The sequence below is a fragment of the Pseudoxanthomonas sp. Soil82 genome (genome assembly GCF_040446535.1).
GTDB lineage: Bacteria > Pseudomonadota > Gammaproteobacteria > Xanthomonadales > Xanthomonadaceae > Pseudoxanthomonas > Pseudoxanthomonas kaohsiungensis.
On sequence record NZ_JBEAAK010000002.1, the window covers coordinates 1 to 56,932 of the forward strand.

Consider the following 56,932-nt stretch of genomic DNA (forward strand, 5'->3'; position numbering starts at 1 on the left):
GACCGACATCATGGCCGAGATCTCCGCCGCCTCGCAGGAACAGGCCGCCGGCATCGAGCAGGTCAACCAGACCATCGTGCAGATGGACGAGACCACCCAGCAGAACGCGGCCCTGGTCGAGGAAGCCACCGCCGCCGCACGGGCCATGGAGGAACAGTCCGCCAGCCTGGCCCAGGCCATCGCCGTGTTCCGCATCGAGGGCGGCGGCAGCGCGGCGCCGGTGGCACGCACGGACAACTCCGCGACTGCCTCCCGGCCAGCGCCCGCACCCGCGCGCAAGCCGGCACGCACCTCCCCGGCCTCGCGGATCGTCGGCAACACCGCCCTGGCCGACAGCGACTGGTCCGAGTTCTAGCACCCGGTGCATCGCGGCACTTCCCGCCCCGGCTCCGGCCGGGGCGATTCCTGCGGCCACGAGGCTTTCAACTATTGGCGGGCCCGGCCGATAGCACGGTAACGGAAGCCATCTCCCTGCCTTGCCAATGCCGGAAGCGCACGACTCCCTTGCCACGCCACAGGACCTGGAGGATGCAGAGCGGTACATGCTGCACGACCCGCGGGAGATCGCGCGCGTCCTGCAATCGCTGGCCGACGCCGGCGCGCTGATCAGCGCCAGCATCGTGCCCGGCGGCCTGCCCTGCCCCACGGCCCTGCTGGACGTGGACCGGGACGGCAATGTGCTTATCGACGGCAACCACCAGGAAACGGTCAACCAGCGGATCGCCTCGGCACACTACCTGGCCTGCGTTTCGCAGCTGGACCGGGTACGCATCCAGTTCCGCCTGCAAGGCCTGGTCCGGGTCGACAACGACGGGCGCGTGGCATTCGCGGCGGCTGCGCCGGAGTCGCTGCTCAAGCTGCAGCGGCGCGAGCTCTACCGCCTGCAACTCGTACCCGGCCCGGTGGTGACGGTGGAGTTGCCTGCCACCGGCGAGCTGGACGCACCGCTGCAGGTGCGGGTGCTGGACCTGAGCGGCGGCGGCTTGGCGCTGTCGGTGCGGGACGACGACCAGTCCCGCTTCGCCTCGCGCCGCCGCCTGGAGGGCTGCCAACTGCGCTTGCCGGACACCGGGCCGCTGGCGGTCGACCTGGAGGTCTGCCATCTGTCGCAGCACGAACCGCTGGCCGGTGGCACGCTGCGCGCCGGCTGCCGCTTCCTGGCGCTGTCGCCGCATGCCGAGAAACAGATCCTGCAGTACATCTTCCGGGTCGAGCGCCAGCGCAACGCCCGCGAGCGCCGGGCGGTGTGAGCCGGCCCTAAAGTTGCCGCCGTCGCGGCCGATCCCTCCTAGGAACCGGTCCGCGCGCCCGCGCGGCACGCCCTGCAGGAGCGTATCCATGAGCACCACCCCCGACACCGCCGCCGGCGAATTCCTGACCTTCACCCTGGGCGACGAGCATTACGGCGTCGACATCCTCAAGGTCCAGGAGATCCGCGGCTACGACGCGGTCACCCGCGTCCCCGACGCGCCCGAGTACATCAAGGGCGTGATCAACCTCCGCGGCACGATCGTGCCGGTGATCGACCTGCGCCTGAAGCTGCGCCTGCGCGAGGCGCGCTACGACAGCCTGACGGTGATGATCGTCCTGAACGTGCTCGACCGGGTGGTCGGGATCGTGGTCGACGGCGTCTCCGACGTGGTCCCGCTCGCGCAGGAGCAGGTCCGGCCCAAGCCCGAGTTCGGCGCCGCGGTCGACACCCGCTTCATCAGCGGCATCGGCACCCTGGACGACCGGATGCTGATCCTGCTCGACATCCCCACCCTGCTCGACAGCGCCGACCTGGGCCCCGAGGCGGCGTTCGAAGACGCCGCCTGATCGCGCCTAAAGTCCTGCGGCCGGAGGCCGATAGCCACCTCAACAGGGTTCGTTCCTGGCCCGATCCCACCGTCCACTGGAGCCATTCCATGAAGTCCACCCCCGTGCTGTCCCTCGCCGCCGTGCTGTTCCTCGCGCCGCTGGCCGCCACCGCCGCCGACGCCATTCCCGCCGAAGACGCCGTCCGCTTCGTCGGCAAGGAAGGCATGGTCTGCGGCAAGGTCGAGAAGACCCGCTACGCCCAGAACTCCGAGGGCGAGCCGACCTTCCTGTACATGGGCGGCGCCTTCCCGCGCCACACGTTCTCCGCCCGCATCCCCGGCGACCAGCGCGACAAGTTCAAGCCCACCCCCGAGGAGCTCGAGGGCCGCGACGTCTGCGTGATCGGCACCATCAAGCGCGACGCCAGCCGCGCCGAGATCGCCATCAGCTCGCCGTCCAGCATCAAGCTGGCGACCATCAAGTAAGCAACACCACGGCCCGGGCGCGAGCGCGTCCGGGCCGTTCTGCATCCGCGAAGACCAGGGGGAAACGCATGCACTGGCTCAAGAACCTCAAGCTCACGCCGAAGCTGATGCTGGCATTCGGCGTAGTGCTCGCACTGATGTTGGTCCAGGGCGTCGGCGCCTACCTGGGCCTGTCCTCGCTCAACCGCGCGACCACGCACCTGGCCGGCAACACCATGGACACGGTGTCCACCGCCGCCGAATTGCGCTCGCTGTTGGGCGAGTACCGGATCTCGTCCTACCGCGGCCTGACCCGTGCCAGCGAGGCGGTCAAGCAGGATGCGCGCAAGCAGAGCGCCGACCTGGCCGCCAGGATCGAAGCGACCTCGGCCGATTTCGCCAAGCTGGCGACGACGCCAGAGGAGCGCAAGCTGCAGGAGCAGTTCGCCGCGGCCTGGACGACGGCCAAGGCGTCCTACGACTCGGTCAACGAAATGGTCGACCTGGAGCTCCCGGACGACGCCGTGGACACCTTCCTGGGCGAGACCGCGCAGCTGCATGAGGGCGCTTACGCCCTGGTCGGCGAGATGATCAAGCGCGCCGACGAACAGGCCAATGCGGCCGGCGCGAAGGCCGGTTCGGCCTACGCCGCCTCCGGGTCGCTGATCGTGATCATGCTGCTGGCGGGCATCGGCGGCGGCCTGGCGATTGCCTGGCTGCTGGCCCGCGGCCTGACCGGCTCGATGCGCGAAGCGGTGGCGGTGGCCAACGACGTGGCCGGCGGCAAGCTGGACAGCCGGATCGACACTTCCCGCCAGGACGAGATCGGCGACCTGCTGCGCGCCATGCAGCGCATGCAGCACGACCTGCGCGAGCGCACCGAACGCGACCAGAAGGTGGCCAGCGAGAACCTGCGCATCCGCACCGCGCTGGAGAGCTCCACCACCGGCCTGATCATCACCGACCGCGACCTGGACGTGGTCTACACCAACCCCGCGCTGCGGCACATGCTCGACGGCTACGCGGCGCAGATCGCCGAAGCCCTGCCGGGCATCGATCCGGAGCGGCCGCTGGTGGGCCAGCCGATCTCCGTGCTCGAGCACGGCGGCAAGGTCGACCCGGCGTTCCTCCAGCAGCTCGAGAAGGAAGGCCGCGGCCAGCGCGAGGTGCGCTACGGAGAAGTGGTATTCGCCCAGAGCATCTCGGTGATCCGCGACGCCGACGGCGAGAACGTGGGTACGGTCTGCGAGTGGCGCGACCGCACCAGCGAGATGCACGTGGAGCAGGAGGTGGCCCGCATCGTCGAGGCCGCCGCCGCCGGCGACCTGTCCGGCCGCGTGGGTACCGAAGGCAAGCACGGCTTCCTGCTGCAGCTGGCCGAACAGCTGAACACGCTGCTGGACGCCAATGCTGTCAGCCTGTCCGAGGTCTCGCGCCTGCTGACCGCGCTGTCGCAGGGCGACCTGACCACGCGCATGGACGGTGACTTCCACGGCGTGTTCGCCCGCATGCGCGACGACGCCAACGCCACCGTCGCCCAGCTCACCTCCATCGTCTCGCGCATCCAGGGCGCCTCCTCGGCCATCTCCACCGCCTCCACCGAGATCGCCTCCGGCAACAACGACCTGTCCCGCCGCACCGAACAGCAGGCCGCCAACCTGGAAGAGACCGCCGCCTCGATGGAGGAACTCACCTCCACCGTCAAGCAGAACGCCGACCACGCCCGCCAGGCCAACCAGCTGGCCATCGGCGCGGCCTCCGTCGCCTCCCAGGGCGGCCAGGTCGTCGGCCAGGTCGTCACCACCATGGCCGACATCCAGGCCTCCTCGCGCAAGATCGCCGACATCATCTCGGTCATCGACGGCATCGCCTTCCAGACCAACATCCTGGCGCTCAACGCCGCGGTGGAAGCAGCGCGTGCCGGCGAACAGGGCCGCGGCTTCGCCGTGGTCGCCACCGAGGTGCGCTCGCTGGCCCAGCGCAGCGCCACCGCGGCCAAGGAGATCAAGTCGCTGATCGAGGACTCCACCGGCCGGGTTGCCGATGGCGCCGCGCTGGCCGAGCAGGCCGGCAAGACCATGGGCGAGATCGTGGCCTCGGTGCAGCGGGTGACCGACATCATGGCCGAGATCTCCGCCGCCTCGCAGGAGCAGGCCGCCGGCATCGAGCAGGTCAACCAGACCATCGTGCAGATGGACGAGACCACCCAGCAGAACGCGGCCCTGGTCGAGGAGGCCACCGCCGCCGCCCGCGCCATGGAGGAGCAGTCCGCCAGCCTGGCCCAGGCCATCGCCGTGTTCCGCATCGAGGGCGGCCGCAGCGCGGCGCCGGTGCAGGCGACGCCGGCACCGGTACCGTTCCCCGCGCGCAAGGCCGCCGCACGCGCGCCGCGCGCGACCGGCAATGCCGCCACCGTGATCAACGAGGCCGACTGGGCCGAGTTCTGATCGGCAACGCCTGTGACCCCGAAAAGCCCCGGCACCCGCCGGGGCTTTTTTCTTCACCACGTGCAATCGCCGGTCGGGTGCTTGTTTCGGAGTAGCTGGCTGAAGCGCTGGCACCTTCCGGGGCCGCCGCACCCAAGGGTGATGGCCCACCCTTCGGGACGACATCCTGCCTTTACGAAGGGCCGTGGCACATCCATGTGCCACTTGAGCCATCACCCTTGGGTACGGCGTCCCTGGCAATCGTCGGGGTTGTGGCTTCGATCGGGGAAAGCGGCAAGCGCCACGCCCCGTTTCCTGCCGCGCGCGGATCGGGGGCACCGCACCGGGCGCCCATCAACTTCGGTCGTGCCGCGCCGATATCCCTGGTGGGACAGAACCCTACCTCCGCCCATGCCGGAACCCAGATGAGCGCCACCCACCTGCCGCACCCGCCGACGGACCAGAGGGAGTTCCCCTTCTCCGACCGCGATTTCCGCCGCGTCTGCCAGATGATCCACGCACGCGCCGGCATCGCCCTGGCGCCGGGCAAGCGGGACATGGTTTACGGCCGCCTCTCGCGGCGCCTGCGCGCGCTGGACCTGCACGATTTCGGCGAGTACCTCGACCAGCTCGACGCCGACCCCGACGGCGCGGAGTGGCAGGCCTTCACCAACGCGCTGACCACCAACCTGACGGCGTTCTTCCGCGAACCGCACCACTTCGAGCGGCTCGACGCCCAGCTGCAGGAGCTCGGGCGCGGCCAGGGCACCATCCGCCTCTGGTCGTGCGCCGCATCCACCGGCGAGGAGCCGTACTCGATGGCGATCACCGCCTGCGAGGCGTTCGGCACGCTGGCGCCGCCCGTGCGCATCCTCGCCACCGACATCGACACCCAGGTCCTGGCCACCGCCCAGCGGGGCGTCTACGCCATCGATCGCATCTCCGGCCTGGACGAGGACCTGCGCAAGCGCTACTTCCAGCGCGGCACCGGCCCCAACGAAGGGCGCTGCCGGGTCAACCCGGCCCTGCAGGCGCTGGTCGAGTTCCGGCCGTTGAACCTGCTTCAGCCGCGCTACGACGTGGGCGGCCCGTTCGCGGCGATCTTCTGCCGCAACGTGATGATCTACTTCGACAAGCCCACCCAGCGCGCCATCCTCTCGCGGCTGCTGCCGCAGATGGACGCGGCCAGCCTGCTCTACACCGGGCACTCGGAGAACTACCTGCATGCGGCCGACCTGATCCAGCCCTGCGGGCGCACGCTGTACCGCCGCAACCCGGCGGCGCGCGCATGAACGTCGCACTGCAGGCCGACGAGGTGATGCGCTACCGCGACCCGCAGTTCAAGGTCCCGGCGGCCAAGCTTCTTCCCACCCAGTACCTGGTGGTCGACGACGGCACCGCCCTGGTCACCGTGCTCGGCTCCTGCGTGGCCGCGTGCATCCGCGACCCGATGCTGCAGCTCGGCGGCATGAACCACTTCCTGCTGCCCGACGGCAACACCGGCGACGGCGCGCCGGCGCGCTACGGCAGCTATGCGATGGAGGTGCTGATCAACGAGCTGCTCAAGCGCGGCGCCAGCCGCAAGCGGCTGGAGGCCAAGGTCTTCGGTGGCGCCAACGTGCTCAAGGGCTTCACCAGCAACCCGGTGGGCACGCGCAACGCCGACTTCGTGCTGGCCTACCTGGCCGCCGAGCGCATCCCGGTGGTGGCCGAGGACCTTCGCGGAATCCACCCGCGCAAGGTGTTCTTCTTCCCGCAGACCGGCAAGGTCATGGTCAACCGCATGCCGCATGCGCACGACGCCGAGGTCGCCGCCACCGAGTCGGCGATCCGCTCGCGGCTGTCGCGCACCCCGGTCAGCGGCGGCGTGGAGCTGTTCTGATGGACAGGATCAAGGTACTGGTGGTCGACGACTCGGCGGTGGTCCGGCAGATCCTGACCGAGCTGCTCGGCAGCGATCCGCAGATCGAGGTGGTTGGTGCGGCCGCCGATCCGCTGCTGGCGCGCGAGAAGATCAAGCGGCTCAATCCCGACGTGCTGACCCTGGACGTGGAGATGCCGCGCATGGACGGCCTGGCGTTCCTGGAGCACATCATGCGGCTGCGGCCGATGCCGGTGCTGATGGTGTCCTCGCTGACCGAGCGCGGCGCCGACATCACCCTGCAGGCGCTGGCGCTGGGCGCAGTGGACTTCGTCACCAAGCCCAAGCTCGACGTGGCCCGCGGGCTGGGCGATTACGCGTCGGAGATCGTCGCCAAGGTCAAGGCGGCCGCGCGCGCCCGGGTGCAGCCGCTGGCCCGTCCGGCACAGCGGCTGGAAGCGGCGGCCGCGCCGCGCCCCGCCGTGGCCACCGCCGCCCGTTTCCGCACCACCGACCGGCTCATCGCCATCGGCGCGTCGGCCGGCGGCACCGAAGCCATCCGCGTGGTGCTCGAACAGATGCCGCCCGACGCGCCGGCCATCGTCCTGACCCAGCACATCCCCGGCGGCTTCAGCCGCGCCTTCGTCGACCGGCTGGACCGGCACTCGCAGATGCTCGTGCGCGAGGCGTCGGATGGCGAGGCGATCCTGCCCGGCCACGCCTACCTGCCGCCGGGCGACCGCCACCTGCGGGTGATCCGCGACGGCGCCCGCTGGCGTTGCCGGATCGACGATGGCGCGCCGGTGAACCGGCACCGGCCGGCGGTCGACGTGCTGTTCCGGTCGGTGGCGCAGAACGCCGGCGCCAACGCGGTGGCCGCGATCCTCACCGGCATGGGCGACGACGGCGCGCGCGGCCTGCTGGAGCTGCGCCAGGCCGGCGCGGCGACCCTGGTCCAGGACGAGGCGACCAGCGTGGTCTGGGGCATGCCGGGCGCGGCCTACCGTCTGGGCGCGGCGCAGGAAGTACTGCCGTTGGATCGCATCGCCGGTCGCCTGCTGGAACTGGCCGGCGCGCGCCCGCTCGCAGCGACCGGCTGAATCAGGCAGGCCTGGCCGAGCGAAGCCGTGCCGCAGCGCCGGCTCGGGCCGTCGAACGCTCAGTCGGGGTTGGCCACGCCGTGCGGCACGTGGCCGGCCGCCACGTGCAGGCGCGCGCTGTCGATGTTGTGCGCCGAATCGTCGGCGAGCTGGCCGCGTCGAACGCCGGCTCGGGCCGTCAAACGCTCAGTCGGGATTGGCCACGCCGTGCGGCACGTGGCCGGCCGCCACGTGCAGGCGCGCGCTGTCGATGTTGTGCGCCGAATCGTCGAAGAAGATGTCCGCGCCGAACGCCGCCAGGAACGGCCCCTTGGCGCGCCCGCCCAGGAACAGCGCCTCGTCCAGGCGCACGCCCCACTCGCGCAGAGTGCGGATCACCCGCTCGTGCGCCGGCGCCGAGCGCGCGGTCACCAGCGCGGTCCGCACCGGCGCGTCTTCGCCCGGCGGGAACAGCGCCTGCATCTCGTGCAGGGCCGACAGGAAGCTGCGGAACGGGCCGCCGGACAGCGGTTCGCGCGCGCGCTGGTGTTCGTGCAGGCCGAACGCCTCCACGCCCTGTTCGCGCGAGATCCGTTCGCTCTCGTCGCCGAAGATCACCGCGTCGCCGTCGAAGGCGATGCGCAGCTGGTCGCGCGGCGCATTGACCGCGCGCGCCGGCAGGATCGTCGCCGCCGCCACGCCGTGCTGCAGCGAACGCCGCACCGATTCCGGATTGGCCGACAGGAACAGGTCGGTGCCGAACGGGGCCACGTACGGCCAGGTCGGCTCACCGGCGGTGAACACCGCGCGCACGATGCCAAGCCCGTGGTGCTGGATCGAGTTGAAGATGCGCAGGCCGGTGTCGGCCGAGTTCCGCGACAGCAGGATGACCTCGACCTGCGGGGCCCCGGGCGGAAGCCTGCGGTTGAGAGCCAGCAGCTTGCGCACCACCGGGAACGCCACGCCGGGCTCGAGCACCTCGTCCTCGAGCTGGCGCTGGTAGTCGGCGTAGGCATCCACGCCCTCGCGCTCGTACAACGCGTGGCTTTCCTCCAGGTCGAACAACGCCCGCGAGGTCACTGCGATGGTGAGCAGCCGGGGGCTGTTGTCGTCGGGTCGGGCCATGAGGGCATTATCCCGCAACCGGCCGCCGCCGGGCGCCGGCGACGTCAGCTGCCGGGGGCGTGCACCGTGACCCGCGCCGGTGCGCCCCGCTGCCGGTCACGGGTGACCGCCCGCACCTCCAGCTGCAGGTACAAGGGCTTCTGTTCGCCGGCCGGCACGTCCTGCCAGGTGAACTGGTGTTCGACCCTGCGCCCGGAGACGGGCGCAACGACGACCGCTTCGGGCAGCATGCCGGCGGGCGCGTCGCCGCCGACCACGCGGTACTCGAAGCCGATCTCGTCCAGGTCGTAGTCGCTTCCGCGCGGCCACTTGAGCTGGATCGACATGAAGCCCAGCGAATCGCAGGTCGCGCCGCCGCCGATGCCGCGGGTCAGGCTGGACGCCTCGACCTCCGGAGCCGGTATGCCGGCGTTGTCGACCAGCGACGATGTATCCGCCGCGAACGGCGTCACGTTGCTCGTGAACATGCATGCAGCAGCCGCCTGCGCCGGCATGGCGCAGAGCAGCATCAGATACGCCAACTTCACGGGACCCCTCCCCTTCCGTTGAAGCTCGATGACTTGGTTCTGTTGTCGCGCCGGGAAGGCACGTCCACTTCGCCCGGCGGGCCGGCACTGGGGCCGGCGCGTTACGTCATACCACGAATTGTTCGCTCAGGATACGTTCTTCCAGGTTGTGTTCCGGATCGAAAAGCAGCGTCACCATGCGATCGGTGGACTCGCGGATCACCACTTCCACCACGTCGCGCGTCTCGTGCGAGTCGGCGGTGGCACTGACTGGGCGCTTGTACGGGTCGAGCACCTCGAAGCGAACCTCGGTGTCGGCCTTGAGGATCGCACCGCGCCAGCGGCGCGGGCGGAACGCGGCGATCGGCGTCAGCGCGATCGTGTGCGAGCCCAGCGGCAGGATCGGGCCGTGCGCGGAGAAGTTGTAGGCGGTGCTGCCGGCCGGCGTCGCCACCATCACCCCGTCGCAGATGAGCTCGTCCAGCCGCGGCTGGCCATTGAGGTGGATGCGCACATGCGCGGCCTGCCGCGTCTGGCGCAGCAGCGAGACCTCGTTGTAGGCCAGCGAGCCGGTGCTGGCGCCGGATTCGGTCTGCGCCACCATCTCCAGCGGGCGCAGCTTGGCCGGCTCGGCGGCGGCGATCCGCCCGAGCAGGCCATCGGCGTTGAAATGGTTCATGAGGAAACCAACGGTGCCCAGCTTCATGCCGTAGACCGGCTTGCCCAGGCCTCCGTGGCGGTGAAGCGTCTGCAGCATGAAACCGTCGCCGCCCAGCGCGCAGATCACATCCGCCTCCTCGGGCGGGTGCTGGCCGTGGCGCGCGACCATCGCCTCCAGCGCCTGCTGGGCATTGGGCGCGCCGCTGGCGAGGAAGGCGATGCGGGGGCTGGCGCTCATCACGATCTCCGTCGGGAGCCGGCAGGATAACCGGTCGCGGCGAATGGATGTCCAGCAGGGACGCCGGCCCGGTGCCGGCGTCCCTTCCCGCTGTCATCCGCGTGCGGCGAGCTGGCCCAGCTTCTGCACGGCCACCGACAGGGTCGGATAGTCGAGCGACTTCTGGTCCGACAGCTCGGCCAGCATGCCAAGGGTGAACCGCAGGGTCGGATCGTCGCGGTCCAGCCAGGCGCGCACCTTCGCGTCGGCGTCGTGGCCAGGCAGCGACATGGCCTGGCCTGCGAGCACGCGATGGTGCGCGGCCAGCTCGTCGCGCATCACCCCACGGGCCACCGCATGCCAGCGGCCGTCCACCGCCAGCCCGTCGATCTGCTCGAACAGCCACGGCAGGCCGAGCGCGTCGCCCAGGCGGAAGTGCACGCGCGAGACGTCCACCGGCTTGAGCTTGCGCGAGCGGGCGAGCTCGATGATGTCGAACGCCGGCTCCAGGTACGGCAGCTCGGACAGCTGCTGGGCCAGCTTCGGCGGCATGCCCTTGTCGCGCCATTCGCGCAGCGCGGCCTCGTAGGCCGGGCGCTGGGAATCCGGCAGCACGCCCGACGCTTCGCGGATGTCGTTGAACGGGTCGCGGTAGCGTTCCACCGCGTCGCTGATGCTGGGCATCTGGCCGGGACGGTTGAGCAGCCAGCGCACGAACGAACGCTGCAGGCTCCAGATCACCTGCAGGGCATCGACCTGCGCGGCCTCGGGCAGCTTGCCGTCGAGCGCGTCGATCTGCGCCCACAGCATCCGCGCGTCCAGCGTCTCGCGGCTGATCGTGTAGGCCTTGGCCACCTCGGCCGGGCTGCGTCCGGTGTCCTCCTGCATGCGCAGCAGGAAGGTCGCGCCCATCCGGTTGATGGTGGCGTTGGTCACCGCCGTGGCGATGATCTCTCGCTTGAGCCGGTGCCGCTCCATCAGGTCGGCGTACTTCTTCTGCAACGGCACCGGGAAGTAGCGCTGCAGTTCCTTGGACAGGTACGGGTCCTCGGGGATGTCGGAATCCAGCAGCTGCTGGAACGCCACCAGCTTGGAGTACGACAGCAGCACCGCCAGTTCCGGCCGGGTCATGCCCTGCCCGCGCGCCTTGCGCGCCGACAGCTCGGCGTCCGAAGGCAGGAACTCGATCTGGCGGTCGAGCAGGCCCTGCTTCTCGAGGGTGCGGATGAAGTGCTGCTTGGAGCCCAGCCGCTTGACGCTCATCCGTTCCATCAGGCTGATGGCCTGGTTCTGGCGGTAGTTGTCCAGCAGCACCAGCCGGGCGACCTCGTCGGTCATCGACGCCAGCAGCTTGTTGCGCGCCGGCATGGTCAGCTTCTTCGAGCGGACCACGTCGTTGAGCAGGATCTTGATGTTGACCTCGTGGTCGGAGGTGTCCACGCCGGCGGAGTTGTCGATGAAGTCGGTGTTGAGCAGGACCCCGGCCTGCGCGGCCTCGATCCGGCCCAGCTGGGTCATGCCCAGGTTGCCGCCTTCGCCCACCACCCGGCAGCGCAGTTGCCCGCCGTTGACGCGCAGCGCGTTGTTGGCGCGGTCGCCCACGTCCGAGTTCTGCTCGCTGGCGGCCTTGACGTAGGTGCCGATGCCGCCGTTCCAGAGCAGGTCCACCGGTGCGCAAAGGATCGCCGACATCAGCTCGTTCGGGGTCAGCGACTTCACGCCGTCGTCCAGGCCCAGGACTGCGCGGACCTGGGGGGTGATCTCGATCGACTTGGCGCTGCGCGGGTGGATTCCGCCGCCCTTGCTGATCAGGCGTGCGTCGTAGTCGGCCCAGCTGGAACGCGGCAACGCGAACATCCGCTCACGCTCGGCGAACGAACGCGCCGCGTCCGGATCCGGGTCCAGGAAGATGTGGCGGTGGTCGAAGGCGGCGACCAGGCGGATGTGCCGGGACAGCAGCATGCCATTGCCGAACACGTCGCCGGACATGTCGCCGATGCCGACGCAGGTGAAGTCCTCGCTCTGGCAGTCCCGTCCCAGGGCACGGAAATGGCGCTTGACCGACTCCCACGCGCCGCGGGCGGTGATGCCCATGCCCTTGTGGTCGTAGCCGACAGAGCCGCCGGAGGCGAACGCGTCGCCCATCCAGAAGCCATGCGCGATCGCCAGCCCGTTGGCGATGTCGGAGAAGGTCGCAGTGCCCTTGTCGGCGGCGACCACCAGGTACGGGTCGTCCTGGTCGTGGCGGACCACGTCGCGCGGCGGGACGATCCTGCCGTTGACGATGTTATCGGTGATGTCCAGCAGTCCCTGGATGAACAGCTTGTAGCAGGCCACGCCTTCGGCCAGCACCGCGTCGCGGTCGCCGGAGGCCGGCGGCTGCTTGACGAAGAAGCCGCCCTTGGCGCCGACCGGCACGATGACCGTGTTCTTGACCATCTGCGCCTTGACCAGGCCCAGCACCTCGGTGCGGAAGTCCTCGCGGCGGTCCGACCAGCGCAGGCCGCCGCGCGCGACCGGGCCGAAACGCAGGTGCACGCCTTCCACGCGCGGCCCGTACACGAAGATCTCGCGGTACGGACGCGGCTTGGGCAGGTCCGGCACCAGCGCCGAGTCGAACTTGAAGCTGATGCAATGGCCCGGCTGGCCGTCGCTGCCCAGCTGGAAGTAGCTGGTGCGCAGGGTCGCGTCGATCGCGCCGATGAAGCCGCGCAGGATGCGGTCGTCGTCGAGGCTGGCGACGCGGTCCAGCAGCTTCAGCAAGGTGGCGCGGGTGGTGCGTTCCTGCGCGTCGCGGTCCCCGCTGCGGGCGTCCACCACCTCCTGCAGGGCCTTGACCGTCGATTCGTCACCGGCCGCCAGCGCACGCAGTTGCTCGACCAGCCGCAGCTGGCCGGCGCGGATCTCCGCGGCCGTCTCCTTGCCGGTCGCCGGATGGAAGCGGGCTTCGAACAGCTCGACCAGCAGGCGCGCCAGCAACGGGTAGCGGCCCAGGGTCTCCTCGACGTAGTTCTGCGAGAACGGCACGCCGGTCTGCAGGAGGTACTTCCAGTAGCCCCGCAGCAGGGCGACCTGGCGCCATGCCAGGCCGGCAGACAGCACCAGGCGGTTGAGGCCGTCGTTCTCGGCCCGGCCGGACCAGATCGCGGCGAAGGCCTGCTCGAACTCGTGCGCGAGCTGGGCGATATCGCCACCGCCGCCGACCCGCTCGACCTCGAAGTCCTGGATGTAGATCGGCTGGCTGCCGCCCTCCGGCAGGCTGGCCTGCAGCCGGTACGGGTGCTCGGAGATGACCTTCAGGCCCATGTTCTCCATCAGCGGCAGCACGTCCGACAGCGGGATGTCGTCGTGCTGGCGGTAGAGCTTCAGGCGCAGGCCGGTGGTGCCCTCGCGTGCGACCGTGTGCAGGCTCAGCCGCAGGTCGTCCGGCCCGGTCAGCGCGGCCAGCTGCTCGACGTCGTTGGCGGCCAACTCCGGCGAGATGTCCTCGATGTAGCCGGCCGGCAAGGCGCGACCGTAGCCGTTGGCCAGGCGCAGGCCTTCGGCCTCGCCGTGGCGGGCGATCAGCAGTTCGCGCAGGTCGTCCTGCCAGTTGCGCAGCAGGTGCGCCAGGCGGCGCTCGAGCTCGGTGGTGTCGAGCTCGGCGGCCGCGCCCGCGCGCGGGCGCACGATCAGGTGCAGCTGCGCCAGCGGCGACTCGCCCAGCACCACGCTCGAGTCGACCTGCTCGCCCTGCAGGGCATCCTTGAGCAGGGCTTCGATGCGCAGGCGCACATCGGTGTTGAAGCGCTCGCGCGGGATGTAGACCAGCGCCGAGAAGAAGCGGCCGTAGCGGTCGCGGCGCAGGAACAGCCGGCTGCGCACGCGCTCCTGCAGGCCCAGCACGCCGGTGGCGGTGCGGTACAGCTCGTCCTCGCCGGACTGGAACAGCTCCTCGCGCGGCAACGTCTCGAGGATGTGGCGCAGCGCCTTGCCGCTGTGGCTGCTCGGCGACAGGCCGCTGCGGCGCATCACGTGCTCGTAGCGCTCGCGCACCAGCGGGATCTCCCAGGGCCGGCGGTTGTAGGCGCTGGAGGTGTACAGCCCGAGGAAGCGCTGCTCGCCGGTGATCGCGCCCTTGGCGTCGAACTCGAGCACGCCGATGTAGTCCATGTAGCCCTTGCGGTGGATCCGCGAGCGGGCATTGGTCTTGGTCAGGATCAGGGCCTCACTGGCCCCGGACTGGTTCAGGCCATGCGCGGCCAGCGACTTAACCGGGCGCGGGGGCGCCTTGTCCTTGCCACGCATCAGGCCCAGGCCCGAGCCGTCCACCGGCGCGAGCACGGCCTCGCCGTCCTGCTTGACCACCTTGTACTCGCGGTAGCCGTAGAGGATGAAGTGGTCGGCCGCGGCCCAGCGCAGGAATTCCTGCGCCTCGCGCCGCCCCGAATCGTCCACCGGCATGCGCCGGGTGGCCAGGTCGTCGGCCAGCACCTGCATGCGCTCGCGCATCAGGCCCCAGTCGGCGACCACGCCCCGGACTTCGGCCAGCACCTCGCCGATGCGCTGCTCGATCTGGCGCATCGCCGCCGGTGCCTGGCGGTCGATCTCCAGCAGCATGAGCGATTCCGGCCGGCCGTCGCCGACCGACTGCAGCCTGCCCTCGCCGTCGCGCGCGATGCGCACCAGCGGATGGCCGAGCACGTGCACGCCCACGCCCATCTCGGCCAGCGCCATGCTCACCGAGTCGACCAGGAACGGCATGTCGTCGTTGACGATCTGCAGCACGGTGTACGCCGACTCCCAGCCGTTGGCCTTCAGGGTCGGGTTGAACACGCGCACGTTGGCGGTGCCCGGCTGGCGCCGGCGCACGAACTGGAGCATGTCGGCGCCGATCGCGGCCCAGGCCTCGGGCGCGTGTTGCGGATACTCGTCCTCCTCCAGGCGCCGGTAGAACTCGCCGAGGAATTCCTGCAGCTCGGCCTGGCGCGCAGCCGGCACCAGGCGCCGCGCCGCGGCGTACACCGGCTCGAGCGAGAAGCGGCCCACGGCCGCGGCGGCCGGTGCGACCGCCTTCTTCGCCCGGGCGCCGGCCGCTGCCGGCTTCGCCATCCGTTTGCCACCGGAGGAACTGGATTTCATGGGAACGAAACTCCGCAGGAAGTGTGTGCGCGCATTGTAGCCGCGCGCACCATCGCAGCCTTGCTGCAGGACGGAAGAAATCGCCTCTTCCACATTAGTAAACTGGACGGTATAGTCCAGTCCCGATGGAAACCCCAGCCCCCGCCACACCCCGACCGGTCGACGACACCCGCCACCAGCAGGTGCACGACGCCGTGCGCGCGCTGGTCCGCGAGCAGGGCGCGCAGGTCAGCATGGACGCGGTGGCCGCGCGCGCAGGCTGCTCCAAGCAGACCCTGTATGCGCGCTACGGCTCCAAGCAGGCCTTGCTGATGCAGGTGCTCAGCGAGGAAAGCCGCAGGGCCGTCGTCCTGGCCGGCGTCCCCGACGCGGCCAGCCTGCGCCCGGGGCTGGTCGCGTTCGCGCGCGACCACCTGGCCCGACTGTCGGAACCGGGCACCATCGGCACCGCGCGGCTGCTCACCGGCCAGGCCGCCCAGTTCCCGGACGAGGTCCGGGCGCTCTACCACATATGGATAGACGGCCTGCAGGAGCGCCTCGCCACGTGGCTGCGGCAGGCCATGCGCCGCGGGCTGCTGCGGCATGACGATCCGCACTCGGCGGCCGAGTTGCTGCTGGGCATGATCGTCGGCCTGGACTTCGACCGGCAGCGCTTCCTGGTCCCTCACCGCGACACAACCGACCTGCAGACACAGTGGGCCGAATTCGCCGTCGACAGCTTCCTGCGCGCCTTCGCACCGCCTGTTTCGCGTACCTGAATCCCCCTCCAGCCCCCACCTTCCCCGGAGTTCCCATGCGCCTCCACTCCCCCTTCCTCCTTGCCTGCGGGCTGCTCGCGCTGACCGCCTGCGGCGGCAAGGACGAGGCCGCCGCCCCGCCCCCGCCGGAAGTCGGCGTGATCGAGGTCAAGCCGCAGACCGTGCCGCTGACCCGCGACCTCGTCGGCCGGCTGTCGCCCTACCGCAGCGCCGACGTGCGCGCGCGCGTGCCCGGCGTGTTGCTGCGGCGCGTGTACGAGGAAGGCAGCGACGTGCGCGAAGGCCAGGTGCTGTTCGAGATCGACCCGGCGCCGCTCCAGGCCTCGCTCGGGGTGGCCCAGGGCCAGCTGGCCCAGGCCGAGGCGACCTACGCCAACGCCCGTGCGGTGGCCGAGCGCGCGCGCAAGCTGGTGCCGCAGAAGTTCGTCTCGCAGAACGACCTGGACAACGCCGTGGCGGCCGAGCGCAGCGCCGGCGCGGCGGTCGAGGCGGCCCGGGCCAGCGTGCGCAACGCGCAGATCGACCTGGGCTACGCCAAGGTCACCTCGCCCATCGCCGGCCGCGCCGGCAAGCAGCGGGTGACCGAAGGCGCGCTGGTCGGCCAGGGCGAGGCGACCCTGCTGACCACGGTGGACCAGCTCGATCCGCTCTATGCCAACTTCTCGATCGGTTCCAACGAACTGGCCCAGCTGCGCGCGGCGGCCAACGTGTCGCTGGTGGGCGCCGGCAAGGCTTCCGTGCAGGTCGTGCTGCCGGGCGACCGCGTCCACGAGCAGCCGGGCACGCTCGACTTCTCGGACACGACGGTCGATCCGCAGACGGGTGCGGTCGCGATGCGCGCGCAGGTTCCCAATCCCGGCTACGTGCTGTTCCCGGGCAGCTTCGTCACCTTGAAGGTGAACATGGGCGAGCTGCACGACGTGTTCCTCGTGCCGCAGGAGGCGGTGCTGCGCGACGCCAACGGCGCGTTCGCCCGCGTCGTCGGCGCCGACGGCAACGTCGAGCGCAGGAACCTGACCACCGGCGGCACCCGCGACAACCAGTGGATCGTCACCGCCGGCCTGGAGGCGGGCGACCAGGTCATCGTGTCCGGCGTGCAGAAGGTCAAGGAAGGCGCACCGGCGACCGCCAAGCCCTGGCAGCCGCAGGCGGCCGAGGCGGGCGCCGCCGCGCAGGCACCGGCCAAGGCTCCTGCTGGTGGCGCGCCCGCGCCCGATCCGGCGTCCGAGGCCGCCAAGTCCGCTCCGGCCGAGTAAGGACGCCCACCCATGCCCAAGTTCTTCATCAACCACCCGGTCTTCGCCTGGGTCGTGGCGATCCTGATCTCGCTCTCGGGCGTGATCGCGATCCTCGGCCTGGGCGTGGAGTCCTATCCCAACATCGCCCCGCCGCAGGTCACCGTCAGCGCCAGCTATCCCGGCGCCAGCGCGTCGACGGTCGAGCGCGCGGTCACCCAGGTCATCGAGCAGCAGCTGACCGGCATCGACCACCTGCTCTACTTCAGCTCCTCGTCCAGCGCCACCGGCCGTGCCAGCATCACCCTGACCTTCGAGACCGGCACCGATCCCGACATCGCCCAGGTGCAGGTGCAGAACAAGGTCGCCCTCGCCACCCCGCGTCTGCCCACCGAAGTCACCCAGCAGGGCGTGGTGGTGGCCAAGGCCAACGCCGGCTTCCTGATGGTGGTCGGCCTGATCTCCGACAACCCGGCGGTCGACCGCAACCAGCTCAACGACATCAACGGCTCGCGCGTGATCGACCAGATCTCGCGCATCCCCGGCGTGGGCAGCATCCAGCAGTTCGGCGCCGAGTACGCCATGAACATCTGGCTCAACCCGGAGAAGCTGCAGGGCTTCGGCCTGTCGGCGAGCCAGGTGCTGGCCGCCATCCGCGCGCAGAACGTGCAGTTCGCCGCCGGTTCGGTGGGCTCTGACCCGGCGCCGGAGGGCCAGGCGTTCACCGCCACGGTCTCGGCCGAGGGCCGCTTCAGCTCGCCGGAGCAGTTCGAGGACATCATCCTGCGCGCCGACAGCGACGGCTCGACCGTGCGCCTGCGCGACGTGGCCAGGGTCAGCTTCGGCCCGGGCTCCTACGGCTTCGACACCAAGTTCGACGGCAAGCCGATCGGCGCTTTCGCAGTGCAGCTGCTGCCCGGTGCCAATGCGCTGAACGTGGCCGAGGCCGTTCGCGCGAAGATGGACGAGTTGCAGGCCACCTTCCCGCAGGGCGTGACCTGGATGTCGCCGTACGACTCCACGACCTTCGTGAAGATCTCGATCGAGGAGGTCGTCAAGACCCTGGTCGAGGCCGTGGTGCTGGTGTTCCTGGTGATGCTGATCTTCCTGCAGAACATCCGCGCCACCATCATCCCCACCCTGGTGATCCCGGTCGCCCTGCTCGGCACGTTCCTGGGCATGTCGATAATTGGTTTTACGATCAACCAGCTGACCCTCTTCGCGATGGTGCTGTCGATCGGCATCGTGGTCGACGACGCGATCGTGGTGATCGAGAACGTCGAGCGCATCATGACCGAGGAGGGCCTGTCGCCCTACGACGCCACGGTCAAGGCGATGGACCAGATCACCGGCGCGGTGGTGGCGATCACGGTCGTGCTGGCCGCGGTGTTCATCCCCTCGGCGCTGCAGGGCGGCGCGGCCGGCGAGATCTACAAGCAGTTCGCGCTGACGATCGCCATCGCGATGGCGTTCTCGGCGTTCCTGGCGCTGGGCTTCACCCCGGCGCTGTGCGCGACGTTCCTCAAGCCCAGCCACCACGCCAACTCGAACTGGGTGTTCCGCACCTTCAACAAGTACTATGACAAGGTCAGCCACACCTACGTCGGGCACATCGGCAGCGCGGTCAAGCACGCCCCGCGCTGGATGGTCCTGTTCGCGGTCCTGGCGATCCTGTGCGGATTCCTGTTCACCCGCATGCCCGGCAGCTTCCTGCCCGAGGAGGACCAGGGCTACGCCATGGCGATCGTGCAGCTGCCGCCCGGCGCCTCGCTGCAGCGCACCCAGCGCGTGTTCGACGACATGCGCGAGCGCCTCCAGGGCATCGATGGCTACCAGAGCATGATGCAGGTCGCCGGCTTCAGCTTCGTCGGCCAGGGCGAGAACGTGGGCATGGCCTTCATCCGGCTCAAGCCATGGGAGGACCGCGACCTGACGGCGCCGGAGTTCATCCAGCAGGCCAACGGCGCGCTGTTCGGGATCAAGGAAGCCACCATCTTCGTGGTCAACCTGCCGACCGTGCAGGGCCTGGGCCAATTCGGCGGCTTCGACATGTGGCTGCAGGACCGGACCGGCCAGGGCCAGGCGGCGCTGACCCAGGCGCGCAACATGCTGCTGGGCCAGGCCGCGCAGAACACGGCGCTGGTGGGCGTCCGTCCCAACAGCCTGGAGGATGCGCCGCAGCTGCAGTTGCACGTGGACCGCGTGCAGGCGCAGTCGATGGGCCTGCAGGTCAGCGACATCTACAACGCCATCAGCCTGATGCTGGCCCCGGTCTACGCCAACGACTTCTTCTATGAAGGCCGGATCAAGCGCGTCAACCTGCGCGCCGACGCCCCGTTCCGCACCGGCGCCGAATCGCTGGCCAGCTTCTACACGCCCAGCACCGGCGGCGGCATGATCCCGCTGAGCACGGTGGTGGATTCGGAGTGGATCACCGGTCCGCCGTCGCTGAGCCGCTACCAGGGCTACGCGGCGGTGAACATCGTCGGCTCGCCGGCCCCGGGCCACAGCTCCGGCGAGGCGATGCAGATGATGGAGGACATCGTCCAGAACGACCTGCCGGCCGGCTTCGGCTACGACTGGAGCGGCATGTCCTACCAGGAGATCCTGGCCGGCAACGCCGCCACGTTGCTGCTGGTGCTGTCGATCGTGGTGGTGTTCCTGTGCCTGGCCGCGCTCTACGAGAGCTGGTCGATTCCGGTGGCGGTGCTGCTGGTGGTGCCGCTGGGCATGCTCGGCGCGGTGATGTTCAGCCTGATGCGCGGCCTGCCGAACGACATCTTCTTCAAGATCGGCCTGATCACGATCATTGGCCTCGCCGCCAAGAACGCGATCCTGATCGTGGAGTTCGCGGTGGAGCAGCGGCTGGCCGGCAAGACCCTGCGCGAGGCGACGATCGAGGCCGCGCGCCTGCGCTTCCGCCCCATCCTCATGACCTCCTTCGCGTTCATCATGGGCGTGGTGCCGATGGCGCTGTCCACCGGCGCCGGTGCCAACGCCCGCCACGCGATCGGCACCGGCGTGATCGGCGGCATGATCTTCGCGACGTTCCTGGGCCTGCTGCTGATCCCGGTGTTCTTCATCGTGGTCCGGCGCATGCTCGGCGACAAGCTGGACGAACCGTCGAAGGAATGGCTGGAGAAGCAGGGCAAGGGCGAACCGGCGACGCATTGACCGCCGGATCGTGCAGGCCTGACCTGGAAGGCCCCGGCAGCGATGCCGGGGCCTTCGTTTTGGATCTCCTCCCGCCCGAAGGGAAGGCGCGCGGACCGCGGGAGCAGGAGCACGGCGCCTGTTGGACGACTCCGGAAGGAGCCGCGGCAGGACGGGGGTATGGTGCAGGCAGCACAAACGAAAACGCCCCCGCATGCGTCGCACGCGGAGGCGTTGGCCAGCGTGGGCCGCCCCCGTGCAGGGGTCGGCCGGAAGCCGGGAGCGGCCGGTTACTTGATCGCGGCCTGGTAGCGGCGCTCGACTTCGTCCCAGTCGACCACGTTGTAGAACGCACCGATGTAGTCGGGGCGACGGTTCTGGTACTTCAGGTAGTAGGCGTGCTCCCACACGTCCAGGCCCAGGATCGGCGTGTTGCCTTCGCTGAGCGGGGTGTCCTGGTTGGCGCTGCTCTCGACCACGACCTTCTTGTCCGGGGTCACGCTCAGCCACGCCCAGCCGCTGCCGAAGCGGGTTAGCGCGGCCTTGGTGAAGGCTTCCTTGAACTTCTCGAAGCCGCCCAGGTCCTTGTCGATCGCCTTGGCCACGTCGCCCTTGGGTTCGCCGCCGCCCTTGGGCGACATGACCGTCCAGAACAGGGAATGGTTGGCATGGCCGCCGCCGTTGTTGCGTACCGGTCCCTGCAGGTTCTCCGGCAGCGTCTTGAGCTTCTTCACCAGCTCCTCGACCGGCAGGTCGGCGTACTCGGTGCCTTCCAGCGCGGCGTTGACGTTGTTGATGTACGTCTGGTGGTGCTTGGTGTGGTGGATCTTCATCGTCTCCGTATCGATGTGCGGTTCCAGCGCATCGTAGGCATACGGCAACTCGGGGAGGGTATAGGCCACGGTGGTCTCCTTGGATTTCGTGCCCGGCGGTCGCGGGGCGCGGCAGGCCACAGTGTAGGGATGCCGGCGCGCCCAACCAAGATGCGGGGAAGAATGCTGCATCCCGGCGCCGGGGCGATGCGGGCCTGCAGGATGCGACAGGCGCGGTTCTGCCGGCGTGAAGCGCCGCCAACGCGTGCGCCGGCGTTCAAACAGCACGGCAGCGTCGCGCGCATACTGCGGTCCGATTCCTGCTGCCCGTCCATGCACCATGCGCCAGCGAAGCCGCCTGCTGCTGCCCCTGCTCGCCGCCCTCTTCCTGCTGGCGGCGCTGGCCGGCTTCCTGGGGCCGGGCCAGGATCGCGGGCCCTCGCCATCCGCCCCGGCGCAGGCAGGCGCGACCACCGCCCTGCCCGCTTTCCTGCCCCCGGAGGCGGCGCCGGTCATCGCGCGGATCCAGCGCGGCGGGCGCTTCGTCCACCGCCAGGACGGCAGCACGTTCGGCAACCGCGAACGCCGTCTGCCGCTGAAGGAACACGGCTACTACCGCGAATACACGGTCCCCACGCCCGGCCTGTCGCACCGCGGCGCGCGCCGGATCGTGACCGGCGGCCAACCGCCGCGCGAGTGGTACTACACCGCCGACCACTACGAAAGCTTCCGGCGCTTCCAGCCGCCGGCGGCGGGAACGACGCAATGAGCGAATCCGGATTCGACATCGGCCTGGGCGATCCGTCGCAGGCCGGCGTCTTCGAGGTGGAGTCGGCCGACCTGCCCGCGCTGGCCGCCGCCGCCCGCGATGCCGGGCTGCTGGCGCTGCGCATCGACCTGGCCGGTTGCGACGGCAAGCGCGCCCTGCTGCTGCGCCTGGCCACCGTGCTGGACCTGCCGGCCGGCCGCGGCGGCAACTGGGACGCGCTGATGGATGCGCTGCGCGACCTGTCCTGGCTGCCGGCCCCCGGCTATGCGCTGCTGTTCGACGGCACAGCGCAGCTGCATGCGGCGCTGCCCCACGAAACCGACGTCCTGCTCGGCATCCTCCAGGAAGCCTCGCAGTGGTGGGCCGAAGCGGACGTGCCGTTCTGGGCGTTCCTGGCCGGCCCGTAGCCGCCTGGCGCCTCAGCCGTCCAGCTCGGCCCAGCGCGCGTAGGCCGCGTCCAGCTCGGCCTGGGCCACGGCCATGCGCTGGGCGTGGGCGGCCACGGCGCCCGGGTCCTGCTGGTAGAAGCCGGCGCTGGACATCGCCGCGGCCAGCGTGGCCAGCTCCGCCTCCAGCGCGTCGATCCGGGCCGGCAACTGCTCCAGCTCGCGCGCGTCCTTGTAGCTGAGCTTGCGCCGGGTGGCCTGGCCGGCCGATGGCTGCAGGGCGGATGCGGCGACCTCACCGGGAACGGCGGGCTTGCCTCCGGGCCTGGGCGCCGCGGCCTCCGCTGGCGCCGGACGCTGGCGCAGCCAGTCGGTATAGCCGCCCACGTACTCGCCGACGCGGCCGTCGCCTTCCATCACCAGGGTCGAGGTCACCACGTTGTCGAGGAAGTCGCGATCGTGGCTGACCAGGAGGAGCGTGCCGGCGTAGTCGGCCAGCAGCTCTTCCAGCAGCTCAAGCGTCTCCACGTCCAGGTCGTTGGTCGGTTCGTCCATCACCAGCAGGTTGGACGGCTGGGCGAACAGGCGCGCCAGCAGCAGCCGGTTGCGCTCGCCGCCGGACAGGCGGGTGATCGGCGCGCGGGCGCGCTCCGGGGTGAACAGGAAGTCCTGCAGGTAGGCGAGCACGTGCTTGCGGCTGCCGCCGAGTTCGACGAAGTCCTGGCCACCGGCCACGTTCTCCATCGCGCTCCAGTCCTCGCGCAGGGTCGCGCGGTACTGGTCGAAGTACGCCACCTGCAGGTTGGTGCCCGCCCGCACCTCGCCGCCCTGCGCTTGCAGCTCGCCCAGCAGCAGCTTGAGCAGGGTGGTCTTGCCGCTGCCGTTGGGCCCGATCAGGCCGATCCGGTCGCCGCGCAGGATCACGGTGGAGAAATCGCGGACCATCGGCCGGTCGCCGTACGCGAACGAGACGCCGCGCGCCTCGACCACCTTCTTGCCGGAAGACTCGCCCTGCGCCGCTTCCATGCGCACGTTGCCGGCCAGCTCGCGCCGCTGCGAACGTTCCGCGCGCATCGCCTTGAGCCGGCGCACGCGGCCTTCGTCGCGGGTGCGGCGGGCCTTGATGCCCTGCCGGATCCACACCTCCTCCTGTGCCAGCAGCTTGTCGAAGCGCGCGTTCTCCTGCGCTTCGGCGTGCAGGCGCTCCTCGCGCCGGCGCTCGTAGTTGGCCCAGTCGCCCGGCCAGCTGCTGACCTGGCCACGTTCGATCTCGACGATCCGGGTGGCCAGCGCCCGCAGGAAGCGGCGGTCGTGGGTGACGAACACGACGCTGCCGCTCCACTCCTTCAGGAACGATTCCAGCCAGTCGATCGCCTCGATGTCCAGGTGGTTGGTCGGCTCGTCCAGCAGCAGCACGTCCGGCGCCGAGACCAGCGATCGCGCCAGCAGCACCCGGCGCTTCATGCCGCCGGACAGGCGCGCGAACACCGCTTCGCCGTCCAGTTCGAGGCGGCTGAGCACCTCGCCCACCCGCCGGTCGAGCGCCCAGCCATCGGCCGCGTCGATCTTCGCCTGCACCCGCGACAGGGCGGCGGCATCGAACTCCACCGCATGGCTGAGATGGTGGAACTCGGCCAGCCACGCGCCCAGGTCACCCAGTCCGCTGGCGACCACGTCGAAGATGCTGCCTTCGGTACCGCCGGGCACTTCCTGCTCCAGGCGCGCGACGCGCACGCCGGCCTGCACGCGGACCTGGCCGTCGTCGGGTTGCAGCTCGCCGGCCAGCAGCTTGAGCAGGGTCGACTTGCCGGCGCCGTTGCGGCCGATCAGGGCGATGCGCTCGCCGGGCTCGATCGACAGGTCGGCGTGTTCCAGCAGCAAGGGGCCGCCGACGCTGTAGTCGACGTTCTGGAGGGTGATCAGGGGCATGAGCGCATTGTACCGGCGTGCACCCATCGGCCGGACCGGCAGCTTTCACCGCTGGCCGGCGCGACCTGCGAAAATGGCGCATGACCGACTTCGCCTCGCTGCCCCTTTCCCCTGCCCTGCGCCCCGGCCTCGACGCGCTGGGCTACATGACCGCCACCCCGATCCAGGCCGCCTCGCTGCCGCCGATCCTGGACGGCCGCGACCTCATCGCGCAGGCCCCCACCGGCAGCGGCAAGACGGCCGCCTTCGGCCTGGGCCTGCTGCAGCGGCTGGACCCTTCCGTGTCGCGCGCGCAGGCGCTGGTGCTGTGCCCGACCCGCGAACTTGCCGACCAGGTCGGCAAGCAGCTGCGCAAGCTGGCCACCGGCATCCCCAACCTCAAGCTGAGCATCCTCACCGGCGGCATGGCGCTGGAACCGCAGGTCGCCTCGCTGCAGGCGCACGACCCGCAGGTGGTGGTCGGCACGCCGGGGCGGATCCAGGAACTTGCCCGTAAACGGGTACTCCACCTGGGCGGCGTGCGCACGCTGGTGCTGGACGAGGCCGACCGCATGCTCGACATGGGCTTCGAAGAACCCGTTCGCGAGATCGCCGGCCGCTGCGACAGGCACCGCCAGACCCTGCTGTTCTCGGCGACCTTCCCGGACCCGATCCGCGAGCTTGCCCGGCAGCTGCTGCGCGAGCCGGTGGAAGTGGCGCACGAAGGCGCCGAAAGCGCGCCGGCGATCGAGCAGCGCTTCTTCGACGTCGAACCGGCCTACCGGCAGAAGGCGGTGGCCGGCCTGCTGCTGCGCTACCGGCCCGAATCGGCGGTGGTGTTCTGCAATACCCGCAAGGACGTCGACGAAGTGGCCGGCTCGCTGCGCCAGTTCGGTTTCTCCGCGCTGGCCCTGCACGGCGACATGGAACAGCGCGACCGCGACGAGGTGCTGCTGCAGCTGGCCAACCGCAGCTGCAATGTCCTGGTCGCCAGCGACGTGGCCGCGCGTGGCATCGACGTGGAAGACCTGGCCGCGGTGGTGAACTACGAGCTGCCCACCGACGTCGACGCCTATCGACACCGCATCGGACGCACCGGCCGCGCCGGCCGCAAGGGGCTGGCCCTGAGCCTGGTGGCCCCGCGCGAGAACGCGCGCGCGGAGATGGTCACCGCCGCGCAGGACGCGCCGCCGCCGCGCGAGGCCTCTCCCCTGGCCACCGGTCGCCCGGCGCAACCGGTGCAGGCGCCGATGACGACGCTGCGCATCGACGGCGGCAAGACCGACAAGCTGCGCGCCGGCGACATCCTCGGCGCGCTCACCGGCGAGGCGGGACTGCCGGCCAAGGCGATCGGGAAGATCGCCATCCACGCCACCCGTTCCTACGTGGCCATCGCCCGCGAACAGGCGCCGCGGGCGCTGAAGCAGCTGGAAGCGGGCAAGATCAAGGGTCGCCGCTTCCGCGTACGCCCGCTCTGAACCCTTGCCGGCCTGGCATCTCGCCAGGCCGATGCGGTGGCCGGAGACCGGCCCGAGCCCGAGCCGGCGCCGATGGGGTTCGAGATCGAGATCGAGATCGAGATCGGTGCAGCACACCGACCTCGACCTCGCCAATGCCAGCGCCGGTCAGAACCCGGCGCTGAACTCCACGCCCCACACCCGCGGCGGCGTCAGCCGCGCGCCGACCGTGCCCAGCACGGTCTTGCCGTAGGTGCCCAGCCCGCTCACGTACTGGTTGTCGAGCAGGTTCTCGCCGTACACGGCCACGCCGTAGCGTCCGCTGGCCGAGGTCCAGCCTACCCGCAGGTTGGCCAGCTCCTGCGATTCGCCCAGGCGCAGCGCCGTGCTCACGCCGCACGTCCCCTGGCTCTGCGACTCGTCGCTGCAGCGGGTCTTGCCGCGATAGCCGTAGCGCACCGCCGCGCGCACGCTGCCGTGCTCGTCCAGCTCCCAGGTGTAGGCCGCGCCGGCGGCGAACGACCACTTCGGGATGCCGGTGGGCTGGCCGCTGACGTCGATGCCTTCGGGCGTGACGTAGTCCTTGTAGGTGGAATCGATGTAGGCCGCGTTGAAATCCAGCGCCAGCGCCGCGGTGGCCTGCCACATCGCATTGAAGTCCACGCCCCAGGCTTCCAGGTCCGAGGTATCCACCACGTAGCGCGGGATCGCCGTGGTGGTATCCAGGCGGATCGCCTGTCGGTTGTCGTAGGCGTAGTAGTAGGTGGACAGGTCGTACTGCAGGCGGTGCTCGGGCAGCACGTGCTTGATGCCCGTCTCGAAGTTCCACACGTCCTCGTTGTCGAACTCGCTGCCGATCTGCAGCGCATTGAAGCCACCGGCCTTGTAGCCCTTTGCGACCGAGGCGAAGGCCATCAGGTCCTCGGTGAAATGGTAGTCGGCCACCAGGCGCGGGCTGAGGTCGCTCCAGGACTTCTTGTCGCGGGTGGTCTGGCCCTTGTTCATCATCGCCGGCGGGTCGATGAAGGCGATATCGAAGATGTACGCCTCCTTCGGGATGCCGAGCATGTCGAAGATGCCCAGCGCCTCCATCTGGTCCAGCGTCGCATCCAGTCCCGGCGCGTAGCGATGGTCGTTGAACCAGCTGAAGTCCTTCTCGTCGCGCGTGTAGCGCAGGCCGAAGGTCAGGTTGAAGCGGTCGTTGACCTTCCAGATTACGTCGCCGTACAGCGCGTAGGCGGTGGTATCGAGCGTGTTGACGAACTGTTCGTTCCACGGCTCGCCCATCAGCGACAGCGGGATGCCGTACATCTGCATGACCTGGGTGGTGAAGCCGTACAGCGTGCCGTCCGGGGTCGGTGCCACACCCATGTTGCGCACGATGGTGTCGACCGAGTCGGTGTAGGCGTTGACCTGGCTGGTCTGGTCGGCCTTTTCGTGGAAGTAGCTCGCGCCGGCCACCCAGTCCAGGCGATCGCTGCTGCCGGAGAACTTGAACTCCTGGTAGACGTTGGTGTTGCTCTCGGTATTGACCGAATCCACGTACAGGTCGATGCGGGCGGTGCCGTCTTCCTCGACCCGGTTGACCGAGTCGTAGTCGTGCCAGGCCGTGGTCGAGGTCAGGTTGCCCCACTCGAATGCATGGTCGACGATCAGGGTCAGGCCATCGAAGCGCCGCGATTCTTCATTGCCGTCCACATCGACCGCCGCCGGCGTGCGGCGCGGATCCAGGTAGGCGGTTTCGTCCAGCGGCAGCGATGGCGTGCCCGGCGCCGCCGGCAGCGGCACCACGCCGATCGTGGCCTGGCCCAGCTGGTCCAGCTTCTCGTGGTCCCAGGTGATCCAGGCAGTGGTGTTGTCGCCGAAGCGGGTACTGAAGCCGGCGCGGGTCGCCCAGTTGTCCTGCGGCGCCAAGTCTTCGCCGGTGTTGGCATCCTGGATCCAGCCGTCGGCCTGGTTGAAGACGCCATTGAGGCGGAACGCGGACACCTCGCCGACCGGAATATTGGCCATCGCATCGACGTACTGCTGGCCGTATTCGGCAAAGCGCACGCGTGCCCTGCCCTCGGCCTCGGATCCGGGCCGGTGGGTGATGATCGAGATCGCGCCGGCGGCGGTGTTGCGGCCGAACAGGGTGCCCTGCGGGCCCTTGAGTACCTCGATGCGCTCCACGTCGGTGAACGGAAGCAGCACGCCGCCGCCACGCCCGGCATACACGCCGTCGACATAGACGCCCACGGCCGGATCGGTGCCGATGCCGAAGTCGTCAGTGCTGATGCCGCGCAGCTGGAAGCTGGGCTGGGTCGGCTGCTGGCCATTGACCACCAGGCCCGGTACGAACATGTCGATCCCGGACAGGTCGCGGGCGACGACGTCGTCCAGCATCTGCGCATTGACCACCTGCAGGGCGATCGGCACGTCCTGCAGTTCCTGCTCGCGGCTCTGCGCGGTGACGGTGATCCGGTCGAGCATGACCGCGTCCGGCGCGGGCTGCGTTTCCTGCGGTGCAGCCAACGCCATCGATGCGGCGCCGGCCGCGATACCGCCGAACAAGGCCTGGCGGACGCGCAGGCCCAGAAGATGCTTGCGAACCATCATGAGTTCTCCCCTACTCGCTATGTCGCTGGTTGGTTTCTTTTCGTGGATCCGCGATGGCCGCCCCCTCCGCGGCCAGCTGCGGTGGATCATCCGGATTCACTGCCCTGTCCGCACTCGCCGTGCTGCGAAGCGATCCAGTCGCGGATCAGTGCCACGCCTTCGGCATGGGTCACGCTGCGGCCCAGTTCGGGCATCATCACCCCCGGATCGTTGCTGACCATGCGGTAGGTCAGGATCGACTCGTCCGGCTTGCCCGGAACGATGTCGAAGCGCCGGTTGCCCGTGCCATGGCCGGCGGCTATGGGCAGCTTGCACCGGCCCAGGCGCAACGGCTCGTTGATGTCGCTCGCCAGCCAGAGGCCGGAGGTATTTCCCGGGCCGACGGCGCTGTGGCAGTGCGCGCAGTTGATGTCCAGGTAGGCGCGTGCGCGCGCATCGACGGTTTCCGACGCGTCCTGCCAGTTGGCCACGCGCGGCACGGCGGCCATGTCCGGAAGCCCGTCGAGCATGCCCAGCTTCTGCCAGTGTGTGAGCTGGTTGGCGGTGAGTTCGGTACCGTGGTCATCGAGATAGGCGAACTCGCGATTCAGGTGACGCGCCTTGAGTCCGATCGGATGGAACTGCTTCGTCTGCAGGTTGCTGACGTGGCAGCCGGCGCACTGGTTCTGGTCGGGCACCTGGTAGGCGGCCTCCTCGCGCGCATCGCCCGCGTCCACCAGGGTCAGCGGCACCAGGTCGCCGGCACGCATCAGCCGCGCGTCGGTCTGCTCGGCGTTCCAGACATAGGGCAAGGCGACCCAGCCGGCTTCGCGCCGGACCAGCAGGCGGGTTTCGACCAGGCGCACCTTGTCAAGGTCCAGCCTCCCGCCCGCAAGCTCGCCCTCGTGTCCCTGGCTGCGCAGCACCGCCTGGCTGTCGCGCGGCTCGCCGTCCAGGCGCGGGTAGTAGAAGGTCTTGCTGATGATGGTGCCGACCGGGAAGTCGAAGGCCTCGCTGCCGTCGTAGTGCGCGACCGTGCCTTCGGGCATCCAGACCGTGCGCAGCTTGTGCGCGTAGTCGGTGAACAGCGGGCTGTTGAGGTCGTACGGCATCACCCGCGCATTGGGCGACAGCCGCGCCGAGGACAGCTCGAAAAGGTGCCACTGGGACAGCGATTCGGGCTGGCCGTCGGCATGGAACACGACCGGCTCGACGGCTGCTGGCCGGCAGCCGGCCAGCAGCGCCGCCGCCAGCACGGCAGCGCCAGCCAGCGCCAGTACATTCTTCAAGGACAACGGACTGCTCCTGCGGGACGAACGATCAACCACGTTTCAGGTCCACCTGCGGAAGCGGTGCCAGCTGGCAGGCGAACGGTGCCGCGTCGGTGTTGGGGTTCTTGAAGCCGTTCGGACCATCGGCGTTCACCACGCCGGACACGTCTTGCAGGCAGATCTGCGGGCCTTCGGGCAGCTTGGCGTTGGCGTAGCCGTCCCACAGCACGTCGGGCAGGCGGCCGTTGAGGCCGAACAGCGCGACCTTCAACGCCTTCAGGTCGAAGCCGTCCGGCGCGTCGCCGCCGCCGGACAGGCGGTTGCCATGCACCGAGATCCGCTCCGGATACGGATCGAAGGTCTCCGAGCGGCTGTCCTCGCTGTAGCCGGTGGAATAGACGCTGGACACGATGATGTTGGCGGTCTTGTTGTCCTTGATGTCGTTGTCGAAGATCTCGACGTCGTCATTGGAATTGACCACCACGCCGGTGCCGGCCGGCACGCTGGCCACCGGCGTGCCCTTCGCGCCGAAATTGCCGGTGTTGTTGGCGAACACCTGGTTCTTGAACACGCGGATGTTGCCGCCGGGCTGCTTGAGCGCGGGCATGTTGAATACCAGGATGCCGCCGGTATTGTTGGTGGCCACGTTGCCGTAGACGTCGGCGTTGATCGTGTTCTCGATCTCGATGCCGGCCACGTTGTACTCCGCGCGGCTGTTGCGCACGATCACGTCCTGCGACTGGCCGACGTAGATGCCCGCATCCGAGGCACCGATGGCGACGGTGTCCTCGATCAGCACGTTGCGGGTGCGCACCGGATACACGCCGTAGCCGCCGTTGGAGGTCTTCGGGCCGCCGGTCCACTCCACCCGGACGCCGCGGATGGTGACGAACTCGGCCTCGTTGATCTTCAGGCCGTCGCCCTTGGCATCCTCGATGGCGATGTTCTCGATCGTGAAGTAGTTGGCGTTGACCAGCAGTCCCTCGGCGCCGGCCTTCTGCCCCTTGAAGCTGAGCACCGACTTGTCCTGCCCGGCCCCGCGCAGGGTGACGTTGTCCACCCGCAGGCTGAGGCTGCGGTCGAAGCTGTAGCGGCCGGCCGGCACCTCGATGACATCGCCCGGCCTGGCGTCGAGCAGCTTCTGGCGCAGCACGTCGGCGAAGGCCGCATCGCCCTCGGCCACCGCCGCGGTCGGGACATGCCCGGGACCGCGGTCGCCGCAGCCGGCCAGCGCGCTGGCCAGCGCAGCCACCAGCAGCCCCGCGGCGCCCTGTTTCCATGCCCTCTCGCCCACCGCGCCGCAGACCCCGCCCTGCTTCCCCATGCTCCCTCCCGGTCGATGCCACGGTCATGTGGCCTGCACCCAGTGTCCGCTGCATCCGGGCGCGTACGGGAGGGCAAAGTCGGCATAATCAGGGGGGCAAAGCGGACAGGATGTGATCGATGACGCCCAAAGTCCCGGCCCCCGCCCCGTCCCTGGCCGGCATCAACATCAAGTGCGGAATCGTGGCCGGCCTGGTCGCGCGGGCGGACCGGCTGGGCGTGCCGTGCGATGACTGGTTCCAGGGCACGCGGCTGCGGCGCGAGCAGTTCCTCGCCGTGCCGCCGGTGTACCTGTCCTACCGCCAGGCCTGCGAGATCGTCGCGCGGGCCCTGCGCACGCTTCCGGGCGAAGGCCATGGCCTGGCCGTGGGCACGATCCAGGACCTGGGGCACTTCGGCCTGCTCGGCTTGGCCATGATGACCGCCGCCAACTTCGGCGAGGCGCTGAGGATCGGCGTGCAGTTCGCACCGATCACCGGCGCGATGATGGAGCTGCAGCTGCAACCGGACGCGCCCGCGGCCGACGGGAACGTGGCCGCGATGGCGGTGGTCGCACGCATGGGCACGCACGAGCCGGAGATAGAAGCGTTCCTGTGCGAGGAGCTGTTCGCCAGCTGCCTCATGCTCTGCCGCGGACTGCTGGGACCGCAGTTCGCCCCGGACCGGGTGGAGCTCGCCTATCCGGCGCCTGCCTACGCGGACGAGTACCGGCGCCTGTTCGGGTGCGAGGTGCGCTTCGACGCGCCCGCGAACCGGGTGGTCGTCGACGGGCGCTGGCTCGGCATGCCGATGCCCGCGGCCAATCCGGCCACCGCCCAGCAGGTGCTGGAGCTGTGCCACCAGCAGATGCCGCGGCTGAGCGCTTCCAGCGAGCTGGTGGTCGCCGTCGAGAAGCTGGTGCGCCTGCAGCTGGCCGAGGCGCCCCGCCTGCTCGATATCGCCGCCGAGCTGCACCTCAACGAGCGCACCCTGCGGCGCTACCTGCGCGAGGCCGGGACCAGCTACCAGGCCATCCACGACCGCGTCCGGCGCGATGCCGCCGAGGCGCTGCTCGCCGGATCGGCCGCGAACATCGCCGCGGTCGGCGCCGCCATCGGTTTCCACGATCCCCGCGAGTTCCGCCGCGCCTTCAAGCGCTGGACCGGCATGGCGCCGCGCGCGGCACGGCCACGGCACTGAGCCTCGCGCGCCGCTGTACGGGTCGTCCGGCTCAGCGCAACAGCAACGCGTGCAGCGGGATGGCGCCGGGCCAGCACTCGCGACCGCGCAATGCAGCCAGCTCGATCAGCACCGCCGCGCCGACCAGCTGCGCACCCTGCCGTTGCAGCAACCGGGCAGCGGCGGCCAGGGTGCCGCCGGTTGCCAGCACGTCATCGACCAGCAGCACGCGCGTTCCGGCCGGCAGGCACCCGGCCTGCAGCTGCAGGCGGTCGCTCCCGTATTCCAGAGCGTAGGCTTCCTCGAGCAGGCGGCCGGGCAGCTTGCCGGGCTTGCGCAACGGAACGAAGCCGGCGCCCAGTTCGCGTGCCAGCGCCGCGCCGAGGATGAAGCCGCGCGACTCGGCGCCGGCGACCGCCTCGATGCCGGCCTCGCGCCACGGTGCAGCCAGCGCGGCCAGCATGGCGGCGAAGGCATGCGCATCGGCCAGCAGCGGCATGATGTCCCTGAACAGCACGCCCGGGGTCGGGAAGTCGGGCACGTCGACTATCCGCGATGCCCAGTCGGACGCCAGGGTGGGATCGTCCATCGGTCCGGTCCGTGTCTGCGTGGGCGCCAATGCTAGCGCAGCGACCGCCGAGCCGGCGGAAGCGAAGCCTCCGGAGCGGTCCGCGGCCGGCCCTGCCACCGCGCGCTCAGGAACTGCACGAGAGCATCGAGCAGCCGGCGCGGTCGCGCGCCCACTCCGGACGCCGGCGGGCATGGGACTCGCGACCGGGCTGCTCCTCGTACGGGCGGCGCATCACCTCGAGCAGCTCGCTCACGCCGTCCGGATCACCCTGGGTGGCGCGGTCGATCGCCTCCTGCACCAGCCAGTTGCGCGGCACGTAACAGGGGTTGGCCAGGCGCATGCGCTCGCGGCGCGCAACGGCATCCAGCGGATCGTCCGCCAGCCGCGCCAGCCGCCTGGCCAGCCAGTCGCGCAGCGGCGTTTCCACCGCCGCGCGCGCGGCGGGCTCGTAGAAGGCCTCGCCGAAGCGCGACGGATCCACGGCCGTGGCGTCCGCGGCGGTGTCGGCATCGGCCAGCCGGCGGAAGAACAGGGTCATGTCCAGCTGGCCCTCGTGCAGCAAAGCCTGCAGCTCGGCGAACAGGCGCAGGTCCTGGTCCGTGCACTGCGCCAGGCCGAGCTTGCGCGCGACCATGTCGCGCTGCGCCCGATCCCAGGCCTGGCCGAAACGCGCCAGCCCCGCCTCCAGCGGCGCGACATCGGCGAACAAGGGCGCCAGCGCCTGCGCCAGCCGGGTGAGGTTCCAGTAGGCCACCTGCGGCTGGGTGCCGAAGCGGTAGCGACGACCCTGTGCGTCGGTCGTGTTCGGCGTCCAGTCGGGATCGTAGTCCTCGACCCAGCCGTACGGTCCGTAGTCGATCGTCAGGCCGAGGATCGACATGTTGTCGGTGTTCATCACCCCGTGGACGAAGCCGACCCGTATCCATCCGGCGACCATCCAGGCGGTGCGCTCGCACACCTGGGCGAACCACTCCGCGTCGCCGGCGGCGCCCTGCCCGGCCAGCTCCGGGAAATGGTGGCGCAGGGTGTAGTCGGCGAGCCCGCGCAGCAACGCAGTATCGCCGCGCGAGGCCGGCAACTGCCAGCTGCCGAAGCGCAGGAAGGTCGGCGCCATCCGGCACACCACCGCGCCCGGCTCGGCCTGCGGATGGCCGTCGTAGAACATATCGCGCACCACCGGCTCGCCGGTACCCACCAGCGACAGCGCACGCGTGGTCGGTACGCCGAGGTGGTGCATCGCCTCGCTGCAGAGAAACTCGCGGATCGAGGAACGCAGCACGGCGCGCCCGTCGGCGAAGCGCGAGTACGGCGTCTTCCCGGCGCCCTTGAGTTGCAGTTCCCAGCGCCCGCCGCCCGGGCCCAGCGCCTCGCCGAGCGAGATCGCACGACCGTCGCCCAGCTGGCCGGCCCAGGTGCCGAACTGGTGTCCGCCGTAGTTGGCCGCCCACGGCTGCATGCCCGGCAGCAAGGCATTGCCGGCGAACACCCGGGCGAACTCCGGCGCATCGAACGCCGCCGCATCCAGCCCCACCAGCGCGGCCGCCTCGACCGAACCGGCCAGCAGCCGGGGCGCCGCCACTGGGGTCGGCGCGACCGCCGACCAGGCGGCCCCTTCCACCTGGCGCACACGCGGGCCGGCCTCCGGGTCGCCCGGCAGCTCGCGCAGGAACGCATTGTCAAATTCGATGTGCATGCAATCGAGATGGGGACGGATTCCGCTTTCTTGTAGGAGCCGATTCATCGGCGACCCGACCCCGTCGGCACGGGCGACTTCCTCATGTCCGCGATGCCCGTGTCGCCGATGAATCGGCTCCTACATTGCGTCAACCGCCCGCCAGCGCGAACCGCCCGCCCTGCGCCAGGGCCCGCTGGTAGGCCGGCCGGGCATGGATCCGTTGCAGGAAGCCGGCCAGTTGCGGATGCGCCGCCAGCCCGTGGCGCGCCGCCGCCGCCTCCACCGGAAAGCTCATCTGGATGTCGGCCGCGGTGAAGCGCTCGCCGCCGAACCAGCCGCCCGACCGCGCCAGCGAGGATTCCATCCAGTCCAGGTGGAGTTTCACCTGCGGGCCGACGAAGCCGGCCATGGCCTTGCCGATGATGCTGCGGGCGACGGGACGCGCGAAGAACGGCATGCGCGCGTCGCGGATGCGGGCCAGGACCAGGGTCAGCAGCAGCGGCGGCATCGCCGAGCCCTCGGCGTAGTGCATCCAGTAGCGGTACTGCAGCCGCTCGGGCGAATCCACCGGCAGCGGCGTCGGCGAAAGCGCGTGGCCGGTGTCGTAGCGCTCCACTAGGTACTCGAGGATCGCGCCGGACTCGGCCAGCGTATGTCCGTCGTCGACCAGCACCGGCGACTTGCCCAGCGGATGGATCGCGCGCAGCGACGGCGGCGCCAGCAGGGTCTTGGGGTCGCGCGCGTAGCGGACCAGCTGGTACGGCAGCGCCAGCTCCTCGAGCAGCCAAAGTACGCGCTGCGAGCGCGAGCTCTCCAGGTGGTGGACGGTGATCATTGCGATGGGCGGTCCGTGGGGCGGGACCGTCATCCTCGCATTTCGCCGGCGCCATGACGAAAAACGCCGGAGGCTCGCGCCCCCGGCGTTTCGTGGTGACCTGCCTTGCGGCGGGTCGGCGCTATTACAGCGCCTGCACCTGGTCGGCCTGCAGGCCCTTCTGGCCCTGCACGACGATGAAGGAGACCTTCTGGCCTTCCTGCAGCGACTTGAAGCCATTGCCCTGGATCGAGCGGAAGTGCACGAACAGGTCGGCGCCGCTCTCCGGGGTGATGAAGCCGAAGCCCTTGGCGTCGTTGAACCACTTCACGGTACCGGTCTGACGATCGGACATTTTGCTAACTCCTCAACTTGGATATGGAAAACCGGCCACGGAACCCCCGGGTCGGTACTGGGTTGCAGGTGTTAGGCAAAGCGGAACGATGTAGCGATCGTCAGATCGGTCCATCAGGCCACGAACCACGGTGACCAAAGCAAACACAGTGCGCGCACGATACCCTGATTTTTCCTGAATAGCGAGTCCGGCGGAGGTCCCTATTCAGGCGGGCGCCTGCAGGCCCCAGGCCTGCCCCGCGATGCGGTAGGACTCCTGGCGCGCCTGCGGGTCATGGATGTTGGCCACTACCATCAGCTCATCCGGCCGGTGGCGCGCGGCGAAGGCCGCCAGCCCCTTGGCCACCGTCTCCGGCCCGCCGACCACGCTGCACGCCAGCGCGCGCTCCACCCCTGCCTTCTCCTCGGGCGTCCAGTAGGCCTCGATGTCGTCGATCGGCGCCGGAATCAGCCCGGCGCGGCCGCGGCGCAGGTTGACGAAGGCCTGCTGGGCGGTGGTGAACAGCCGGCGGGCCTCGGCGTCGGTCGCGGCGGCAACCACGTTCACGGCCAGCATGGCGTAGGGCTGGCGCTGGCGTGCGGATGGACGGAAGTCGCGGTGGTAGAGCATGAGCGCCTGGTCCATGGCGTCGGGCGCGAAGTGCGAGGCGAAGGCGAACGGCAGGCCCATCGCGGCGGCCAACTGCGCGCCGAACAGGCTCGAGCCCAGGATCCACACCGGTACGTCGAGGCCCGCCCCGGGCACCGCGCGCACCGCCTGCCCCGGCTCGACCGGCTCGAAGTAGCCGAGCAGCTCCCGCACGTCCTGCGGGAAAGCGTCGGCGCCCTCGAAATAGCGGCGCAACGCCCGCGCGGTGGCTTGGTCGGTGCCGGGCGCCCGCCCCACCCCCAGGTCGATCCGCCCCGGATGCAGTGCGGCCAGGGTGCCGAACTGCTCGGCGACCTGCAGCGGCGAGTGGTTGGGCAGCATGATCCCGCCGGCGCCGACCCGGATCGTGCGCGTGCCGGCGGCGACGTGGGCGATCAGCACCGCGGTGGCGGCGCTGGCGATGCCCGGCATGTTGTGGTGCTCGGCCAGCCAGAAGCGCCGGTAACCCAGCGCCTCCACGTGCCGGGCCAGGGCCAGGCTGTCGCGCAGCGCGGCGGCCACGTCGCTGCCCTCGCACACCGGCGCCAGGTCCAGGACCGACAGGGGAATGGAGGACGCCACGATTCGGCCGGCGCTACTGCGGGGCCGCCTCGCGCACCTGCAGCGCCGGCAGGTCACCGCGCGGCGGCGCCGGTGCCAGCGTGGCCACGCCGTGGCCGCGCTCGGCCAGGTATTCGAGCCACTTGCCGAGGAAGGTGTTCATGCGCAACCGGTGGCCGACCAGCTCGGCCGGCGGCGGGTACAGGCCGATCACGTCCTGCCAGCGGCGCCCGACATAGCAATGCGTGGTCTCCACCTGCCGCGCGTCGGCGTACAGGCGCAGGTAGGCCGACGGATCGGGCTCGCCGGTGAGCGGGTCGCGCAGGTCGTAGGTCAGGCGCAGTTCCAGGGTGTACGGGTGGCGCTCCAGTACATCCAGGCGCACGTCCAGGCCATCGCCGACCCGCGACAGGTAGCTGCCCTCGCCCAGCCGCGCCGGCGCGAACAGCCGTTGCAGGCGCGCGTGGTTTTCCGCGTACAGGCCCATCAGCCAGCCGAACCGGCTCAATCGTGGGATGCGCGCGCCAATGGGGGTGACCTGCTGCATGCGACCGATGCTACACGCTGCGATGCGAACGCGGCAGCATTGACCGCGGCCCGTGCCGGGCCTACCTTGGGGAGGCCAGCGCGCGCGACCCTTCAGTACATCTCCCGCTGCAACCCCAGTGTCGACAGGACCTTGCTCGAGATCTCCTCGATCGAGGTATGGGTCGTGCTCAGCGTGGGTATGCGCTCGAGGCTGAACATCGCCTCGGCGGCCTGCACCTCGCGCCGGCAGGTTTCCAGCTTCGCGTAGCGCGAATCCGGCCGCCGCTCCTGGCGGATCTGCTGCAGCCGTTCCGGATCGATGGTCAGGCCGAACAGCTTGCGCCGCCACTGCTTCAGCCGCGGCGGCAGGCGGTCGCTTTCCAGGTCGCCGTCGGTCAGGGGATAGTTCGCCGCCTTCACCCCGTAGTGCAGCGCCAGGTAGACGCAGGTCGGCGTCTTGCCTGCGCGGGACACGCCGACCAGGATCACGTCCGCTTCCTCGTAGTCGAAGGCCATGCCGTCGTCGTGGGTCAGCGAATAGTTCATCGCGTTGATGCGGCGATGGTAGGTCTCGAAGTCGACCATGCCGTGCGCCTGGCCCACGCGCGCCTGCCGCGGCTGCTCGAGCTCGCGCTCCAGCGGCTCGATGAAGGGCGCGAACACGTCCAGCATCAACGCACCGCTCTCGGCCAGGATCATGCTCAGCTGCACGTCGACGCAGGAGTTGACCACGATGGGCCGCACGCCGTGCTTGACGCCGGCGGCATGGATGCGGTCGCGCGCCTCGCGCGCCTTGTCAGGATCGTCGACGAAGGACAGGCGGTCGGTCAGGAACTGCATGCCGCTGAACTGGGTGAGCAGGCTGTGGCCGATGGTCTCGGCGGTGATACCGGTGCCATCGGACACGTAGAACACCGGGCGGATGCTGGTCATGGAATCGTTTTCTCCGTCTCACACCAAAACGGCCGCATTTACAAGATTGATATGCCCCGATGCTGGGGCGCATCATAACGGTTCCACATATCTCGGGACGGCGGCCACTGCCCGGCCGGGCGGTGGCTCCATGGAGCCTCGCACTTGAACCAGAACATCCTGTGGTTGCACGAGCTGCGCCTGGCCGACCTGGCCCGCGTCGGCGGCAAGAATTCCTCCCTAGGCGAAATGATCGGCCACCTGGCCAACCTGGGCGTGTCGGTCCCCGGCGGCTTTGCCACCACCTCGGAGGCGTTCAAGGCCTTCATCGCCCACAACGACCTGCACCAGCGCATCTACGACCGGCTGGCGACGCTGGACGTGGAAGACGTGCCGGCGCTGACCGCCGCGGGCAAGGAAATCCGCGGCTGGGTGATCGACGCCCCGCTGCAACCGGAGCTGGACCGCGACATCCGCAGCGCCTACGCGAAGCTGTCGGCCGACAACGGCGGCAGCGACGTCGCGGTCGCGGTGCGCTCCTCGGCCACGGCCGAGGACCTGCCCGACGCGTCGTTCGCCGGCCAGCAGGAGACTTTCCTCAACGTGACCGGCGCCGACGACGTCGTGCACAAGGTCAAGGAAGTGTTCGCCTCGCTGTACAACGACCGCGCCATCGCCTATCGCGTGCACCACGGCTTCAAGCACGAGGACGTGTTCCTCTCGGCCGGCGTGCAGCTGATGGTGCGTTCGGACGTCGGCGCCTCCGGCGTGCTGTTCACCCTCGACACCGAGTCCGGCTTCCGCGACGTGGTGTTCGTCACCGCCAGCTACGGCCTGGGCGAAATGGTCGTGCAGGGCGCGGTCAATCCCGACGAGTTCTACGTCTACAAGCCCACCCTGCGGCAGGGCAAGCCGGCGATCCTGCGGCGCGCGCTCGGCAGCAAGGCGATCCGCATGGTCTATTCGGACGCCCCCGGCGAGCGCGTGCGCACCGAGGAGACCCCGGCGGAGCTGCGTTCGAAGTTCTCGCTGTCCGACGAGGACGTGCAGGAGCTTTCGAAGCAGGCGCTGGTCATCGAGCAGCATTACGGCCGGCCGATGGACGTGGAATGGGCCAAGGACGGGGTCAGCGGCAAGCTGTTCATCGTGCAGGCGCGCCCGGAGACGGTGAAGTCGCGCGCCAAGGCCACCCAGATCGAGCGCTACACGCTCTCGCAGCGCGGCGAAGTGGTTGCCGAGGGCCGCGCCATCGGCCAGAAGATCGGCAGCGGCGTGGCCCGCGTGGTCCGATCGCTTGACGACATGAACCGCGTGCAGCCCGGCGACGTGCTGGTCGCCGACATGACCGACCCGGACTGGGAACCGGTGATGAAGCGCGCCAGCGCGATCGTCACCAACCGCGGCGGGCGCACCTGCCACGCGGCGATCATCGCGCGCGAGCTCGGCGTGCCCGCCGTGGTCGGCACCGGCAATGCGCTGGAGAAGATCGCCGACGGCCAGGAGGTTACGGTCAGCTGCGCCGAAGGCGACACCGGCTTCATCTACGCCGGCGCCCTGCCCTTCGAGCGCACCACCACCGACCTGGGCAACATGCCGCCGGCGCCGCTGAAGATCATGATGAACGTGGCCAACCCGGAGCGCGCGTTCGACTTCGGCCAGCTGCCCAACGCCGGCATCGGCCTGGCGCGGCTGGAGATGATCATCGCCAGCCACATCGGCGTGCACCCCAAGGCGCTGCTCGAGTACGGCAAGCAGGATGCCGAGACGAAGAAGAAGATCGACGCCAGGATCGCCGGCTACTCCGACCCGGTCGGCTTCTACGTCGATCGCCTGGCCGAAGGCATCGCCACGCTGACGGCCTCGGTCGCGCCGCATCCGGTGATCGTGCGCCTGTCGGACTTCAAGTCCAACGAGTACGCCAACCTGATCGGCGGCCACCGCTACGAGCCGGAGGAAGAGAACCCGATGATCGGCTTCCGCGGCGCCAGCCGCTACGTCGATCCGTCGTTCGCCGACGCCTTCGCGCTGGAATGCAAGGCCGTGCTCAAGGTCCGCAACGACATGGGCCTGGACAACCTGTGGGTGATGATCCCGTTCGTGCGCACCCTGGAGGAAGGCCGCAAGGTCATCGAGGTGCTCGCCGCCAACGGCCTGCGCCAGGGTGAGCGCGGCCTGAAGATCATCATGATGTGCGAAGTCCCGTCCAACGCCCTGCTGGCCGACGAGTTCCTGGAGATATTCGACGGCTTCTCGATCGGCTCCAACGACCTCACCCAGCTGACCCTGGGCCTGGACCGCGACTCGGCGATCGTGGCTCACCTGTTCGACGAGCGGAACCCGGCGGTGAAGAAGCTGCTGTCGATGGCGATCAAGGCCGCGCGCGCCAAAGGCAAGTACGTGGGCATCTGCGGCCAGGGCCCGTCCGACCACCCCGACCTGGCCGAATGGCTGATGGCCGAAGGGATCGAATCGATGTCGCTCAACCCGGACACGGTGGTCGACACCTGGCTGCGCCTGGCCAGGGCCAAGGCCGGCTGACGCGATCCGCACCGCCGGATGCAGGAAGGCCCACCGATCGGTGGGCCTTCTTCTTTTGGGGAGCTTTCCTACCGCCCAATCCCTTCCTGGTCTTCCGGTGCCTGGCCCGGATCGCCGCAGGGCGCGGTCAGTCCGTCGCCAGCTTCGCCAGGTGCCGGCGGTAGTGGCGCAGCTCCTCGATCGAGTCGTGGACGTCGCTCAGCGCGGTATGTGCGGCCTGCTTGCGCACGCCGGCCAGCACGTCGGGGGCCCAGCGCCGGGCCAGTTCCTTGAGCGTGCTCACGTCCAGGTTGCGGTAGTGGAAATACTGTTCCAGCCGCGGCATCAGCCGGTGGAGGAAGCGGCGGTCCTGGCAGATCGAGTTGCCGCACATCGGCGAGGCCTTGGCCGGTACCCACTCGTTGAGGAAGGCGACGGTACGCGCCTCGGCCTGGGCCAGGCTCACCTCGCTGTCGAGCACGCGCTGCCACAGGCCGGACTTGCGGTGCTGGTTGCGGTTCCACTCGTCCATCGCCTCCAGCGCCCCCAGCGGATGGGCGATCGCCAGCTCCGGGCCTTCGGCCAGCACGCGCAGTTGCGAGTCGGTGACGACCGTGGCGATCTCCAGGATCGAATCGTTGCCGGTATCCAGCCCGGTCATCTCCAGGTCGATCCAGATCAGGCGATCCTGTGCTGCTGCAATGGCCATGCGTCCTCGCTTCGCGGTACTGCGCGCTTGCCAGCCGCGCGCGGACTGGCATGATAACGCAGCCCCCCGGAACCGCCCGCCCATGGACTCCTCCAACACCCATGCCGTGCTGGCCGCGATGCTGGCGCCGGCTTTCTTCCTCACCGCTACCGCCTCGCTGCTGCTGTCGGCCAACAACCGCCTGGCGCGCATCATCGACCGGGCCCGCACCCTGCTGCGCGAGCTGGCCGACGTCGACGACGCCGGCGAGCGCGCGCTGTACGAACGGCGCATTGCCCTGCAGCGCCGACGCAGCCTGAACATCCTGCGTGCGGGGCAGCTGCTGTACGTGGCGATCAGTTGCTTCGTCGGCACCAGCCTGGCGGTCTCGGTCGACACCTTCACCGGGCACCGGCTGGGATCGCTGCCGATCCTGCTCGCCTCGGCCGGCGTGCTGTCGATGTTCGCCGCCAGCCTGCTCCTGGCGCGCGAATCGACCCTGGCGGTGACCGCGATCAACGAAGAGATGGACCACCGCCCCGGCAAGCGCAAGCCCGACTGAGGCCGCACGTTGTTGCGCATGCGCGCGTAGAGCGGGGCTTGCCCCGCTGCCCACGTGCCAGGACCGCCTCGCAACGGGCAGCGGGGCAAGCCCCGCTCTACCAGCCACGCCCGGCGATGGCAGATCCGGTCCCGATGACGCCGGCGCGCTTGCGACGACGGCGCGACTCAGAGCAATGGCCGGCCGCGCTTGGCCCGGAAATAGTTGCTCAGCCGGCGTCCGGCCTCCTCTCCGAGCACGCCACCCGACACCTGCACGCGATGGTTGTGCCGCGCATCGGCCAGCAGGTCGAACACGCTGCCGCAGGCTCCGGTCTTGGGATCGGCCGCGCCGTACACCACGCGGGCCACGCGCGCATGGACCAGGGCCATCGCGCACATCGCGCAGGGTTCCAGGGTCACGTACAGGGTGCTGCCGACCAGGCGGTGGTTGCCCAGCGCCCGCCCTGCCTCGCGCATGGCCACGATCTCTGCGTGCGCGCTGGGATCGTGGTCGAGGATATTGCGGTTCCAGCCTTCCCCGAGCAGCCGTCCATCGGCACCGACCAGCACCGCGCCGACCGGGATCTCGTTGTACTCGCCCTGGGCGCGCTCGGCCAGGGCGAAGGCGTGGCGCATCCAGCGCTCGTCGAGCGTGGCCTGGTCGTCCTGGCTCATGCCCCCCATCCGCGCCCTCTCACCAGCGCTGGTGCACGTGGGGGCGTATGTCCTGGTCGTAGACCTGCGCCACGGCGTCCAGGGTCGCCTGCGGCAGCGCGGGAAGCGTGGCCGCGGCGATATTCCCCAACGCCTGGGCGGCCGTGCGCGCGCCGGGAATGACCACGGTCACTGCCTCGTCCATCAGGATCCAGCGCAGGGCCAGCTGGGCCATCGTCGCGCCTTCCGGCACCAGTGGACGCAGCTTCTCCACCGCGGCCAGGCCGACCTCGTAGGGCACGCCGGAGAACGTTTCACCGACGTCGAACGCTTCGCCGTGCCGGTTGAACTGGCGATGGTCGCTGTCCTCGAAACGGGTATCACGGCCGAACTTGCCGCTGAGCATGCCGCTGGCCAGCGGCACGCGGGCGATCACCGCCACGTTGCGGCGCTGCGCCTGGCGGAAGAACAGCTCGGCCGGACGCAGGCGGAACATGTTGTAGATGATCTGGACGCTGGCCACGCCGGGGTACTCGATGGCCTTCAGGCCTTCCTCGACGCGCTCGACGCTGACGCCGTAGTGGCGCAGCTTGCCGCGCTCGACCAGGCGCTCCATCCGCTCGAACACCTCGGGGTGGTAGTAGGCGTCGGTCGGCGGGCAATGCAGCTGGACCAGGTCCAGCACATCGACGTCCAGGTTGCGCAGGCTGCGGTCGATCCAGGCTTCGAGATTCTGCGCGCTGTAGCCGGCCACGGTCTGTTCCGGCAGCCGGCGACCGGCCTTGGTCGCCACGAACGGGCGCGCGCCGCCCCGCTCCTTGAGCACGCGCGCGATCAGCTGCTCGGAGTGTCCGTCGCCGTAAACGTCCGCGGTGTCGATGAAGTCCAGGCCGGCGTCGAGCGCGGCATGCAGCGCGGCCACCGATTCGGAATCGTCGACCCTGCCCCACGCCGCGCCGATCGCCCAGGCGCCGAAGCCGATCGGGGCCACGCTGCGGCCGGTGCGGCCGAAAGGTCTGTTGCGCATGTCAGGCTCCTGTCGCTTCTTCTACCGGCCGTGGTCCCGGACCGGGCTCGCCGCCGCGGTCACTCCCACTCGATCGTGGCCGGCGGCTTGCCGCTGATGTCGTAGACCACGCGCGACACCCCGCGCAGCTCGTTGATGATGCGGTTGGACACCCGGCCGAGGAACTCGTACGGCAGATGCGCCCAGTGCGCGGTCATGAAATCGATGGTTTCCACCGCCCGCAGCGCGATCACCCACTCGTAGGCGCGCGCGTCGCCGACCACGCCCACCGACTTGACCGGCAGGAACACGGCGAAGGCCTGGCTGGTCTTGTCGTACAGGTCCCAGGCGCGCAGCTCCTCGATGAAGATCGCATCGGCCCGGGCCAGCAGCTCGGCGTACTCGGGCTTGACCTCGCCCAGGATGCGCACGCCCAGGCCGGGGCCCGGGAACGGATGGCGGTAGACCATCTCGCGCGGCAGGCCGAGCTCCACGCCCAGGCGGCGCACCTCGTCCTTGAACAGTTCGCGCAGCGGCTCGACCAGGCCCAGCTTCATGTGTTCGGGAAGGCCGCCGACGTTGTGGTGGCTCTTGATGACGTGGGCCTTGCCGGTCTTGCTGCCAGCCGACTCGATCACGTCGGGGTAGATGGTGCCCTGGGCCAGCCAGCGGGCGTTCTTCAGCTTGCCCGATTCTTCCTCGAAGATCTCCACGAACAGGTTGCCGATGATCTTGCGCTTGGCCTCCGGGTCGGCGATGCCTTCCAGCGCCTTGAAGTAACGCTCGTGCGCGTCGACGCGCACGACTTTCACGCCCATATGCTCGGCGAACATCGCCATCACCTGGTCGCCTTCCTTCCAGCGCAGCAGGCCGGTGTCGACGAACACGCAGGTCAGCTGGTCGCCGATGGCCTTGTGCAGCAGCGCGGCCACCACCGAAGAATCCACGCCGCCGGACAGGCCCAGGACCACCTCGTCGGTACCCACCTGCTCGCGCACGCGGGCGACCTGGTCCTCGATGATGTGGGCCGCCGTCCACAGGGTCTGGCAGCCGCAGATATCGACCACGAAGCGGCGCAGCAGCGCCTGGCCCTGCTTGGTATGGGTCACTTCGGGATGGAACTGCACGCCGTACCAGCGGCGCGCGTCGTCGGCGAAGGCCGCGACCGGGATCCGGTCGGTCTTCGCGGTGACGGTGAAGCCCGGCGGTGCGACCGAGACGTGGTCGCCATGGCTCATCCACACATCCAGGCGCGGCGGCGAGCCGGGATGGTCCTTGAGCCCCTCGAACAGGCGGTCGGCGGCCACCAGCGAGACCTCGGCGTGGCCGAATTCGCGCTGGTCGGCGGCCTCGGTGTCGCCGCCGAGCTGCTTGGCCATGGTCTGCATGCCATAGCAGATGCCCAGGATCGGCAGGCCGCTGTCGAACACCTGCTGCGGCGCGCGCGGCGAGCCGTCGACGGTGGTCGACTCCGGGCCACCCGACAGGATGATGCCCCTGGGCGCGAATGCGGCGATCTCGGCCGGGTCATGGTCCCAGGCCCAGATTTCGCAGTAGACGCCGAGCTCGCGGATGCGACGGGCGATCAGCTGGGTGTACTGCGCGCCGAAGTCGAGGATGAGGATCTTGTCGCTGTGGATGTCGGTCATCGGCGGGCGGCGCGGCTCTTGGTTGATGTGGGTTGTCGCCGCCATCCGTGGCGGACCGGTCGGGGGTGGCTGCCCTGCCCGGCCCTTGCGGGCCGGGCGTTCGCGGACGCGCGAGGCAGTGCCTCGCAAGCGCGTCCGCTCACCCCATGCGGTAGTTCGGCGGTTCCTTGGTGATCTGCACGTCGTGGACGTGGCTCTCGCGCTGGCCGGCGCCGGTGATCACCACGAACTTGGGCTTGCTGCGCATCTCCTCGATGGTCGCGCAACCGACGTAGCCCATGGTGGCGCGCAGGCCGCCGATCAGCTGGTGGATCACGCCCGACAGCGGGCCGCGGACCGGGACCCGGCCCTCGATGCCTTCGGGCACCAGCTTATCGGCGTCGGAGGCGTCCTGGAAGTAGCGGTCCTTGGAACCCTTCTCCATCGCGCCCAGCGAGCCCATGCCGCGGTAGCTCTTGTAGCTGCGGCCCTGGAACAGTTCGATCTCGCCCGGCGACTCCTCGGTGCCGGCGAACAGGCCGCCGATCATCACGGTCGAGGCACCGGCGGCGATCGCCTTGCCGATGTCGCCCGAATAGCGGATGCCGCCGTCGGCGATCAGCGGGATGCGGTCCTGCAGCGCCTCGGCCACCAGGTCGACCGCGGTGATCTGCGGCACGCCCACGCCGGCGACCACGCGCGTGGTGCAGATCGAACCCGGGCCGACGCCGACCTTCACCGCGTCGGCGCCGGCGTCGTAGAGGGCCAGCGCGGCTTCGCCGGTGACGATGTTGCCGCCGATCACCTGCACCTGCGGGAAGTTCTTCTTGACCCAGGCCACGCGGTCGACCACCGCCTGCGAATGGCCGTGCGCGGTGTCGACCACGATCACGTCCACGCCGGCGGCCACCAGCGCCTCAACGCGCTGCTCGGTGTCGCCGCCCACGCCCACCGCGGCGCCGACCAGCAGGCGCGAGGACGAGTCCTTGGCGGCGTTCGGGTTGTCGGTCTTCTTCTGGATGTCCTTGACCGTGATCAGGCCGCGCAGGGCGTAGTCGTCGTTGACGACCAGCACCTTCTCGATCCGGTGCTTGTGCAGGAGCTTGAGCACTTCGCCGTCTTCGGCGCCCTCCTTCACTGTGACCAGGCGGTCCTTCTTGGTCATGATGTGGCGGACCGGGTCGTCCAGCTCGGTCTCGAAGCGCATGTCGCGGCGGGTCACGATGCCGGTCAGCTGGCCCGATTCGTCGACCACCGGCACGCCGGAGATGTTGCGCGCGCGGGTCAGCGCCAGCACTTCGCGGATCGTGGTGTCGGGCCTGACCGTGATCGGGTCGCGGATCACGCCGGATTCGAACTTCTTGACCTTCGCCACCTCGGCGGCCTGCTGCTCGGCGGTCATGTTCTTGTGCAGGATGCCGATGCCGCCCAGCTGGGCCATGGCCACGGCCAGGCGGGCTTCGGTCACCGTGTCCATCGCCGCCGAGACGATCGGCAGGTTGATGCGCAGGTCCCGGGTGAAACGCGTCGTGAGCGACACGTCCTTGGGCAGCACGGTGGAATGGGCGGGGACGAGGGAGACGTCGTCGTAGGTGAGCGCTTCGGCCTGGATGCGTAGCATCGGCATACCCGGATGTGGGGAAGCGCGCCATTATACGCCCCAAGCACCCCCGCCCGGCGAGCCTTGCAAGCGGCACGCTGCATCCCGGGATCGCGCCGCCCGCGGCATGGGGCGATCACCGCCCGGGTCGGCCCACCTTGCCGGGGGAACGCCTTCAGGCCGGCCCATGGCGGATCCTGGGCCTGCCGCCCCGCGGCCCCGCGGCCCATGACTTAGGGCCGCGGGCGTTCGATCAGCCGTGCCGTTCCAGGGCTTCGACCGCCTCGATCGTGTTCTGCATCAGGGTGGCCACGGTCATCGGGCCGACCCCGCCGGGCACCGGCGTGATCCAGCTGGCGCGCTGCGCGGCGGCCTCGTAGCCGACGTCGCCGACCAGGCGGCCGTCGTCGAGGCGGTTGATGCCCACGTCGATCACCACCGCACCGGGCTTGATCCACTCGCCGGGGACGATGCCCGGCCGGCCCACCGCCACCACCAGGACATCGGCATCGCGGACGCGCGCTTCGAGCACCTCGTGCGGGGTGAACTTGTGGCAGCTGGTCACCGTGCAGCCGGCGATCAGCAGTTCCAGCGCCATCGGCCGGCCGACGTGGTTGCTCACGCCGACGATCGTGGCGTTGCGCCCGCGGACGGGGCGGTCGGTGTGGGCCAGCAGGGTCATGATCCCGCGCGGCGTGCACGGGCGCAGGCCGAACTGGCGCAGGGCCAGGTGGCCTACGTTCTGCGGATGGAAGCCGTCCACGTCCTTGCGCGGGTCGATCCGGCCGATCAGGCCGGACGCATCGGCGATCCCGGGCAGGGGCAGCTGGACCAGGATGCCGTGGATCTTCGGGTCAGCGTTGAGCTGGTCGATCAGGGCCAGGACCTGCGCCTCGGAGGTGCCGGCCGGCAGGTCGTAGTCGAACGCCTCGATGCCTACCTTTTCCGCCGCCTTGCGCTTGTTGCGCACGTACACGGCCGAAGCCGGGTCGGCGCCGACCAGGACCACCGCCAGGCCCGGTCGCGAGCGCCCGGCGGCGAGGCGGGCATCGACCCGGACCTTGAGTTCGTCGAGCAGGGCGTCGGCGACGCGGCGGCCATCGAGGATGCGAGCGGTCATCGGGGAACTTGCGGGAGGGAGCACGGAGTGGGCACATTGTCCCTGATTCGGCTGTGGCGAGGTAGGGAAAGCAGATGGTCGACACCGTGCAACTGGAGGCGGCCGCATTCCGCCGGCTGCTGCGGCACCTCAACCAGGAACGCGCCGATGTGCAGAACATCGACCTGATGATCCTGGCCGGGTTCTGCCGCAACTGCCTGGCCGACTGGTACCGCGAGGCGGCGCAGGAGGCTGGCGTGCCCATGGACAAGGAACAGGCGCGGCAGGCGGTCTACGGCATGCCGTTCGCCGAGTGGAAGTCGCGCCACCAGGCCGAAGCCACCCCGGAGCAGCTGGCAGCGTTCGAGGCATCCCGCGGCCGCCATGGCTGAGCGGCCACGGCGGTGGCCAGTCGCGGCGGGCCTGGGCCTGCTGCTCCTGCTCGGCTATGCCGCCATTGCCGCCCTGCTCTACGCCCGCCAGGACGCGCTGGTCTACTACCCGACCCACACCCGGGTGGCTACGACCCAGACGGATTTCGAAGTGCCGATGGGCGACATCCGGCTGCGCGGCTGGCGGGTGAACCCCGGGCGGCGCGACGCCCTGCTCTACTTCGGCGGCAACGCGGAGCGCGTCGAGTCATGGCGGGAGCCGTTTGCCGCCTGGTTCGCCGACCGCACCGTCTACCTGGTCGCCTACCGCGGTTACGGCGCCAGCGACGGCGAGCCATCGGAGGCGGCGATCCTGGCCGACGCGCTGGCGATCTACGACCGGGTGCGCCGCGACCATCCCGACGGCGACATCGGCGTGGTCGGCCGCAGCCTGGGCAGCGGCGTGGCCGCGCACGTCGCCGCGCACCGTCCGGTCGCACGGCTGGCCCTGGTCACGCCGTTCGACGGCCTGGCCGAGGTCGGCCAGGCCCACTATCCGTGGCTGCCGGTACGCTGGCTGATGCACGAGCGCTACCCTTCGGCGGAACTGTTGCGGGACTTCGGCGGCGAGGTGCTGGTCCTACGCGCCGCCCGCGACGCCGTCGTTCCGCCGGCCAATACCGACCGCCTGCTGCAAGCGCTGCCGCGCCCGGCCCAGGTGGTGGGCTTCGCCGGGGCCGGCCACAACGACATCTCCGACGATGCCAGCTACGGCGCCGCGCTCGCGCGGTTCATGCGCATGGCCGAGGGGCCGCCACCCGGCGCTATGCGTCGGTAGCCTCGGCGCGCCCATCCGCCCGGTCCAGCCGCTGCGACTCGCGGCGCGGCGTGGTGAATGGCGTCGGCGTGGCCGGCGCGGTATTGCCGATGATCAGCGGGCGACCGGCACGCACGTCTCCGGCCGCTACTTCCAGGGTGAAGCGCTCCGCATCCAGGCGCCGGACTTCCTCGGACACGCTCTGGGCCTCGTCGGCATCCACCCCGAGCTCCTCCAGCGCGGCGCGGCCGAACAGCACCGCGGACTCGAAGGTCTCCCGGATGTGGTAATCCACCCCCAGTGCGACCAGCTCCAGGGCATGTTCCCGGTCGAAGGCGCGCACCAGCAGGCGGGCCCGGGAAAATTCGCCGCGGCACAACTCGACGATGCGGTTGGCCGCCGCGCGGTCGTCGATGCACACCGCGATCGCGCGCGCCTTGTCGGCGCCGCAGGCATGCAGCACGTCCAGGCGGGTGCCGTCGCCGTAGTACACCTTGAAGCCGAACTCGCCGGCGCTGCGGATCATCTCGATGTCGGTATCGATGATGGTCACGTCCACGTCTCGCGCCAGAAGCGACTGGCTCATCACCTGGCCGAAGCGGCCGAAACCGATGATCAGCACGCTGCCGCTCAGGCCCTGCGCTTCGTCGATGCCTTCCATGGATGGCCCGCTGCGGTCCGGCAGCAGCCGGCGCACGGCCAGCACCACCAGCGGGGTGAAGGCCATCGACAGCACCACCACCGCGGTCAGGTTGGCATTGGTGCGCGCATCGATCACGCCGGTGGCCGCGGCGGCGGCGAACAGCACGAAGGCGAACTCGCCGCCCTGCGCCATCAGCACCGCGCGGTCGAGCGCTTCGCCGTGCGGACTGCGCATGACCCGGGCCACCGCATAGATGCACAGTCCCTTGGCCAGCATCAGTGCGGCCACCAGCGACAGGATCAGCCCGGCATTGGAGGCGACCACCCGCAAGTCCAGGGCCATGCCCACGGCCAGGAAGAACAGGCCCAGCAGGATCCCGCGGAAGGGCTCGATGTCGGCCTCCAACTGGTGCCGGAACGTGGATTCGGACAGCAGCACGCCGGCCAGGAAGGCGCCCATCGCCATCGACAGCCCGCCCACGTCCATCAGCAGCGCCGAGCCCAGCACCACCAGCAGCGCCGCGGCGGTCATCACCTCGCGCGCCTTGGCCGCCGCCAGCAGGCGGAACAGCGGATTGAGCAGCCAGATGCCCGCGGCGACCAGTCCCGCCAGCGCCGCGATCGCGGTCAGCACGCCCAGCCAGCGGCCGTCGCCGGCGGTGTCCGGCAGCGGCGACATGAAGGCCACCAGGGCCAGCAACGGCACGATCAGCAGGTCCTCGAACAGCAGGATCGAGACGATCTTCTGCCCGCGCGGCAAGGCGATGTCGCCGCGCTCGCTCAGCAGCTGCATGACGATCGCCGTGGAGGTCAGCACGAAGCCGGCCGCGCCGATGAAGGCCGCCTTTCCCGGCAGGCCGAACAGCAGCGCCACCGCGGTCAGCACCGCGATGCACGTGCCGATCTGCAGCGAACCCAGGCCGAAGATCTCCCCGCGCAGGCTCCACAGGTGCGACGGGCGCATCTCCAGGCCGATCACGAACAGGAACATCACCACGCCCAGCTCGGCCACGTGCAGGATCGCCTGCGGGTCGCTGAACCAGCCCAGCCCGAACGGCCCGATCAGCAGGCCCGCGGCCAGGTAGCCGAGCACCGAGCCCAGGCCCAGCCGCCGGAACAGCGGCACCATGACCACCGCAGCACCCAGCAGGGCGACCACCCGGACCAGCTGGTCCCCCATTGCGCTTTCCACCGCCATCTCAGTCATCCCTTGGTGTGCCGGCGCAAGCGCGGGCGCGTGGGCCACCGGCCCGTCGAACGGAGGACGGCACTCAGCCGCCCGTCGCGCAGAACCGAGCGTAGTCGATGTAGCCCGGGAACGGCCGCCCCGGCGCGCAGACCGGGCATTGCGGGTCGGGCGCCAGCCGGACCTCGCGGAACCGCATCGCCAGCGCATCGAACTGCAGCAGGCGCCCGGCCAGGCCCTGGCCGATGCCCAGCAGCAGCTTGATCGCCTCGTTGGCCTGCAGCAGGCCGACGATACCCGGCAGCACGCCCAGCACGCCGGCGTCGGCGCAACTGGGCGCGAACTGCGGCGGCGGCGGTTCCGGGAACAGGCAGCGGTAGCACGGGCAACGCCCGCGGTGGCGGCCGGCGTCGAACACGCTGGCCTGGCCTTCGAAGCGCTGCACGGCGCCGTACACCAGCGGCTTGCCCAGCTTCACGCAGGCGTCGTTGAGCAGGTACCGCAGCGGGAAGTTGTCCGAGCCGTCCACGACCACGTCCATGCCCTCAAGCAAGGCCTCCACGTTTGCCGATGTCGCCCGCTCGCGCATGCCCTCCACGACCACGCGCGGATTGAGTGCGGCCAGGCGCTCGCGCGCCGATTCGACCTTGGCCTGGCCGATGGCCGCTTCCACGTGCAGGATCTGCCGCTGCAGGTTGCTGCGGTCCACCACGTCGTCGTCGACGAGGCGCAGGTGGCCGACGCCGGCGGCGGCCAGGTAGAACGCGGCCGGCGAACCGAGCCCGCCGGCACCGACCAGCAGCACGCGCGATCGCTCGAGCCGGCGCTGGCCTTCCACGCCCACCTCGTCCAGGCGCAGGTGGCGCGAGTAGCGCTCCAGGAAATCTGCCTCGTCCGCATCCAGCTGCGGACGCACCAGCGGCAGCTCGTCCGCGATCCAGGCGGTGGTGCCGCCGGCGACCGAATGCACGTCCGTGTAGCCGGCCGCCCGCAACAGCTGCACGGTGGCAGCCGAACGCTGCCCGGACTGGCAGATCAGCATCACCGCCGCGTCCGGCGCCTGCAGGTGCCGGGCGTGCTCGGCTTCCAGCTCGTCCTTGGGGATGCCCAGCGCGCCCTCGGCCTGGCCGCTGGCGCGCTCGTGCGCCTGGCGGATATCGACCAGCAGTGCGCCCTGGTGCTGGCGTTCGCGCGCCTGGCGGGGCGTGATCTCGAAATGGGCCATTGGTCGATTATCCGGCGCGCATCGCGACGGCGAAAGCACCCGGTTGCGGGTTGCATGTTTCCGCGGGCGCGGGCAATCGGGCGCGGGCGTGCCGCCGTCGCAGGCCGCGTTAGAGTGGCACAACCTCGACCAGGTCCCCGGCCGCATAGTCGCGCACGCCCTCGTCCAGCACGATCAGCACGTCGCTGCCGGACGCCGCGCGCAGGCGATGGGAGCCATCGGCCGGATTGGGGAGCACCTGCAATCCGGCGCCATCGCCTTGGCCGAGCTGGCCGCGCAGCAGCTCCAGGCGCTCGTGGCGTTTGCGCCAGGGGGCGCTCAGGCACGCGCGCCAGCGCGTGCGCGGTTCGCTGCGCCCCTGCAGGCCGTCGAGCACCGCCCGGCCCAGCAGCGTGAAGGTCGCCAGCACCGACACCGGGTTCCCCGGCAGGCCCAGCACCAGCGCGCGCCCGGCCTGCCCGAACAGCACCGGCATGCCCGGCCGCATCCGCACCTTCCAGAAATGGATGCGGCCGCGCGCACGCAGCCACGGCGGCAGGTGGTCCTTTTCGCCGGCCGACACGCCGCCGCAGGTCACGACCACGTCGAAGCTGTCGACCGCGTCGTCCAGTACGGCCGCGATCCGTGTGGGGTCGTCGGGCAGGGTCGGCCACGCCACCGGCTCCAGGCCGAGCCCGCGCAACTGCGCCATCAGCTGGTCGCGGTTGCTGTTGTAGACCTGGCCGGGCTGCAACGGCAGGCCCGGCTCGACCAGTTCGTCGCCGCTGGCGAACACGGCCACCGTCGGTCGCGGCGACACCGCGAGGCGATCGATGCCCAGCGATGCGGCCAGGCCGATCCGCGCGGGGGTCAGCACCTGGCCTGCGTGCAGCACCACGTCGCCGACCTGCACGTCCTCGGCGTGGCGGCGCACGTTGGCCCCGTGGGCCAGCCCGGCGGGCACCAGCACCGTGTCGCCGTCGAGCACCGCGCTTTCCTTGATCAGCACCGTATCGGTGCCCTCGGGCATCGGCGCCCCGGTGGTGACGCGGACGCACTGGCCCGTGGCCGGCGCCAGGCCCAGGTCGCGGCCGGCGAACTGCTCGCCCGCCAGGCGCAGCGCGGTGGGCGCGTCGGGATGCAAGTCGGCATGGCGCAGGGCGAAGCCGTCCATCGCGCTGTTGTCGAAGCCGGGCAAGGCCACCGGCGCGACCACGTCGGCCGCCAACACCCGGCCATCAGCACGCGAGGTCGGTACGCGCTCCGCCGCCGGCCGCCGTGCCGCACTCACCTGTCCGATGATGGCGAGCGCTTCGTCCAGCGAGATGCGGGTGGGGAAATCGGCGTGGTCCATCGGTCGGCTCGCGTCCGGCCCGCGCGGAGTCAGGGCAGCGCGATGCGCGCCGCGGCCAGGTCCTGGGGCGTGTTGAGGTTGCCGAAGCGTACCCCGCGCAGCCGCACCCGGCCCAGCCCGAGCCGCTGTTCCAGCTGGCGCGGTGCGAGCTGGCCCTCGGCGACCATCGCCGACAGCGCGCGCCGCAGCGGTTCGCATCGATAAAGCGCCACCAGGGGCTGCGGACCGTCGTCGTCCTCGGCGACTGCTCCGTTGGGCGCGGCGCCGCTGGCGAGGCTCCGGACGAGGCAGTCGTTGACGTCGAACAGGTCCACCGGCAAGGTCAGCAGCCACTCGGTCGTGCACGCGGCCGCCAGCGCGTCGAGCCCGGCCAGCGGGCCGCTGCCGGAGTCGAGCCGGTCGACCACCGTGGCCAGGCCGGCGTCGGCGTAACGGGCCAAGTCGGTGTTGGCGCTGACCAGCACCGGACCGGTCTCCCCCGGGAACCGGCGCGCGAAGCGCAGGACCTGGGGCACGCCATCGCGCTCGAGCCAGGCCTTGTCGACGCCACCCAGCCGCGATCCGCGGCCGCCCGCCAGCAGACCCAGGGTCAGGGTGCCGGCGGCCAAGGCCGCCATCTCACTTGCCGCGCTTGACGTGGCGGATCAGCCGGCGCTTGCGTGCGACCTGGCGCTCGGTCAGTTCGTTCTTCTTGCCTTCGTACGGATTGGCGCCCTCGCGGAACAGCATCCGCACCGGCGTTCCGACCAGCTTGAAGCGCTTGCGGAAGAAGTTCTCCAGGTAGCGCTTGTACGAATCGGGCAGGTCCTTCAGGCGGGTGCCGTGGACCACGAACGTCGGTGGATTCTCGCCACCGGGATGCGCGTAGCGCAGCTTGGAGACGTGGCCGCGGATGCTCGGCGGCGGATTGGTCTCATAGGCGATCTCGAGCGCCTTGTTCACTTCGCTGGTGCTGAAGGTGCGGATCGCCGAGGCATGCGCGCGATGGACGGCGCGGAACAGCTCGCGCAAACCGGAGCCGTGCTTGGCCGAGATGCGCACCGCCTCGGCCCACGGCACGAAGGACAGCTTGCGCGACAGCAGCGCCTCGGCCTGCTCGCGCTGGTAGGTGGTCAGCCCGTCCCACTTGTTGACCGCGATCACCAGCGCGCGGCCGGCATCGAGCACCGCACCCAGCACGGTGGCGTCCTGGTCGGTGACGCCTTCGGTGGCGTCCAGCATCAGCACCGCCACCTGGCAGCGCTCGATCGCCTGCAGCGTCTTGACCACGCTGAACTTCTCGACCGCCTCCTCGACCTTGCCCTTGCGGCGGATGCCGGCGGTGTCGATCAGCCGGTACAGCTTCCCGTCGCGCTCCAGGTCGGCGGCGATCGAATCGCGCGTGGTACCGGGCACCTCCGAGGCGATCATCCGCTCCTCGCCCAGCAGCCGGTTGACCAGGGTGGACTTGCCCACGTTCGGCCGGCCGACGAAGGCCACGCGCAGGCGCGACGGATCGTTGTCCAGTTCCTCGGTGCTGCCCTCTTCGGGAATGCGCTCGAGGATTTCCAGGTGCAGGTCGTCCAGGCCCTGCCGGTGCGCCGCCGATACCGCCAGCACATCGGCGAAACCGTAACGCGCGAACTCGGCGCGCACCGCGTCCTCGTTGGTGCCGTCGATCTTGTTGATCACCAGAAGGGTCGGACGCGCCAGCTTGCGCAGCCAGGACAGGATCTCGTCGTCCAGCGCCGAAGCGCCCTCGCGGCCGTCGACCACGAACAGGACCAGGTCGGCCTCGCCGGCGGCGCCACGCGCCTGGCGGGCGGTGGCTCCGGCCAGGCCTTCCTCTTCGCCGGCGATGCCACCGGTATCGACCAGCAGGAACGGCCGGTCCGGCTCGAGCCTGCACACGCCATAGTTGCGGTCGCGGGTGACGCCCGGCTCGTCGTGGACGAGCGCGTCGCGGCTGCGCGTCAGCGCATTGAACAGGGTCGACTTGCCGACATTGGGCCGTCCAACCAGAGCAACCAGCGGCAACATGGCGTGATCCCTGCCTGCATCCGTCCGATCAGTCCAGACGGAAGGCGGTGAGGCCGCCTTCGACGTTCTGCACCAGCAGGATGCCGTCGACCACCAGCGGCTGGCCCTTGATGGCCTTGCCGCCCACGCGCTCGCGCGCGGCCAGCTCGCCGTTGTCCAGGCGCAGCCAGTGCAGGTAGCCGTCGTAGTCGCCGACCACCGCGTAGTCGCCCTGCACCACCGGGCCGGTCAGCGAACGCCGCGCCAGCGCCGGCTGCGACCACAACGCCGCGCCATTGTTCTTGTCCAGCAGGTAGACCGTGCCGGCCGGGCTCGACACCAGCAGGCCGGAAGCGGCGACGCCCAGGCCGCCGATGCCGCCGTACTCGCTCTGCCACATCGGCCGCCCGCTGGGGCCGTCGATCGCGACGGTGCGGTTCTTGAAGCTGCTCACGAACAGCATGGTGCCGTCGATCAGCGGCGCGCTGTCGACGTCGGCCATGCGCTCGAGCTCGGTGCGGCCGTCGGGCGTGCCGATCGACTGCTGCCACAGCACGCGGCCATCCTGCAGCGACAGCGCGCTGAGCGTGCCGTCGTCGTTGCCGGAAAAGAGCACGCCCGGTGCGTAGGTGAGCGGTGCGTTGCCGCGCACGGTCAGCGGCGGGAGCTCGTGCTCGCTGAACCAGCGGCGCTCGCCGCTGGCCGCGTCCAGGGCGGTGATGCGCCCGTCGTTGCTGCGCACGTACACCGTGCCCTGGGCGACAAGCGGTGCGACGATCACCTCACTGGTGACCTTCGCGCGCCAGCGCTCGGCGCCGTCGGCCGCGTCCAGGGCGATGACGTCCCCGCCCAGGCTGCCGACCACGACCAGTCCCTCGCCAGCGCCGGGGCCGCCGGACAGGCGCAATGCCTGGTCCTTCGGCGCCTTGAATTCCCAGACCTGCTTGCCGGTCTGGAGGTCCAGCGCGACCACCCGGTTCTCGGAAGCGGCCGCGAAGACGCGTCCGTCGAGCACTGCCGGCGTCTGCCGCGTGCCGATCCGGCGCTCACCGTCGCCGATGCCGGTCGACCAGACCTTGGCGGGTTGCGCGGTCGGCTGGAAATCGACCAGCTCGGCAGGCTCGGCCGCCTTCTTGGCTTCCGCGTCCTTGCCGGCGAACCAGCCCTTGACGGTGCTGCACCCGGTCAGCGCCAGCGCGAGCAGGCCGGCCGCCAGGACCGGACGGAGCATGTGCTTGTGGGCCATGTCAGATCGCCTCCACCGGCTCGGGCACCTGGCCACCGGCCTCCTGCAGTTTCAGCTCGACGCGGCGGCGCGACGGCGACGCCACGTCGGTGCCGGTCAGCGCCTGTGCGTAGGCATCGCGGGCTTCGTCGCGCTTGCCCGACGCGAACAGCGCGTCGCCGCGAAGCTCCTGCGCCGCGCTGCCGGTGTCGCCCTCGAGCACCTTCAATGCTTCGTCCGGCTTGCCGGATGCGTTGTACAGCTGCGCCAGGCGCTGATGCACCACCGGCG

48 protein-coding genes and 1 pseudogene (1 of these 49 cut by a window edge) are annotated in these 56,932 nt (G+C 70.1%); 19 read left to right on the forward strand and 30 right to left on the reverse strand.

Translation table 11 applies throughout. The features are described 5' to 3' along the window. From ABKA19_RS05470 to ABKA19_RS05505, 8 genes and pseudogenes are all read left to right on the forward strand, one after another. A pseudogene (locus ABKA19_RS05470) lies at positions 1-355 on the forward strand (methyl-accepting chemotaxis protein); the annotation flags it as partial. 187 nt (positions 356-542) lie between these two features. Beyond that, complete coding sequence (locus ABKA19_RS05475; RefSeq protein WP_353688056.1) at positions 543-1,250, forward strand: flagellar brake protein; 708 nt, start codon at positions 543-545, stop codon at positions 1,248-1,250. Between the two features lie 88 nt (positions 1,251-1,338). After that, positions 1,339-1,818 carry a chemotaxis protein CheW gene (locus tag ABKA19_RS05480; RefSeq protein WP_353688057.1) on the forward strand — a complete coding sequence of 160 codons (480 nt, stop codon included), beginning with the start codon at positions 1,339-1,341 and terminating at the stop codon, positions 1,816-1,818. Positions 1,819-1,907: 89 nt separating this feature from the next. Further along, on the forward strand, positions 1,908-2,285 hold the full coding sequence (locus tag ABKA19_RS05485) for a hypothetical protein (RefSeq protein WP_162378618.1): 378 nt from the start codon (positions 1,908-1,910) through the stop codon (positions 2,283-2,285). Positions 2,286-2,353: 68 nt separating this feature from the next. Next, entirely contained in the window at positions 2,354-4,711 is a 2,358-nt protein-coding gene (locus ABKA19_RS05490) for a methyl-accepting chemotaxis protein (protein WP_353688058.1), read from the forward strand. A gap of 404 nt (positions 4,712-5,115) precedes the next feature. Continuing rightward, complete coding sequence (locus tag ABKA19_RS05495; protein ID WP_162375504.1) at positions 5,116-5,982, forward strand: CheR family methyltransferase; 867 nt, start codon at positions 5,116-5,118, stop codon at positions 5,980-5,982. After that, the gene (gene cheD, locus ABKA19_RS05500; protein WP_162375505.1) at positions 5,979-6,572 is read left to right on the forward strand and encodes a chemoreceptor glutamine deamidase CheD; all 594 of its coding nucleotides are present in this window, start codon (positions 5,979-5,981) and stop codon (positions 6,570-6,572) included. Before ABKA19_RS05495 ends, cheD begins: the two co-directional genes overlap by 4 nt. Continuing rightward, positions 6,572-7,651: a protein-glutamate methylesterase/protein-glutamine glutaminase gene (locus ABKA19_RS05505; protein ID WP_353688059.1), complete on the forward strand. Its 1,080-nt coding sequence runs from the start codon at positions 6,572-6,574 to the stop codon at positions 7,649-7,651. Before cheD ends, ABKA19_RS05505 begins: the two co-directional genes overlap by 1 nt. A gap of 59 nt (positions 7,652-7,710) precedes the next feature. Here the strand turns inward: ABKA19_RS05505 and ABKA19_RS05510 are convergent, their stop codons facing one another. The 5 genes from ABKA19_RS05510 to ABKA19_RS05530 form a co-directional block, all read right to left on the reverse strand. Beyond that, the gene (locus tag ABKA19_RS05510; RefSeq protein WP_353688060.1) at positions 7,711-7,833 is read right to left on the reverse strand and encodes a hypothetical protein; all 123 of its coding nucleotides are present in this window, start codon (positions 7,831-7,833) and stop codon (positions 7,711-7,713) included. A gap of 4 nt (positions 7,834-7,837) precedes the next feature. Next, complete coding sequence (locus ABKA19_RS05515; protein ID WP_162375507.1) at positions 7,838-8,755, reverse strand: 5'-nucleotidase; 918 nt, start codon at positions 8,753-8,755, stop codon at positions 7,838-7,840. A gap of 44 nt (positions 8,756-8,799) precedes the next feature. Then, positions 8,800-9,282 (reverse strand): hypothetical protein, encoded by a 483-nt coding sequence (locus tag ABKA19_RS05520; RefSeq protein WP_353688061.1) that lies wholly within the window; start codon positions 9,280-9,282, stop codon positions 8,800-8,802. A 106-nt stretch (positions 9,283-9,388) separates the two neighbouring features. Beyond that, positions 9,389-10,159, reverse strand: a complete 771-nt coding sequence (locus tag ABKA19_RS05525) for an NAD kinase (RefSeq protein ID WP_353688062.1) — start codon at positions 10,157-10,159, stop codon at positions 9,389-9,391. Positions 10,160-10,252: 93 nt separating this feature from the next. Further along, positions 10,253-15,259: an NAD-glutamate dehydrogenase gene (locus ABKA19_RS05530; protein ID WP_502945716.1), complete on the reverse strand. Its 5,007-nt coding sequence runs from the start codon at positions 15,257-15,259 to the stop codon at positions 10,253-10,255. Positions 15,260-15,384: 125 nt separating this feature from the next. On the opposite strand from ABKA19_RS05530, the gene ABKA19_RS05535 reads away from it, so the two are divergent. Genes ABKA19_RS05535 through ABKA19_RS05545 form a run of 3 tightly spaced genes read left to right on the forward strand, consistent with a single transcriptional unit; the run spans position 15,385 to position 20,426 of the window. Continuing rightward, on the forward strand, positions 15,385-16,017 hold the full coding sequence (locus ABKA19_RS05535) for a TetR/AcrR family transcriptional regulator (protein WP_353688063.1): 633 nt from the start codon (positions 15,385-15,387) through the stop codon (positions 16,015-16,017). Between the two features lie 35 nt (positions 16,018-16,052). Then, positions 16,053-17,273, forward strand: a complete 1,221-nt coding sequence (locus tag ABKA19_RS05540) for an efflux RND transporter periplasmic adaptor subunit (RefSeq protein ID WP_353688064.1) — start codon at positions 16,053-16,055, stop codon at positions 17,271-17,273. Positions 17,274-17,285: 12 nt separating this feature from the next. Continuing rightward, positions 17,286-20,426 carry a multidrug efflux RND transporter permease subunit gene (locus tag ABKA19_RS05545; protein WP_353688065.1) on the forward strand — a complete coding sequence of 1,047 codons (3,141 nt, stop codon included), beginning with the start codon at positions 17,286-17,288 and terminating at the stop codon, positions 20,424-20,426. Positions 20,427-20,695: 269 nt separating this feature from the next. Here ABKA19_RS05545 and ABKA19_RS05550 read toward each other — a convergent pair whose 3' ends face one another. Continuing rightward, positions 20,696-21,307: a superoxide dismutase gene (locus ABKA19_RS05550; RefSeq protein ID WP_353688066.1), complete on the reverse strand. Its 612-nt coding sequence runs from the start codon at positions 21,305-21,307 to the stop codon at positions 20,696-20,698. A gap of 250 nt (positions 21,308-21,557) precedes the next feature. On the opposite strand from ABKA19_RS05550, the gene ABKA19_RS05555 reads away from it, so the two are divergent. Together ABKA19_RS05555 and ABKA19_RS05560 are read left to right on the forward strand one after the other, a co-directional pair. Continuing rightward, complete coding sequence (locus ABKA19_RS05555; RefSeq protein WP_502945717.1) at positions 21,558-21,986, forward strand: guanyl-specific ribonuclease; 429 nt, start codon at positions 21,558-21,560, stop codon at positions 21,984-21,986. Continuing rightward, the gene (locus ABKA19_RS05560; RefSeq protein ID WP_353688067.1) at positions 21,983-22,393 is read left to right on the forward strand and encodes a barstar family protein; all 411 of its coding nucleotides are present in this window, start codon (positions 21,983-21,985) and stop codon (positions 22,391-22,393) included. The genes ABKA19_RS05555 and ABKA19_RS05560 overlap by 4 nt, the downstream gene beginning before the upstream one ends. A gap of 12 nt (positions 22,394-22,405) precedes the next feature. Here the strand turns inward: ABKA19_RS05560 and ABKA19_RS05565 are convergent, their stop codons facing one another. Beyond that, positions 22,406-24,301: an ATP-binding cassette domain-containing protein gene (locus ABKA19_RS05565; RefSeq protein WP_353688068.1), complete on the reverse strand. Its 1,896-nt coding sequence runs from the start codon at positions 24,299-24,301 to the stop codon at positions 22,406-22,408. An 80-nt stretch (positions 24,302-24,381) separates the two neighbouring features. Between ABKA19_RS05565 and dbpA the strand changes: the two genes are divergently transcribed. Beyond that, positions 24,382-25,758, forward strand: a complete 1,377-nt coding sequence (gene dbpA, locus ABKA19_RS05570) for an ATP-dependent RNA helicase DbpA (protein WP_353688069.1) — start codon at positions 24,382-24,384, stop codon at positions 25,756-25,758. A 147-nt stretch (positions 25,759-25,905) separates the two neighbouring features. Here the strand turns inward: dbpA and ABKA19_RS05575 are convergent, their stop codons facing one another. The 3 genes from ABKA19_RS05575 to ABKA19_RS05585 form a co-directional block, all read right to left on the reverse strand. After that, positions 25,906-28,335 carry a TonB-dependent receptor gene (locus ABKA19_RS05575; protein WP_353688070.1) on the reverse strand — a complete coding sequence of 810 codons (2,430 nt, stop codon included), beginning with the start codon at positions 28,333-28,335 and terminating at the stop codon, positions 25,906-25,908. Between the two features lie 86 nt (positions 28,336-28,421). Beyond that, positions 28,422-29,609, reverse strand: a complete 1,188-nt coding sequence (locus ABKA19_RS05580) for an SO2930 family diheme c-type cytochrome (protein WP_353688071.1) — start codon at positions 29,607-29,609, stop codon at positions 28,422-28,424. Positions 29,610-29,634: 25 nt separating this feature from the next. After that, positions 29,635-30,909, reverse strand: a complete 1,275-nt coding sequence (locus ABKA19_RS05585) for a parallel beta-helix domain-containing protein (RefSeq protein ID WP_353688072.1) — start codon at positions 30,907-30,909, stop codon at positions 29,635-29,637. 119 nt (positions 30,910-31,028) lie between these two features. Between ABKA19_RS05585 and ABKA19_RS05590 the strand changes: the two genes are divergently transcribed. Continuing rightward, entirely contained in the window at positions 31,029-32,087 is a 1,059-nt protein-coding gene (locus ABKA19_RS05590; protein ID WP_353688073.1) for an AraC family transcriptional regulator, read from the forward strand. 31 nt (positions 32,088-32,118) lie between these two features. Here ABKA19_RS05590 and ABKA19_RS05595 read toward each other — a convergent pair whose 3' ends face one another. The 7 genes from ABKA19_RS05595 to ppsR all read right to left on the reverse strand — a co-directional run bounded on the left by ABKA19_RS05595 (position 32,119) and on the right by ppsR (position 38,130). Next, positions 32,119-32,655 (reverse strand): adenine phosphoribosyltransferase, encoded by a 537-nt coding sequence (locus ABKA19_RS05595; protein ID WP_353688074.1) that lies wholly within the window; start codon positions 32,653-32,655, stop codon positions 32,119-32,121. A gap of 106 nt (positions 32,656-32,761) precedes the next feature. Further along, positions 32,762-34,330 (reverse strand): protein adenylyltransferase SelO, encoded by a 1,569-nt coding sequence (locus ABKA19_RS05600; RefSeq protein ID WP_353688075.1) that lies wholly within the window; start codon positions 34,328-34,330, stop codon positions 32,762-32,764. 130 nt (positions 34,331-34,460) lie between these two features. Beyond that, positions 34,461-35,147, reverse strand: coding sequence for a glutathione S-transferase family protein (locus ABKA19_RS05605; protein WP_162375523.1), 687 nt, complete (start codon positions 35,145-35,147; stop codon positions 34,461-34,463). A gap of 124 nt (positions 35,148-35,271) precedes the next feature. Continuing rightward, on the reverse strand, positions 35,272-35,481 hold the full coding sequence (locus ABKA19_RS05610; RefSeq protein WP_052629443.1) for a cold-shock protein: 210 nt from the start codon (positions 35,479-35,481) through the stop codon (positions 35,272-35,274). 204 nt (positions 35,482-35,685) lie between these two features. Continuing rightward, entirely contained in the window at positions 35,686-36,690 is a 1,005-nt protein-coding gene (locus ABKA19_RS05615) for an LLM class flavin-dependent oxidoreductase (RefSeq protein WP_353688076.1), read from the reverse strand. A gap of 13 nt (positions 36,691-36,703) precedes the next feature. Beyond that, a complete protein-coding gene (locus tag ABKA19_RS05620; protein ID WP_353688077.1) occupies positions 36,704-37,216 on the reverse strand; it encodes a DUF1249 domain-containing protein in 513 nt (170 codons plus the stop codon). Between the two features lie 92 nt (positions 37,217-37,308). Further along, positions 37,309-38,130: a posphoenolpyruvate synthetase regulatory kinase/phosphorylase PpsR gene (gene ppsR, locus ABKA19_RS05625; protein WP_353688078.1), complete on the reverse strand. Its 822-nt coding sequence runs from the start codon at positions 38,128-38,130 to the stop codon at positions 37,309-37,311. A gap of 144 nt (positions 38,131-38,274) precedes the next feature. Here ppsR and ppsA point away from each other — a divergent pair, with 144 nt between their 5' ends. After that, positions 38,275-40,647 carry a phosphoenolpyruvate synthase gene (gene ppsA / locus ABKA19_RS05630; RefSeq protein ID WP_353688079.1) on the forward strand — a complete coding sequence of 791 codons (2,373 nt, stop codon included), beginning with the start codon at positions 38,275-38,277 and terminating at the stop codon, positions 40,645-40,647. A 127-nt stretch (positions 40,648-40,774) separates the two neighbouring features. On the opposite strand, the gene orn is transcribed toward ppsA, so the two are convergent. Then, positions 40,775-41,335 carry an oligoribonuclease gene (orn, locus tag ABKA19_RS05635; protein ID WP_353688080.1) on the reverse strand — a complete coding sequence of 187 codons (561 nt, stop codon included), beginning with the start codon at positions 41,333-41,335 and terminating at the stop codon, positions 40,775-40,777. Between the two features lie 82 nt (positions 41,336-41,417). Between orn and ABKA19_RS05640 the strand changes: the two genes are divergently transcribed. Beyond that, on the forward strand, positions 41,418-41,876 hold the full coding sequence (locus ABKA19_RS05640) for a DUF2721 domain-containing protein (protein ID WP_353688081.1): 459 nt from the start codon (positions 41,418-41,420) through the stop codon (positions 41,874-41,876). Positions 41,877-42,043: 167 nt separating this feature from the next. Here the strand turns inward: ABKA19_RS05640 and tadA are convergent, their stop codons facing one another. The 5 genes from tadA to folD all read right to left on the reverse strand — a co-directional run bounded on the left by tadA (position 42,044) and on the right by folD (position 47,865). Beyond that, positions 42,044-42,532: a tRNA adenosine(34) deaminase TadA gene (gene tadA / locus ABKA19_RS05645; protein WP_502945719.1), complete on the reverse strand. Its 489-nt coding sequence runs from the start codon at positions 42,530-42,532 to the stop codon at positions 42,044-42,046. 19 nt (positions 42,533-42,551) lie between these two features. Beyond that, positions 42,552-43,538 carry an aldo/keto reductase gene (locus tag ABKA19_RS05650; protein ID WP_353688083.1) on the reverse strand — a complete coding sequence of 329 codons (987 nt, stop codon included), beginning with the start codon at positions 43,536-43,538 and terminating at the stop codon, positions 42,552-42,554. 59 nt (positions 43,539-43,597) lie between these two features. Further along, the gene (gene guaA, locus ABKA19_RS05655) at positions 43,598-45,166 is read right to left on the reverse strand and encodes a glutamine-hydrolyzing GMP synthase (protein WP_353688084.1); all 1,569 of its coding nucleotides are present in this window, start codon (positions 45,164-45,166) and stop codon (positions 43,598-43,600) included. Between the two features lie 139 nt (positions 45,167-45,305). Next, on the reverse strand, positions 45,306-46,766 hold the full coding sequence (guaB, locus tag ABKA19_RS05660) for an IMP dehydrogenase (protein ID WP_353688085.1): 1,461 nt from the start codon (positions 46,764-46,766) through the stop codon (positions 45,306-45,308). A gap of 232 nt (positions 46,767-46,998) precedes the next feature. Further along, positions 46,999-47,865, reverse strand: coding sequence for a bifunctional methylenetetrahydrofolate dehydrogenase/methenyltetrahydrofolate cyclohydrolase FolD (gene folD / locus ABKA19_RS05665; protein WP_353688086.1), 867 nt, complete (start codon positions 47,863-47,865; stop codon positions 46,999-47,001). A gap of 74 nt (positions 47,866-47,939) precedes the next feature. On the opposite strand from folD, the gene ABKA19_RS05670 reads away from it, so the two are divergent. Together ABKA19_RS05670 and ABKA19_RS05675 are read left to right on the forward strand one after the other, a co-directional pair. Then, positions 47,940-48,236 (forward strand): DUF1244 domain-containing protein, encoded by a 297-nt coding sequence (locus ABKA19_RS05670; protein WP_353688087.1) that lies wholly within the window; start codon positions 47,940-47,942, stop codon positions 48,234-48,236. Next, entirely contained in the window at positions 48,229-49,053 is an 825-nt protein-coding gene (locus ABKA19_RS05675) for an alpha/beta hydrolase (protein WP_353688088.1), read from the forward strand. Before ABKA19_RS05670 ends, ABKA19_RS05675 begins: the two co-directional genes overlap by 8 nt. Here the strand turns inward: ABKA19_RS05675 and ABKA19_RS05680 are convergent. The 7 genes from ABKA19_RS05680 to ABKA19_RS05710 form a co-directional block, all read right to left on the reverse strand. Beyond that, positions 49,040-50,872: a monovalent cation:proton antiporter-2 (CPA2) family protein gene (locus ABKA19_RS05680; protein WP_353688089.1), complete on the reverse strand. Its 1,833-nt coding sequence runs from the start codon at positions 50,870-50,872 to the stop codon at positions 49,040-49,042. The two genes, ABKA19_RS05675 and ABKA19_RS05680, sit on opposite strands and share 14 nt — an antisense overlap. Positions 50,873-50,945: 73 nt before the next feature. Next, positions 50,946-52,085, reverse strand: a complete 1,140-nt coding sequence (moeB, locus tag ABKA19_RS05685) for a molybdopterin-synthase adenylyltransferase MoeB (RefSeq protein ID WP_353688090.1) — start codon at positions 52,083-52,085, stop codon at positions 50,946-50,948. A 109-nt stretch (positions 52,086-52,194) separates the two neighbouring features. Further along, entirely contained in the window at positions 52,195-53,418 is a 1,224-nt protein-coding gene (locus ABKA19_RS05690) for a molybdopterin molybdotransferase MoeA (protein WP_353688091.1), read from the reverse strand. A gap of 29 nt (positions 53,419-53,447) precedes the next feature. Continuing rightward, complete coding sequence (gene mobA / locus ABKA19_RS05695) at positions 53,448-54,035, reverse strand: molybdenum cofactor guanylyltransferase (protein ID WP_162375553.1); 588 nt, start codon at positions 54,033-54,035, stop codon at positions 53,448-53,450. Position 54,036: 1 nt separating this feature from the next. Next, complete coding sequence (der, locus tag ABKA19_RS05700) at positions 54,037-55,437, reverse strand: ribosome biogenesis GTPase Der (RefSeq protein ID WP_353688092.1); 1,401 nt, start codon at positions 55,435-55,437, stop codon at positions 54,037-54,039. A 28-nt stretch (positions 55,438-55,465) separates the two neighbouring features. Then, positions 55,466-56,662: an outer membrane protein assembly factor BamB gene (bamB, locus tag ABKA19_RS05705; protein WP_353688093.1), complete on the reverse strand. Its 1,197-nt coding sequence runs from the start codon at positions 56,660-56,662 to the stop codon at positions 55,466-55,468. Position 56,663: 1 nt separating this feature from the next. Further along, on the reverse strand, positions 56,664-56,932 hold the 3' portion of the coding sequence (locus ABKA19_RS05710; protein ID WP_353688094.1) for a YfgM family protein. It continues 358 nt past the right edge of the window; only the last 269 of its 627 coding nucleotides appear in the window; its start codon lies off the right edge, out of view; its stop codon occupies positions 56,664-56,666.

Excerpts from the sequence above, each read along its gene's own strand:
- ABKA19_RS05475 (WP_353688056.1), top strand. The coding sequence starts at position 543 with ATGCTGCACGACCCGCGGGAGATCGCGCGCGTCCTGCAATCGCTGGCC.
- ABKA19_RS05480 (WP_353688057.1), top strand. The coding sequence starts at position 1,339 with ATGAGCACCACCCCCGACACCGCCGCCGGCGAATTCCTGACCTTCACC.
- ABKA19_RS05485 (WP_162378618.1), top strand. The coding sequence starts at position 1,908 with ATGAAGTCCACCCCCGTGCTGTCCCTCGCCGCCGTGCTGTTCCTCGCG.
- ABKA19_RS05490 (WP_353688058.1), top strand. The coding sequence starts at position 2,354 with ATGCACTGGCTCAAGAACCTCAAGCTCACGCCGAAGCTGATGCTGGCA.
- ABKA19_RS05495 (WP_162375504.1), top strand. The coding sequence starts at position 5,116 with ATGAGCGCCACCCACCTGCCGCACCCGCCGACGGACCAGAGGGAGTTC.
- cheD (WP_162375505.1), top strand. The coding sequence starts at position 5,979 with ATGAACGTCGCACTGCAGGCCGACGAGGTGATGCGCTACCGCGACCCG.
- ABKA19_RS05505 (WP_353688059.1), top strand. The coding sequence starts at position 6,572 with ATGGACAGGATCAAGGTACTGGTGGTCGACGACTCGGCGGTGGTCCGG.
- ABKA19_RS05515 (WP_162375507.1), bottom strand. The coding sequence starts at position 8,755 with ATGGCCCGACCCGACGACAACAGCCCCCGGCTGCTCACCATCGCAGTG.
- ABKA19_RS05525 (WP_353688062.1), bottom strand. The coding sequence starts at position 10,159 with ATGAGCGCCAGCCCCCGCATCGCCTTCCTCGCCAGCGGCGCGCCCAAT.
- ABKA19_RS05530 (WP_502945716.1), bottom strand. The coding sequence starts at position 15,259 with ATGAAATCCAGTTCCTCCGGTGGCAAACGGATGGCGAAGCCGGCAGCG.
- ABKA19_RS05535 (WP_353688063.1), top strand. The coding sequence starts at position 15,385 with ATGGAAACCCCAGCCCCCGCCACACCCCGACCGGTCGACGACACCCGC.
- ABKA19_RS05540 (WP_353688064.1), top strand. The coding sequence starts at position 16,053 with ATGCGCCTCCACTCCCCCTTCCTCCTTGCCTGCGGGCTGCTCGCGCTG.
- ABKA19_RS05545 (WP_353688065.1), top strand. The coding sequence starts at position 17,286 with ATGCCCAAGTTCTTCATCAACCACCCGGTCTTCGCCTGGGTCGTGGCG.
- ABKA19_RS05555 (WP_502945717.1), top strand. The coding sequence starts at position 21,558 with ATGCGCCAGCGAAGCCGCCTGCTGCTGCCCCTGCTCGCCGCCCTCTTC.
- ABKA19_RS05560 (WP_353688067.1), top strand. The coding sequence starts at position 21,983 with ATGAGCGAATCCGGATTCGACATCGGCCTGGGCGATCCGTCGCAGGCC.
- ABKA19_RS05565 (WP_353688068.1), bottom strand. The coding sequence starts at position 24,301 with ATGCCCCTGATCACCCTCCAGAACGTCGACTACAGCGTCGGCGGCCCC.
- dbpA (WP_353688069.1), top strand. The coding sequence starts at position 24,382 with ATGACCGACTTCGCCTCGCTGCCCCTTTCCCCTGCCCTGCGCCCCGGC.
- ABKA19_RS05575 (WP_353688070.1), bottom strand. The coding sequence starts at position 28,335 with ATGATGGTTCGCAAGCATCTTCTGGGCCTGCGCGTCCGCCAGGCCTTG.
- ABKA19_RS05585 (WP_353688072.1), bottom strand. The coding sequence starts at position 30,909 with ATGGGGAAGCAGGGCGGGGTCTGCGGCGCGGTGGGCGAGAGGGCATGG.
- ABKA19_RS05590 (WP_353688073.1), top strand. The coding sequence starts at position 31,029 with ATGACGCCCAAAGTCCCGGCCCCCGCCCCGTCCCTGGCCGGCATCAAC.
- ABKA19_RS05595 (WP_353688074.1), bottom strand. The coding sequence starts at position 32,655 with ATGGACGATCCCACCCTGGCGTCCGACTGGGCATCGCGGATAGTCGAC.
- ABKA19_RS05600 (WP_353688075.1), bottom strand. The coding sequence starts at position 34,330 with ATGCACATCGAATTTGACAATGCGTTCCTGCGCGAGCTGCCGGGCGAC.
- ABKA19_RS05605 (WP_162375523.1), bottom strand. The coding sequence starts at position 35,147 with ATGATCACCGTCCACCACCTGGAGAGCTCGCGCTCGCAGCGCGTACTT.
- ABKA19_RS05610 (WP_052629443.1), bottom strand. The coding sequence starts at position 35,481 with ATGTCCGATCGTCAGACCGGTACCGTGAAGTGGTTCAACGACGCCAAG.
- ABKA19_RS05620 (WP_353688077.1), bottom strand. The coding sequence starts at position 37,216 with ATGCAGCAGGTCACCCCCATTGGCGCGCGCATCCCACGATTGAGCCGG.
- ppsR (WP_353688078.1), bottom strand. The coding sequence starts at position 38,130 with ATGACCAGCATCCGCCCGGTGTTCTACGTGTCCGATGGCACCGGTATC.
- orn (WP_353688080.1), bottom strand. The coding sequence starts at position 41,335 with ATGGCCATTGCAGCAGCACAGGATCGCCTGATCTGGATCGACCTGGAG.
- ABKA19_RS05640 (WP_353688081.1), top strand. The coding sequence starts at position 41,418 with ATGGACTCCTCCAACACCCATGCCGTGCTGGCCGCGATGCTGGCGCCG.
- tadA (WP_502945719.1), bottom strand. The coding sequence starts at position 42,532 with ATGAGCCAGGACGACCAGGCCACGCTCGACGAGCGCTGGATGCGCCAC.
- ABKA19_RS05650 (WP_353688083.1), bottom strand. The coding sequence starts at position 43,538 with ATGCGCAACAGACCTTTCGGCCGCACCGGCCGCAGCGTGGCCCCGATC.
- guaA (WP_353688084.1), bottom strand. The coding sequence starts at position 45,166 with ATGACCGACATCCACAGCGACAAGATCCTCATCCTCGACTTCGGCGCG.
- guaB (WP_353688085.1), bottom strand. The coding sequence starts at position 46,766 with ATGCTACGCATCCAGGCCGAAGCGCTCACCTACGACGACGTCTCCCTC.
- folD (WP_353688086.1), bottom strand. The coding sequence starts at position 47,865 with ATGACCGCTCGCATCCTCGATGGCCGCCGCGTCGCCGACGCCCTGCTC.
- ABKA19_RS05670 (WP_353688087.1), top strand. The coding sequence starts at position 47,940 with ATGGTCGACACCGTGCAACTGGAGGCGGCCGCATTCCGCCGGCTGCTG.
- ABKA19_RS05675 (WP_353688088.1), top strand. The coding sequence starts at position 48,229 with ATGGCTGAGCGGCCACGGCGGTGGCCAGTCGCGGCGGGCCTGGGCCTG.
- ABKA19_RS05680 (WP_353688089.1), bottom strand. The coding sequence starts at position 50,872 with ATGGCGGTGGAAAGCGCAATGGGGGACCAGCTGGTCCGGGTGGTCGCC.
- moeB (WP_353688090.1), bottom strand. The coding sequence starts at position 52,085 with ATGGCCCATTTCGAGATCACGCCCCGCCAGGCGCGCGAACGCCAGCAC.
- ABKA19_RS05690 (WP_353688091.1), bottom strand. The coding sequence starts at position 53,418 with ATGGACCACGCCGATTTCCCCACCCGCATCTCGCTGGACGAAGCGCTC.
- mobA (WP_162375553.1), bottom strand. The coding sequence starts at position 54,035 with ATGGCGGCCTTGGCCGCCGGCACCCTGACCCTGGGTCTGCTGGCGGGC.
- der (WP_353688092.1), bottom strand. The coding sequence starts at position 55,437 with ATGTTGCCGCTGGTTGCTCTGGTTGGACGGCCCAATGTCGGCAAGTCG.
- bamB (WP_353688093.1), bottom strand. The coding sequence starts at position 56,662 with ATGGCCCACAAGCACATGCTCCGTCCGGTCCTGGCGGCCGGCCTGCTC.